The following is a 57518-nucleotide window of genomic DNA, read 5'->3' as shown; positions in this document are numbered from 1 at the left end:
ACAGTGACCGGTAGGGAACGTTGCTCTCACCACCGGCGGGGGCGGGGTGAGAGGTGTCCGGCGCCGGGCGGGGCGGTGAGGTGCCGGGTCCCGTCCGGCGCCGCGGGGACTGCTAGGAGTTGTCGTCACATGTCACGCCCGCATCAGCAGCGACGCGAGGGTGAGGGCTGCTTGGCAGGACTGAGGACCGTCCGGTCCTCGACTCCTTCATGATGTCGTTTCCGTTGTCGATCGAGTGCTCGGGTCCGGGCCCAAACCGTTGCGCAGGGCTTGGATGGCCTTTACGGCGTTGTCGTCACCGATCTGCTCATGGATCGCGATGGCGCGGTCCACGTCGGCCAACGCGCCTTCGGTCTGCCCCAGTTCCCGGCGTGCCCGGCCGAGCGCGGCGTACATCTGCGCCTGCCATTGGGGAATGTTCGAGGCCGGTTCCCAGGCGACGGCCGGCTCGAGTGCCGCGATCGCCTCCCGCCACCTTCCCTGCGTGATGTGCAGCAGGCCGATGTCGCGTGCCGCCGATACCCGTGTCATTCCCGCGATCACGGGCGACGGCGCGGTGGCCGGGTCGGACGCCAGTGTGAGTCTGTGCCTATAGGCACGCAGCGCCTCGTCGGGCTTCCCGGTGCGCTCGAGCGCTCTGCCCAGGGTGGACAGCGCGTGCATCACCATGCCTTCTCGGTCGTTCACGGTGCGGAACCCCCTCATCGCCCGGGCAGCCAGCGGCAGCGCGCCGTGGGCATCCCCGGCCTTCAACAGCGCCACCGCCAGGTACGAGTCGGCCCACGCCTGCTGTCGCAGGTCCCCGGCCATGACCGCTTCCGCGTGGGCTCGACGGGCGCAGTCGCTCGCTCCCGCGGTGTCGCCGAGGCACGTGTTGTGCGCCCAGGAGAGGTAGTTCAAATGCGTTGCGGCGGCGGTGTGGTCGGCCAGCTCGGCGGCGGCGTTGCTGGACAGGGTGAATATCCGGGGCCAGTAGCCCCAGTGGATCCAGCGATCGGAGAACCAGTGCATGGCTTCGGCCACGTCGACCACCCGTTGCCACCTTCCGGTGGCGGCAGCCAGTTCCAGCGCGGCGAGCCAGCCGTCGGCCTCGGTCATCAACCATTGTTGTGCGGCCTCAGGGGAGTCCAGCTGCGCGCGGTCGTCCCGCTGCTCGGGGAAGGTCTTGTGGTAGTCCGGTTCGAACCAGCGGCCGGCCGCGATCGCCGTGTCCAGCAGCCAGTCCACCGCTCGTGTCTCGACGGCGGCGCGCTCGTCCTCGGGCTCCTCTTGCTCCAGTCGCCGTCGGGCGAAGATCCGGATGAGGTCGTGCAGCCGGTAGCGCGCAGTGAAACCCGACTGAAGCAGACCGAGCTCGACCAGCTCGTCCAGGGCGTCCTCCGTGTCGGCGTCCGGCAGCCCTCCCAGCACCGAGGCCAGTTGGGGGCCACAGTGCGGTCCCGGCATCAGGGACAGTCGTCGGAAGAGTTGTCGCGCAACGCCGGACAGCTGTGCGTAGGACAGTTCGAAAGCCGCGGTGACCTCCAGGTCGCCGGCGGTCAGTGCGTCCAGACGGCGTTCCTCGCCCTCGAGACGGGCTGCGAGCCGGTCGGGTGACCAGTCGGGGCGGCTGGCCATGCGGTTGCCGACGATCCGCAGGGCCAGTGGGAGGTTGCCGCAGGAGTGCGCCAGTCGCGATATCGCGTCGGTGGCATGGCCGGCAGCGGGTAGGCCGGGGATCAGGTGCTCCAGCAGGTCGCGGGCTTCCGCGTCAGGCAGTGGCGGCAGTGGGAGCCGGGCCACCCCTTCCAAGCCGGTGAGCAGCCGACGACTGGTGATCACTGTCAGGACCGCGCCGGTCGCCGGCAGCAGGGGACGTACCTGGGCCTCGTCCGCCGCGTTGTCCAACACCACGGCGATCCGGCGCTCGGCAACCACGGACCGGTACAGGGCCGCCCGGTCCCCCACATCGAGCGGCAGCCGATTGTGGGTCGGCGCCAGGGCGCGGATCAGCCGTTCCAGAACGACGCCGGGGTCCAGCGGCCGTGCCTCCAGGCCGCGCAGGTCGACGAAGAAGTACCCGTCTGGGAAACGGTGCGACAGCCTACTGACGGCGTGCACCGCCAAACTGGTCTTGCCGACCCCCGGCTGGCCCGAGATCACGACGATGGGCGCCGGCTCGTCCGGCGAACCGTCCGTGAGCGAGGCCAGCCAGCCCACCTCCTGGCCGCGGCCGGTGAAGTCGGGCACCGCGCGAGGCATCGCCATCAGCCCCGGGGCCGGTGCCGGGTTGCGGCGCTGACCGGCGCGGGCGGCCCGCAGTAGCTCGTCGCGACACTCACCGGTCAGTCGTAGCGCGTCCGCGAGTGCGATCACGGTGGCGCGCTGCGGCCCGAGGCTCTCACCGCGCTCCAGGTTGCCGATCGCTCGCACGCTGACCCCGGAAGCGTTCGACAACTCCTCGATGGTCATATGGGCGGCATGCCGCAGGCGCCGTAAGAGCGCCCCTAACGAGCTGTCCAACGTCCGCTTCTCCGCCGAGTATGCGCGCAGGCATTTCGTACCGGCGGTACTTGTGCCTGCTGTTCTGCCTGGGCATCGATCGTGAGGAGCAGTCTACTTGTCACATCCGTCCCGATCAGGTGGTGAATGCATCTGTCCATAAAGCACCCGTCCGACCAAAACCGATTGGCCTTCCCCGCGGCCGGCACCGCGCTCCTGCTCCCGGAAAGGGCAAGTCCAGCATGAGAACCGTTCGAGTTGCCCCCGGCGCGCGGCGAGCCGTACGGCCCGTCATGGGCATGACCTCCATCACGGCGATCGCCGCCGGTCTGCTGACCATCGGCTGCTCCGCGGGCCTCACCGACAGCACGGCGCATGTGACGCCGACCCCGCCGGCCATCGCGGCCACTTCGACAGCGCCCGCCACCGGATACGACGGTCTGACGGGCCTCCCGCTGTCCGCCTACGGCACCTCCGAGCAGGACGACGTCCTGCTGCACCGGACAAACGAGGCGCTGGTCGCCCGCTGCATGCAAAACCGGGGATACACAAGCTATTCAGGCCAGAAGAAGACCCAGGCTGCCGCGAAGACGAAAGAAGAAAAAGAAGCGATCCACCCGGCCGGCGCCTGGGGCTACATAGGCAGTGCGACCGCCAAGCGCATCGGTTTCCACGTCGCCGTACCCCTTCCAGCCACCCAAGGCCCGACCGGCCGGGAATTGAAGGACTACAACGCCTGCTGGGACAAGGCGGACAAGCAAGTGCCCTCTCTCGCCGGCACCCGGGGTTGGAAGCTCACCCAGGACTTGTTCGGACAGTCGTTCCAGCAGGCGGCCGCCGACAGCCGGGTCGGTGCCGCGCGTGAACACTGGTCGGACTGCATGAGCACGGCGGGACATCCGGCCGACGATCCCGAGGAGCTGGCCAACGGCTTCCTGAACGCCGAGAAGGCGACCGGGAAGGAGATCGCCGCGGCCACGGCCGACGAGTCCTGCACGCTGTCATCGAATCTGGCCGCCGTCTACTTCGCCGTCCTCACCGGATACCAGCAGCAGCTCATATCCGCCAACGCCGAAGTCCTGACTGGCTACAAGAAACAGGTTCAGGCGCAGGTCGACCGGGCCGCACACCTCCTGGCCGCGTCCGACACGAACTGAATCGGAGCCTCACCCCTCGACTCCGGACGGCACTGCGCCAGACCGCACCACCGTCCGGCCCTCCAGCACGACACGAGAAGGAGAACTTCCATGAACCAAGCAGCCAAACGAGTGGTCCTGTCCGCGCTGACGACCGTCGTGGCGGCGACCTCACTCACCCTTGCCACCACGACGCAGGCGTCCGCGATCGGCCAGGTACCGTGCAGTACGGGCGAGTTCCTGCAGATCGACATCCACCCGACCCTTGGGCCCACCCAGACCTTGTGTTACGCCAACGCCGGAACCTTGGAATTCGCCAGGGGCTGGTGGATCACGAAGATCTCGACCGGCAACAACCGGGTCCAGTGGCACGGGGACGGAAGGTGGCAGCCCGACACCCCGATCAACAAGTGGACCGTCTTCACCTGGCCGAATCACCCGGGTGGGGTCAGTGTAACCGGAATCAAGATTCTCTGAACCGTCAGTGGTAGCGGGGGCGTGGTCCTGTCCGTTCGGTCCGAACAGTCGTAACGTCCCCTGGCGGAGCTGTGTCCGCAGCCCCGCCGGGGGGGGCTCGCGAGGCCGGTATCCAGACAGCCGCGCCGACGGGACGGCCCGGAAACGACCACACCTGGCCACGTCCACGGCCATCCGTTTCCGGGGGCCCGGCGCAGGACCTGCCCTCCATCACGGGAGCTCCGTCGAAACGGCTCCGCAGGATGACGACCCGGCCCGCGGTGTCCGTAGCGTTCCCATCGGCCTTGGCGGTCACGCCGGGCCTTCGATGAAAGGGTTTCGAGGAGAACACCCATGCATCAGACAGTTAAGCGGGCGGCCCTGGCTGCGCTGACGACTGTGTCCCTGACGGCTTCCCTCATGGCCGCCACAGCGACGAACGCGTCGGCGATCGACATCGTCCCCTGCGGAAACCGTGAATACCTCCACGTCACAGCGCACCTGGGCAGCACCACTCTGGACGAGAACTTCTGCTACGCCAACGCCGGCCAGAGCCCTGTGGGGGGCGTCCGGGACTATTGGGTCACCCGGATCTGGACAGGTAACAACCGCGTCCAGTGGTATGGGGACGGAAGGTGGCAGCCCGAGCAGCCGATCGGCAAGTACACCGAGATGACCTGGCCGAACCACCCAGGTGGGGTCAGGATATACGGCATCAGGATCCTCTGATAACCGGCGGAAACGGGCACCCGCCAGATTCACCGCCACCCGGCCCGGGCCGTGTCCGGTCCCGCGCGGACGCAGTCGACGTAGTGCATCGGCGAAGGCACCGGTCAGGCCGATGGCATCGGTGAGATCGGCCGACAGCAGGGGCCCGGCCATGTGGTCGCGAACGCCACATGGCCGGGCTGCTCGGCCTGCCGCCAGCCGTCCTTCCGCTCGGCGCCGGACAGCAACCCGAGCACGAACGCACGGCGGTGACGCGCGGCTCACCCCCCTGAAGCGGCCCGCGATCCGGGCCACGGCAAACATCGCCAGCCAACGGGCGTGCACCTGCGGGAGAAGACTCTGTGGCGCATGCCCTACGAGACCTGCGCGCGGGCGCAGGAGATCCTCGGCGTCAACATCGAGGACTTGGAGCAGGACTTCACGGACCGGCGTCGAGGACATCGGGGTCTTCGCCCGCGTCGCCCCCGAACACAGGGTCACCATCGTCCGCGCCCTCTCCCGGCGCGGGCGCCGTTCCTCCTCCCCAACCCCCTACCAAGGAAGCGGAATCATGTGAGCTGACGAACGGGATCAGTCGAAGCGGTCTGGTTGTCGCAGGTGAGGCATCCGACCTGTCACACTCGCTCGTTCGGCAGTCTTTCTGTCACCACAAGCGAAGACCGAGATGTCGCGGCTCCTCATGGCGGTTCCATGGGTCGTGGCCGCTACACGCGCGAGGTCGGGCGTGTGTCGGCCACACGGTCACGTAGAGGCACTCATGGGACAGGCCCGGAGTCGTCGGGTCACGGAAGACAGGTGATGGACATGCGGACTGAGGCCGCCAAGCGGGTTGAACTGGTTTTCTCCCTCTTCGACGCCAACGGCAACGGAGTAATCGACTCCGGAGACTTCGACCTGATGACGGGCCGGGTTCTGGAGGCGGCGGCCGCGTCGGACGACGGCGCCAAGGCCGCCATCCGGGCGGCGTTCCGCCGTTACTGGACGACGCTGGCCACTGAACTGGACGCCAACGGCGACGGTGTGATCACCGTGGACGAGTTCCGTCCGTTCGTGCTCGACCCCGAGCGTTTCGGCCCCACGATCACCGAGTTCGCCGAGGCTCTCGCCGCACTCGGCGACCCCGACGGGGACGGTCTGATCGAGCGCCCCCTCTTCGTGTCCCTGATGACGGCGATCGGCTTCGAGGAGGCGAACATCCACGCCCTCTTCGACGCCTTCGGCCCGGACGCCGAGGACCGCATCGCCGTGGGTACGTGGGCCGCCGGCATCGAGGACTACTACGCGCCGGACCTGGCCGGGATCCCGGGCGACCGGCTCGTGGCTGCCCGGTCCGTCTGACACGGCCCGTGAGGGGCAGCGCCGGGCGCGGGCGGCGACCGCTGCGACGCGACCGGCTGCCCCTCCACCGGGACGCGTCCCACCGTGCGGGCCCGCGGCAGGCCCCGTCCCCAGCTCCCGTGCGGACGTCGTCGTGAGCGCTGCGGGCGTCATGGCCGTGACTTGTACGCGAACACCCACCGGTTTCCCTCCAGTGCGTCGTTCGTCTCGGGGAGGGGGCCACGTCCGTGCCGACGGGTGAAGTCGAAGGGCGTGTACATCGAGGTGGACCAGCCCTTGGCCGTCAGGTCGCCCGCGGAGTCGGGTCGCGGCCCCTTGTCGAAGAGGTGGAGCAGGTCGATACCGGTCTGTTCTCGCGTCGCCGTGTAGATCGGGCTGTCGCGGTACAGCATCAGGTCCTTCTCCAGCTTGGCCTCGAAGGCCAGGGCGCTGCCTTCGGTGGTCAGCCTGTCCACCGTGTCGACGAGGTACGTCTCGGCGGGGCCCGGCAGGTAGAAGAGGAGTCCCTCGGCCAGCCAGACGCTCGGTGCCGCGGGGTCGAAGCCGACGTTGGTCAGCGCGCCGACCCAGTCCGCGCGCAGGTCGACCGGTACGGTGACGCGCTTCACCTTTGGGGTGGCCGCCAGGTCCGTGAGCACCTGGTGCTTGAATTCCAGCACGCCCGCCCGGTCGACCTCGAAGACCTCGCAGCCGGACGGCCAGTCCAGCCGGAAGGCACGCGTGTCCAGCCCCGCTCCCAGCAGGACCACCTGCCGGGGGCCCGTCCGGACCGACCGGAGCAGGAAGTCGTCGAGGACCCTGGTCCGCAGGCCGAAGTAGCGGGCGAACCGCCCCCACAGCGGGTTGCCGTCCCCCTCCGGGACCTGCTGGATGCGCACCGGCCAGTCCGCGCACGCCGGGGCAGCGCGCACGAAGTGTTCCGCGTAGGTGTCCTGAGCCAGGCTGTCGTCGCGGTAGGTCTCGATCGCCCGTGCCGCGGCGACCAGGAAGGCGGTCAGGCCCACACCTCCGTCCACGCCTTCCACGTCCGTCCGCTGCGGTGCCGTGCCGGTCATGTCTCCTCCGTTGACGGAAGTGGGGACCACGAGCTTCCTGCTCGTCGGATGCGGTGGGTCCGCGATGCTGGGGGCCGCGCTCACCGGCTTCTTCCGGTCGGGAGCAGGACGGGTTTGACCACGCGGCCGGCGCCGCAGTCGCGCTCGGCCTCGTTGATGTCGGCCAGCGGGTAGGTGCGGATGAGCTGGTCGAAGGGGAAGCGTCCGGCCTGCCAGAGCCGGATCAGCAGCGGTATCAGCAGTGCGGGGACGGCGTCCCCTTCGCAGATGTGGCGGATGCTGCGGCCCTGGTCGAGCGTGCCCGGTTCGAGCGGCAGCGCGGTGCGGATCCGTGCCACCAGGCCGAGGCTGCCGGTGGGGCGCAGTGCCCGGAGTGCGTCGTTGATGAGCGGGGCTGAGGCCGTGGTGTCGAGCGCGTACTGCGCGCCGCCGTCGCTGACCCGCCGGATCCACTCGGCCAGTCCGGCCGTCTCGGCGGGCAGCGGGATCGCGCCGAACCGCTCGGCCAGGGCCAGCCGCCGGGGGTGCCGGTCCACGGCCACGGTCAGCGCGCCGGCGGCGGTGGCCGCCATCACCGCGGCCAGACCCACGGCTCCCGCGCCGATGACGACGACGGTGTCACCCGGGCCGGCGGCGAAGGTGTTCAGCACGGCTCCGGCGCCGGTGAGGAACCCGCAGCCGAGCGGCCCGAGCAGTTCGACGGGCAGTGCTCGGTCGACCCGAACGGCGTTGCGGGCCGAGACGAGTGCGTACTCGGCGAAGGAGGACTGGCCGAACCACCGGGGGGCCAGCGCTTCCCCGGCCGCGTCGGTGAGCCGCGGCGCGTCCTGTGCGCGTCCCCCGAAGAGATTGAGGGAGGCGAAGGAGTCGCAGTAGGCAGGGGCCGCGCCGCGGCAGTTGCGGCAGTGCCCGCAGGAGTCGAAGCTCAGCACGACGTGGTCACCCACGCCGATGGTGGTGTCCGGGCCGCCGCCCGTCCGCACCACGACCCCGGCCCCTTCGTGGCCGAGCACCGCCGGCAGCGGGCTGCTGCCGGCCGCTCGCCGGACCCCGAGGTCGGTCCGGCACATCCCGCAGCCGGCGATCTGGACCAGGACCTCACCGGCGGCGGGTTCCGTCCGCAGGGCCACCTCCTCGAGCGTGAACGGATCCTCGTACGAGCGCAGTACGGCCGCCTGGAACCTCACCTCACACCTCCTGCGGACGGTGGACGACGAACGGCCGCAGGTTGCCGTACAGCCCCCACGCTCCGCCCGCCACGCCGACGCCGCTGTCCTTGACGCCCGCGAAGGGCTGGGCAAGGGACAGTTCGGCGTGGTGGTTGATCCAGGCCGTGCCGCATTCGAGCCGGTCGGCCACCGCCTCGGCCCGGTCGAGGTCGGTGCCCCACACGGACCCGCCCAGCCCGAAGCCGGTGCCGTTGGCGGCGTCGACGGCTTCGTCGAGGCTCCGGTACGGCAGTACGGGCAGGACCGGACCGAACTGCTCCTCGGTCACCACCGGGCTGTCGGGCGGGACGTCGGTGAGGATCGTGGGGGCGAAGAAGTTCCCCCGCCCGGCCGGCCGGTGGCCGCCGGCCGCCGCCCGGGCGCCGTCCGCCAGGGCCCGCCGCGTGATCTGCTCGACCCGGGCCAGCTGGGGGGCGTTGTTGACCGGTCCCAGCCGGGTGTCCGGGTCGAGGCCGGGCCCGACGGCGACGGTCCTGGCGCGCTCGGCGAGGGCTTCGACGACCTGGGCGTGGAGCCGGGCCGGGGCGTAGACGCGTTTGACCGCCATGCAGACCTGCCCGCAGTTGCGGAAGGCGGCCCAGAACAGCCGGTCCGCGATCCGGTCCACCTCGACGTCGTCCAGCAGGACGGCGGCGTCGTTGCCGCCCAGCTCCAGGGTGACCCGGGCGAGCGAGGCCGCCGCCGCTTCGGCCACGGTCCGCCCGGTGGGCACCGAGCCGGTGAAGGTGACGTGGCGGATGCCGGGGTGGGAGGCGAGGCGGGCGCCGAGCGGTTCGCGGCCGGTGACGACCGTCAGCACGTCCTCGGGCAGGACGGTGGCGAGGACGGAACCGAGCAGCCTGGTGGCGAGCGGGGTGAAGGGGGACGGTTTGAGGATGACGGTGTTGCCCGCCGCGAGCGCGGGCGCGAACTTGGCCGCCGCGAGCTGAAGGGGGAAGTTCCACGGCACGATCGCGGCGACGGGTCCGAGGGATCGCCAGCGGATCTCGCTGTCCACGGGCCGGCCGTCGGTGATGCGCCGGGTCCTCGGGGCGAGGTCGGCGAAGTAGCGCAGGCGGGCCGCCGTACGGGCGATCTCCGCGTACGACTCGGTCAGGGGCTTGCCCTGCTCCCGGGTGAGCAACCGGGCGAGGTCCTCGCCGGCTGCCTCCACGGCGTCGGCCGCCACGCGCAACGCGGTGGTGCGGGCGGCGGGGTCGGCGCGCCAGCCGTGCCAGGCCCGCCGGGCCCGGTCGACCACGGAGTCCAGCTCGTCCGGCTGCTGGTCGGGGGCCTCGTCGAAAGTCTTCCCGGTGGCCGGGTCGACGACGGGGAAACGCGCGGCTCGGTGGCCGGGGACGCGGTCGGGCTCGGAGGCCGGCATGCCGGTGGTCAGTTCGCGGCCGGGACGCCGGCCGCCTGCTCCCGGGCCTGCCGGTCCATCTCCGCCCGGAAGGCGGCCACCAGGTGGGGCTGGATCCGTCCGGCGTTGCGGTCGCCGCCCTCGCAGACCGCTCCCCGCACACCCACGATGTCCGTGCCGATGCGGGTCAGCGCGCCGAGGTCGCTTCGTTCGACACTGCCCGCGAGGGCGGCGAGCAGACCGGACGTGTGGGCCCGACGGACGAACTCGGCGCACAGGTCCGGCGGAACGTGGTCGAACAGCCGCGTCCCGTCCTTGACCGCGGTGTCGAGCATGGCGGCGTCGGCGCCGGAGCGGGCGGCGATGTCGGGCAGGGCGAGCGGGTTGACGCAGCCGATCCGGTGGGCGTCGGCGTAGCCGGAGGCGACGACGAGCGCTTCGGGGCGGTGGTCCTTCACCGCCCGGACGACCGCGCGCATGACCTCGATGCCCTGACCGGGCGTCGTGCATCCGTAGAGGCCGACCTTGATGTACGTGGCGCCGGAGACGACCGCGCCGAGCGCGGCCTGGGCCACCGTGCCGGGCTTGTACGGGACGTCTCCCACGGTGGCGGACACCGGTTTGTCCGTCGGCACCGCGTCGCGGATCTCCCTGATGACCCAGGGGAAGTTGGCGCCGAGCGAGCCCTCGTCGGGCTTCTTGACGTCGACGATGTCGAGGTGCTCCGCCGCCTTGGCACAGTCGAGGGCTTCCTCGACACCGTCCGGGGAGATGAGAAGCAACACCGTGAACTCCTTCCGCCGCCGGTCCGCCCGGCCGAGGCGCAGGGGATCGCGGATGACGTGGCTCGTGTGCGGTGGGCTCATCATTTCCGCCGCCCCCGGGCGCTGGTAGGGCGTGCGGAGTTGGCCCGTGGCGCTCGTGCCCTCGCGCAGTGGGCCGCGCGCACCGGCGTGGACCGGCACGCGATCGTCCGGCTCGTGCGCCTCCGGCCGGTGGATGTCGGGGCCGTCCACGCGTCCGTGGGGACGGCCCCGGTCCGGTGGGTCGGCCGGTGAGCTCGCTGTTGTGCTCCCCACCCGCGATGAGGCCCCTTCGAGACAGCCGGGGGCATGCCCACGGGTTGCCGGCGCGTGGTGATCGCGACGCGGAGCGGCCTCATCATCGACGTCCGAGGCGACCCCGCCCCCCTGCGGGCGCACCCGCGCCAACGGCCTCGCGATGCCCACAGGCCGTCCGGAACGATCCGTCCCCACCGTCCGCTCCCCAGGGCCACGGCACCACTGCCAACCGGCCGGGTGGGACACAGCCTTCAGGGGCGGGGCTCCAGCACCTCCAGAGCGCCGCTCCGGGTGTCGTAACTGCGCAGGGTGGTGAGCCGGACCGACAGCGGCGGCGCCGGCAGCAGCTCAGAGACCCGCCGGTCGGTGAAGGCACCGGCCCGCCGGGTCCGGCCAAGGGTGATGTGCGGGCTCCAGCGCCCGGGTTCATGGAGCGGGTTGAGGGTCTCGGGCGGGCTGTCCGAGGCCACCGCCTCCCACACCCTGCGCTGCAAGCGGGCCAGCACGGAGTCGAGGTCCAGCGCCCAGGCCAGCACCGAGGTGGGCCGTTCGAAGCGGACCAGGCCGGTGAACCGCACCGGCAGCGGCAGGGAGGCAGCCACCTCGGCAAGCTCCCAGCGGATCGGGGCGGTCAGCTCCGGACAGGTGGCCAGGGTGAGGTGCGGGCTGTTGGTCGGTGAGCGGTGGCGCGCCTGACTGGGCAGTCCCGCGTCCGCGAGCCGCCGCCAGGCCTCCCGGACCGCCAGCTCTGCCGCCTCGTCCAACAGGATTTCGACCGTGCGCACCGTCGCAGCCTACCGGCGATCGCCCGCGGAGCGAGGTCTGCGACCCCATACGGAGCCACCGAGGAGGGCGGCGACGCGATGGGGGTCCCCCCACGCGAGCGGAGCCGAGCGTGGGGGAGTCGGCAACCGACGACGACGCGGCAGATGCGCGTGCCACGCTCCGCGACGCCGGCATGATCCAAGCGACAGGCCCTAGTGCTGCGGGGGCTGCCAGTGCGGGTTCTGCTGGGGGTGGGGCGGTTGGGCGGGCTGCCCGTACGGGGGCTGCTGGGGCTGCTGGGGCTGCTGCGGGGTGTAGGGGCCGGGAGCCTGGGCCGGGGGCTGGGGCGGGGCGCCGTACGGGGTGGGCACGGGCGGGGTGCCGTAGGCGGCCGGGGCCTGGGGGGCGTACGGCCCCGGGGCCTGCTGGGGGTACGGCATCGAGGGCTGGTGGGGCTGAGACGGCTGATGGCCGTAACCGGGGGCCGCGCCGGGGGCGCCGTACGGGCCGCCGCCACCGAAGGGATTGCCGTGCCCCGGTATCTGACCACCCGGGGGCAGGTAGCGGACCCGGCCGGTCTCGTCCGTCACCGGGGCGAACCCGGCCGCCTGCAACCGGGCCGCGAACTTGGCGTTGCGCTTGCGGGTGACGACGAAGCCGATGCCGAGGATCGCCATGACGACCAGCCACACCACGGCCGCGACGACGAAGTCGTCGGACGAGCCGCCCGCCTGGTAGGCGAAGAGCACACAGCCGATGGAGACACCGAGGGCCCCGTACCCCATCCGCTTCTCGGCGCTCTTGCCGGTGAGGTCGAAGTTGATGCGGGCCTTGAGGAGTTCGAAGGCGTCCGGCACGAGCGGCGGCACCGACACCCCGTCGCCGGCGTTCGGATACTGCGCCCAGTTCTGCGCGGCGCGGGCCCGGGCGTGCGGGCTCGGGTCGGGCACGATCAGCATCTTCAGCTGGCTGTTGTTCCCGCCGCCCTGCCGCACGTCCGCGTACTCGTAGCCGAACTGCTGGGCGACGAAGGCGAGTCGGGCGAGCTTCTTCACGGACGCCATCGCACTGGTGAGCTCCACCGGCTCCCCGCTCGCCATCAACCGCAGCATCTTCTGCGTCTGCCGCTTGCTCATCCGTCCAAGCCCCCTGGCCACACTGTTCACTTACGCAACCGGGGCAGTCTCGCACGGTCCGCGACAACGCGGTAGCGCGATCGGATCCCTGGGCGGCCGGCGTCTGCCGGTGATCGATGTCTTCGACGGCGACCGGCCCACTCATCAGAGGTGGATGCCGGCCCGCCGCAGCCCGGCCCGAACCGTCCGTCCGTCCGACCGCCCGAGCACCCTGCCCGCGCCATCGAGGTGAGACGGCACGGCCGCTGCCACGCAGCCGGGCATCGCACTGCTCACCGGCCAGGAGAGGGACGCGAGAGCTCTTCGGTCACCAAGGACGGGATCCACCACGCGACTGAGCTCGCCCGGGCCGAGAGCACCGACCGGCTCGGCCGAGGCAGACGTGACCTCAGCCTCGATGCGCCGCGCCGGACCTGCCCCGTCCGCCGGCGGAGCGCTCCGTGCTGCCGTTCGGCCACAGGCGTGGCCTGCGCTTCGCCGCCAGATCCTCGACCCAGCCGACCGCGAGGACCATCAGGCCGATCAGCGGCCAGACCAGGGCGAACATCCAGATGGTGTAGGCGCCGTCGAGCGCGGCGACCGCCCGCTCGCTCTGCATGAACGGGAGCCGGTACAGCAGGTCGATGATCGGCACCGTCGCCATGATGAGCAGGTTGTGCCACAGGTAGATGGTGACCGCCCGGTTGTTGGAGAGCGTCACCAGCTTGTCCCACTTCGCCAGGCGTCCCGGGAGTTCCTGCCACGACGGGGAGTACTGGAGCAGGATCACGACGAAGCCGAACGACCAGGTGGCCTGGGCCAGCGGGATGTCATTGAGGTCCCAGCCGTCGGCGCCCAGATGGTTGGAGGCCCACCACAGGCCGAACGCCATCACCAGGGATGCGCAGGAGACGGAGATGTACCGCGGGATCTGCTTCAGCAGGCCCTCGTGGTGGGCGAAGCCCAGCATCCAGCAGCCGCCGTAGACCGCGAAGTCGGTGACCGCGTTGCCGGTCTCCCCGGGAATGGTCATCAGACCCGTGCCGACGATCGCCGTCAGGCCCAGCGGGGCCAGCAGGGTCGGCCAGGGGGCCCGGCGGAACAGCCACAGCAGCAGCGGCGACGCGATGACGAACCACAGATAGGCACGCAGGTACCACAGCGGCCCCGCGGCCTGCACCGCCCAGGTGTCCTCCAGCAGGCCCGACTTGGAACCGATGTGCCAGGGGTAGGGCGGGGCGCCGATCGGGACGAGGTAGTTGAACAGCTCGACCAGGCCCCAGGTGCCGCCGCGGTCCGGGTCCTCGGACGGGTTCCAGCCATTGGCGAACATCATCGCCAGCACGACCACGGCGAAGATCCACAGGGGCGGCAGAAGGCGCCGGACCCGTCCGCGGATCACGCCGAGCGCCGGACGCTTCAGTGAGCGCGCCATCAACGAGCCCGCCAGCGCGAACATCACGCCCATCGACGGAAACAGCACGGTCAGCCAGGCCCAGCCGAAGAGGTGGTACACCACGACGCGGACCAGGGCGATGGAACGCAGCAGGTCGAGGTAACGGTCACGGCCCGGCTTCGTGGGGGCGGCCGGCGCGGCGGCGGGATCCGCTACGTGCGCGGGCCCGTTCGTTCGCTGCTGCGGTACGGCGTACGGGGCCCCCGGGGGCCCGTCCGCGTTCCCCGCGTACGGCGTTCCGTACGGTCCGGTCGGCTCCGGGCTCGTCCCCGTGCCGGTCGTGTGTCCGTGGGTCATGCCACGGGCCTCCGATCATCGGTGCGCTGCGCGCGCCTGCCCGGCACCGCCCCGCCGACCGGCGCCTCGACGACGCCGGTGCGCCGCAGCTTCTGCCAGCGCAGGCGGCCGCCGGTGAGTGCGGTGATCCAGGACTGGAGCAGCACGACGTACATGAGCTGGCGGTAGAGGATCTGCTGCAGTGGCAGCGAGATGAGGTGGGTCATGCGTTCGCGGTCGAGGCGGAAGGCGTAGGCCGCGCAGACCGCCTGGATGGCCAGGACGCCCAGCCACGCCACGATCGTCTTCTCGGTCGGGCCGAAGACGATGCCGTAGAGGAGGAAGACGTCGATCAGCGGGGCCAGCAGCGGGGCCAGGACCATGAACAGGGAGACGAAGGGCAGGCCCACGCGGCCGAAGCGGCCCGAGGGACCCTTCTCGACCAGGGACCTGCGGTGCTTCCAGATGGCCTGCATGGTGCCGTACGACCAGCGGTAGCGCTGGGACCACAGTTGCTGGACGGTCTCCGGGGCCTCGGTCCAGGCGCGGGCGTTCTCCGCGTAGACCACGCGCCAGCCGGCCCGGTGCAGCGCCATCGTGACGTCGGTGTCCTCGGCGAGCGTGTCGTCGCTCATGCCGCCGATGGGCTCCAGCGCCGAGCGTCGGAACGCGCCGACGGCGCCCGGGATGGTCGGCATGCAGCCGAGGATGTCGTACATCCGGCGGTCCAGGTTGAAGCCCATCACGTACTCGATGTGCTGCCAGGCGCCGATGAGGCTGTCCTTGTTGCCGACCTTGGCGTTGCCCGCCACGGCGCCGACCCTGGAGTCGCCGAAGGGCTGGACGAGTTCGCGGACGGTGGACGGTTCGAAGACGGTGTCGCCGTCCATCATCACGACGATGTCGTACCGGGCGTTCGCCAGGCCCCGGTTGAGCGCGGCCGGCTTGCCCGCGTTGAGCTGGCGGATCACCCGGACGTTGGGCAGGCCCATCGCCTCGACGATGCGGGCGGTGCCGTCGGTGGAACCGTCGTCGATGACGAGCACCTCGATCGGGTGGTCGCTCGCCATCAGGGAACGGACGGTGTTCTCGATGCACTTGGCCTCGTTGTACGCCGGGACCAGCACCGTCACCGGTGCGGTGACCGGCGGGCCCCAGCGGAAGTTCCTGCGGCGGACGCGGCGGGCGTGGGCGCCGGAGAGGAGGAGCATCAGGACGAAGCGGCCGATGACCAGGGTGCCGATGATCGCCAGGCCCACCACCAGGACGTCGGTGATGTGCTCGGAGGCCTGGACCAGGAAGATCCACGCCCTGCCCTTCCAGAGGTCGGCGCCGGTGACCGGGCTGTGGGCGCTGGGCGCGTCCAGGGCCTCGGTCAGGTTGTCGAACTCGTAGCCCTTCTCCTTCAGGTCGGGCAGGAACCTGTCGAGCGCCGCGACGGTCTGGCTGCGGTCGCCGCCGGAGTCGTGCATCAGGACGATGGCGCCCTGGCCGCCCTCGGGCGTGGCGCGGCGGATGATCTCGGCGACGCCGGGCCGCTTCCAGTCCTCGCTGTCGGTGTTGTTGACGACGGTGAGGTAGCCGCGGCTGCCGATGTACTGGGTGACCGGCCAGGTCACGTTGTCCATCGCCTCGGCGAAGGAGGAGTACGGCGGGCGGAAGAGCGAGGTGCGGATGCCGGCCGCGCCGGTGATCGCCAGCTGGTTCTGCGACAGCTCCCAGTCGATGCGCTTCTTGGACTGGAGGGAGAGGTCGGGGTGGTTGAAGGTGTGCAGGCCGATCTCGTGGCCCTCGTCGACCATGCGCTGGACGAGGTCCGGGTAGCGGGAGGCCATGGTGCCGGTGACGAAGAAGACCGCGTGCGCGTCGTGCTTCCTCAGCACGTCGAGCACCTTCGGCGTCCAGGTCGGATCCGGGCCGTCGTCGAAGGTGAGGACGAGGCGGTGGTCGGGCACGCTCAGGCTCTGGGTCTGCCCGGCGCGGGCGTCGATGACCGGGCCGCCCTCGAGTATGTCCTCGGGCACCTGGGTGGTGGGGGCGGGCTTGCCGACGCGGTGGTCGGCGAGGATCTCGCTGTGCACGTAGCCGCGCAGCATGAGCATGGCCGCCAGGGCGACGAGGACGAGCAGCGGAAGCAGCAGGCGCAGGGGCACGCGGCGACGCGGGGAGCCGTCACGGGCCGGGCGGGCGGCGGCCCGGTGACGGTGGGTGCGGGATGCCATCAGATGACGTTCTCCGAGGACGGTGCGGCGGGGGCGGTGGACGGCTCCGGCTGCGCGGCGGAGCCGTCGGCGGCGACGACCGGCGGGTCGGCGGGAGCACCGGCGACGTCGTCGGTGCCGACGGCCTCACCGTCGCCCGTGGGGGCGGTCGTCCCGGGGTCCGGGCTGTCCGGCAGCGGGGGGTCGGGGGGCTGCGAGCTCGGGGTCTCGTCCGGAACCGTGGGGGTGGCGTCGTCGTCGCCGGTGGCCGGCTGCGTGGTGTTCACCCGGGGCGACGTCGGTGTCGGGTCGGCGGCGTCCGGCTGGTTCGCGGTGCCGGCGGCACCGGTCGCGGGAGCGGTGGCGCCGGGCGTGGGCGGCGTCGTGGTGGTGCCGGTGGTCGGCGTGCCGCCCGGGAGGAGGCTGCTGCCGGAGCTGGGGACGGCGTCCGTCTCCGCTGGCTGCGGCGTGGTCTCGACCTTCCCCGCGGGTTTCTTCTCCTGGCCGGGGACGGGCATCCAGGGTGCGTCGGAGTTGCCGGACAGCAGCGTGGCGACCATGACGACGGCGTACCCCGCGCAGGCGAGGCCGACGGCCATGCCGATACGGCGGTAGAGCCGGCTGCGGCGGCCGGACTCGTCGACGAACACGGGCCCGCCGGGGGCGTCCTGTCCCGCGCCCGCCCGGCCCGGCGACCGGTGCAGCACGCCGCCGTCCCCTATCTGCACGGCGTCGAGCTGAACCGTTACCTCGTGCGGGTCGTGGGTGGCGGCGGCCTCGCGGGCCTCCTGCCAGGGGTCACGGACGGGGGTGCGGGACGCCGTCGGGGTGGAGCCGGTGAAGCGGGCCGTGTCCTCCCGGGAGCCGGCTGCGCCGCGGTCCCCCGGGGGACGCGTTCCGCCCGCCGGAGAGGAGGGCCGTGTCACCTGGGCGCCGGGAACACCTGCCTGCTGGCGGGGGATCCGCAGGGCCGTGGTGCGCTCGACGTCCCAGGGGCCGTCCGCGCCGCCCTCGAACCCGGCCGGCCCACCCGTCCGGCCCACGGACGGTCCCGACCTGTCCGGCGCCGCGGGGACGCCGGCGTCGCCGCCGGTCCGCGTCCCGGGACGCCCGGCGGGATCCGTACCGGGAGAGGCCTCGGGCAGGACCCGGGTCCTGTCGTTGATCCGCAGGGCCGTGGTGCGCTCGACCTCCCAGGGACCGTCCGCGCCGCCCTCGAACCCGGCCGGCCCACCCGTCCGGCCCACGGACGGTCCCGGCCCGTCCGGCGCCGCGGGGACGCCGGCGTCGCCGCCGGTCGGCGTACCGAAACGTTCGGCGGGATCCGTACGAGGAGCGGCGCCCGGCAGGACCTGGGTCCTGTCGTTTCCGCCGGAGAAGACACCGAGACGGGCCCACCGTTCCTCGAGGGAGTCGGGACCGGCGTCGGCATCCGCCTCACGACGGGCCGCAGTGCTTCTGGTGGGCTTCTCACTCAGAGGCAGGACCCGCGTGTCGGGCAGGTACCCGTCCTCGTCGTTCTCCGGGGACTCCTCCGCCGCCCCTGCGGCGTCAGGCCGTTCCGGTTGGGCGTCTTCTCGCCATTTTTTCACGCGCACGCTCTTCCCCCCAGGGACACTTCCGGCGCGCGGACGACCCGAGCACCTCGCCGGCGGACCGGGCCCCCACCCGCTCCGAGCGCCCCGTTTATCACATTGTGCTCGGGCACTGAATGTAGCGCACGCGAAGGTTCTGTGTTTCCCGCCCACTCATTCGTGTCGGTAGTGAGACATCACGAGGCCGTCATCACGGCCGTGTCCGCGTCCGGAAGCCACCCATCCGTGGGCCGGCGCAACCAGCCCTCCTCGGCGGCCAGATCGGCCGCAGCCCTCCGAAGTCCGTCCAGAGCGGGATGAACCATCCCCTTTCGCCACACCAACGACACCGGTGACAGCGGAACCGGCTCCACGAGAGGCCGCAGCACCGTCGAGGGCATCGGTGGGAAATCGACGACGGCGAGGACCGGGTGGCGCGTCACGGCCATCACCCGCTGGAACTCCTCCTCCCCGACGGCCAGCGGCGCGGGCGGCGCGAGTGCGATCCCCCGCCCGTCGAACAGGAGTCGGGCGAAGTCCGTCCACTCCGGTGTACGAGGGTTCCCGGCCCCGGCGTACACCGTCTCGCCGGCCAGCTCGGCCAGCGGCACCTCGGCCAGCGCGGCCAGCCGGTGGTCCTCGGGCAGCACGACCGCCATCGGCTCGTAGCGCACGGGCTGCTGGTCGAGCCCGGCCCGCAGCGCGGGGGCGAGCCCCGCGAACCGCCCGAACGACGCGTCGAGCCGCCCCGCGAGCACCTCCCCCGCCGCCCAGGTCAGCCCGCTCTCGTAGCGGGCCATGAGCTCGTGCGCGGGGGCGAGTTCGCGGGCCCGGTGCAGCACACGGCGCGGGGTCTCCAGGCCCGGGGAGTTGAGATCCACCAGCAGGGGCCGCGCCTGCCCGGCGGCGGCGAGCAGGTCGTCCTGCGCCCGGAGCACCGCGCGGGCGTACGGCAGCAGGCGTTCGCCGTCGGAGGTGAGCGTCACCTGGCGGGTGCTCCGGACGAACAGTTCGCTGCCCAGCTCCCGTTCCAGCCGCCGTACGTCCCGGCTGAGCGCCTGCTGGGCGACGTAGAGGCGCGTGGCGGCACGGGTGAAGTGCAGTTCCTCGGCGACGGTCACGAAGGCGCGCAGCAGGCGGGGTTCGAGGTGGGCGGGGGCGGGCATCCCGTGAACTTACAACACAGGTGCGTGAATCGGCACCGGGAAGGTGTTGGACCGGCCAGGAGCTCCCGGGTGACGGTGGGGACATGCCCCAGCCGACCTCCCGTTCCCGGGACACTCCCCTGTTCACGGTCACCGCCGACAGCCTCGTCGCCGTCGACTTCGGCCCGCGCACCCGGCGCGGATCCCGCGCGAAGGGCCCGTACCGCCGTCTCTTCGCGCTGCCCGGCACCCGTGCGTTCACCGCGGGGAACCTCATCGCCCGCCTGCCGATGGGCATGTTCAGCGTGAGCGCGGTCGTGATGATCGCCGGAACCCGGGGTTCGTACGCCCTCGCCGGCGCCGTCACCGCGACGGGCCTGGCGGCGACGGCGGTGGTCGCCCCGTGGACCGCGCGCCTGGTCGACCGGTACGGGCAGGCCCGCGTCGCCCTGCCCGCCACGGTGTTCGCCGTGCTCGGCTCCCTCGCGCTGCTGCTCTGCGTACGCCACGGGGCCCCGGACTGGACCCTGTTCGCCTCCTACGCCGCCACCGCCACGACCCCCAACACCGGCGGGATGTCCCGGGCCCGCTGGGCGCACCTGCTGAGGGGGAACGCCGACGCCCTGCACACCGCGAACTCCTTCGAACAGGCCGCGGACGAGCTGTGCTTCATGCTCGGCCCGGTGCTCGCGGCCTTTCTGTGCGGGGCGTTCTTCCCGGAGGCGGGCACCCTCGTGGGTGCCGTGCTGCTGCTGACGGGTGTGCTGTTGTTCACCGCCCAGCGGTCGACCGAGCCGCCGGTCGAGCGGCGTCCCTCCGGGCGGGCCCCCTTCCGGACGCCCGGCATGCGCCCGTTGCTGCTCGTCTGTCTCGCGACGGGCGCGGTGTTCGGCTCGACGGAGGTCGTGACGCTCGCCTTCGCGGACGCGCGGGGACACCACTCGGCGGCCGGCGCGGTGCTCGCGCTCCAGGCGGCCGGTTCCTGCGTGGCGGGGCTGGTGTACGGGGCGATACGCCCGGCGGCGGCGTCCGCGCGGTCCCGGCTGCCGTGGTGCCTGGCCGCGATGGCGGCGCTGATGACCCTGCCGCTGCTCGCCGCCGGCCTCACCGGCTCGCTCCTGGTCCTGGCCGGGGCCCTGCTGGTCGCCGGGATGGCGACCGCCCCGACCATGGTCACCACCATGACCCTGGTGCAGCGGTACACCCCCGAGGGGCGGCTGAACGAGGGCATGACGCTCGCGGTGACCGGTCTGCTCGGCGGGATCGCCTGCGGCAGCGCGGCCGGCGGCTGGACGGTGGAGCACGCGTCGGCGGTGGCCTACCTCGTCCCGGTGGCGGCGGCCGCGACCGCCCTCCTCGTCTCCCTCGCGGCACTCGCCCTGTCCGGGCCGTCGCACCGCTTTCTGTTCGGGCCGTCGCACCGCTTCCTGTCCGGGCCGTCGCACCGCTTCCTGTTCGGGCCGTCGAACCGCTCCACCGAATCCCGCGCACCCCATTGACGACCACAGGTCCCGCACATACCTTCACCCGTCGAAGCGCTTCGACGGCGTTCGGCGACTTCGGCGATCGTTTCGGCATCCCCACGGACCAGTGTCAGGTGAGGACCCCCCGATGGTGAAGATCACGGATGTGGCCCGGCGCGCCGGGGTCTCCCCCAGTACGGTCTCGTACGCGCTCAGCGGCAAGCGTCCGATCTCCGACGCGACCCGGCGCCGCGTCCAGGCGGCCGTACGGGAGCTGGGCTACCGCGCGGGCGGCGGTGGCCGCGGGGCGGCCGGCCGCAGGTCGCAGGTGCTGGCCCTCGCGGTGCCGATGCGCTCCGGCGTCCATGTGCCGGTGGTGACGCAGTTCGCGGTGTCGGTGGTCGCCGCCGCCCGCGCCCACGACCACGATGTGCTGCTGCTCACCCAGGGGGAGGGCGAGGAGGGGATCGGGCGGGTCGCGGACACGGGGCTCGCGGACGCGGTGATCGTGATGGACGTGCAGCTCCAGGACACCCGGCTGCCGTTGCTGCGCTCCGGGTCCTTACCGTCCGTGCTGATCGGCGTGCCCGCCGAGCCGGACGGGCTGACCTGCGTCGATCTGGATTTCCGGGCGGCCGGTGAGCTGTGCGTGGACCATCTGGCACGGCTCGGGCACCGGGTGGTGGCGCTGGTCGGCTCCCCGCCGGAGGTGTACGTGCGGCGGACCGCGTTCGCGCGGCGGCTCGTGGAGGGCTTCACGTCCGCCGCGGACCGGCACCGGCTCACCTCCGCCGTGTACCCGTGCGGCACCGGCCGGGACGCCGCCCGCGCGATCGCCGAGCGGCTGGTGCGCGAGCTGCCCGCGCTGACCGGGGTGGTCGTGCACAACGAACCGCTGATCGATCCGCTGATCGAGGCCTTCGGGCACCTGGGGCTGCGCATCCCCGGCGATCTGTCCCTCACCGCCGTCTGCCCGGCATCCGTCGCCGCGTCGGCCCGGGTACCGGTCACCTCGGTCGCCGTGCCGTCCGCGGAACTGGGCACCCGCGCGGTGCACCTGCTGGTACGGAAGCTGGCGGGAGCCGCCGTACCGCAGTCCACCCTGCTGCCGCCCCGGCTGACGGAACGGGCCAGCACGGCACCGCGCGGGGCGTGACGACCGGTTCCGCCTTCTTCAGCCCAGGTCCCAGCCCTTGCCCAGCCGGTACGCGGCGCACAGGTTCACGTCCAGGAAGTACGCCCCGGCCGCCCCGCACTGCCCGTCACCGCTGCCGGGATCGACGGGCTGCCCGTGCCCCATGCCGGTGAGGCCGTACGTCTCGACGACCGGGTTCCCGCCCGGCCCCCGGAAGACCTGGTGCGGATACCCGGCGACGGTGTCGGCGACGTCGGCGGTCCGGTCGGCGCCGTGCACATCGGTCCACTGCTCCACCAGGTCCGTCATGTTGGCGGGCTTCACCGTGTAGTCGGCCGTGCCGTGCAGGACGGTGAGGGCGGGCCAGGGGCCGGTGTACCCGGGCCGCGCGGCGCGCACCCGGTCGCCCCACTGGGCGGGGGCCTGGGTGGCACCGACGTACATGCACACGTACGGCGATCCGGCGGCCTGCGCGCACCCGTACGGCAGTCCGGCGACGACACCGCCCGCGGCAAACTTCTCCGGGTACGCCGCCATCATCACGGCGGTCATCCCGCCGCCGGCGGACAGGCCGGTGACGTACACGCGCGAGGCGTCGCCGGAGACGTCGGCGAGCTGCCGGTCGACCATCTGGGCGAGGGAGGCGGCCTCGCCCTGTCCGCGCCGGATGTCGGCGCTCCGGAACCAGTTGAAGCACTGGCCGGGGTTGTTGGCGCTCTGCTGCTGCGGCAGGACGACGGAGAAGCCCCAGCGGTCGGCGAGCGTGGTCCAGCCGGTGCCGGTGGCGTATCCGGCGGCGTTCTGGGTGCAGCCGTGCAGGGCGACGACGACGGGCCGGCCGGCGGGCAGCCCGTCGGGGACGTACCGGTACATCCTCAGGGCGCCCGGATTACTGCCGAAGCCGGTGACCTCCTGGAGGGAGGCCGCCGAGGCGGGGGCGCCGGTGACCTTCCGGAGGGACGCGGCGGAGGCCGGGGCGGGGTGGAGCAGGACGGAGAGGAGGGCGGCCAGGAGGACCGTCAGGACGATGGGGCGGCGTAGTGCGGCTCTGGTCTGCGTCATGGGGAGGGAAGGTAGAAGCGTGAACCACGCCCCGATATGGCTCCGACCACCACATCGCGCGGCCCGAGAATGTGGCCACGCATGACAAAGGCCCCGCCGCTCGAAGCGACGAGGCCTGTGCCCACATGGGGTAAGTGGAGATGGCGGGAATCGAACCCGCGTCCAACGGTGCAGAATCAGGGCTTCTCCGTGTGCAGTCGGCTGTGCTTTTCTCGGCCCCGGAGATCACGCCGACAAGTCTCCGACGGGCCCAGTCACTGTGTGGTTTCCCTCTTCACCCCGTGACCGGGATCAAGGTTTAGTCCCCTAGCTGATGCCAGGATCCGGGTCGGGAACATCCCCGGGCTGACACTCCCTTAAGTAGGGGAGCCGCTGCTCGCTACCTGAAGATCAGGCAGCGAGGGCGAGCTCGCCCTGGGAGACAGATCGCTTGGAATTGGCGATTATTTTTTTCGGCCTGTGGTTTACGAGATCATGGCCGCTTCCTCGACACGCTTCCCCTGCTTCGACAGCCGCTGTCGAAACCGATCATCCCCATGTTGTTTTTTCAAGCTCCCCCGAAGGGGGCACGCACCCTCTGTGGGGTGCTGTCACCATCGTACGTGACCAACGCGGGTCGGTGCCAGCGTATTCCCCGGCACACCGCGGGGACTACGCGCGCTGCTTCCTGCGGACCGCGGAGATCGCCCGCTCCGTCTCGCGCCGGTCCTGCTTCTCCCGCAGCGTCTGCCGCTTGTCGTACTCCTTCTTGCCCTTGGCCAGCGCGATCTCGACCTTCGCACGGCCGTCCTTGAAGTACAGGGCGAGCGGCACGATGGTGTGCCCCGTCTCCTGGGACTTGGACTCCAGCTTGTCGATCTCCGCGCGGTGCAGCAGCAGCTTGCGCTTGCGCCGGGCGGTGTGGTTGGTCCAGGTGCCCTGGCTGTACTCGGGGACGTGCACGTTGTGCAGCCACGCCTCGTGGCCGTCCAGCTGGACGAAGCCGTCCACCAGCGACGCCCGGCCCTGGCGCAGGGACTTCACCTCGGTGCCGGTGAGGACCAGACCCGCCTCGTAGGTGTCGATGATGAGGTAGTCGTGCCGCGCCTTCTTGTTCTGCGCGATCAGCTTGCGCCCTTTTTCCTTAGCCATAGTGCCGCCATTTTCGCACTACACAGGGGGTCGGCGGGAAGCCGATTATCGACCGGGCCGGGGAGGGGCCCTACCGGCCCAGTCCGCTCAGGACCGTCTCCGCGCGCTCGAGCGCCCGCTCGCCGGCCTCCAGGTCGGGGGTGAGGCCGTGGCCGTCGACGCCCCGGCCGGAGGGGGTGCGGTAGTGGCCGACGGTCAGCTCGGCGACGGAGCCGTCGGGCAGCGGGGTCGGCATCTGGACCGAGCCCTTGCCGAAGGTGCGGGAGCCCACGACGACCGCCCGTCCACGGTCCCGCAGGGCGCCGGTGAGGAGCTCGGCCGCGCTCATCGTCCCGCCGTCGACGAGCGCGACCAGGGGTCTGGTGGTGTCGCCGCCGGGCTCGGCGTGCAGGGCCCGCTGCTCGCCCTCGACGTCGTACGTGGCGACCAGGCCGCCGTCGAGGAAGGCGGAGGCCGCGGTCACCGCCTCGGCGACCAGTCCCCCGGGGTTGCCCCGCAGATCGAGGACGATTCCGGAGCCGGCCGGGACCCGGCGTACGGCGGTGCGGACCTGGTCGCCGGTGCCCTTGGTGAAGGCGCCGACCTCGATGACGCAGACGCGGGGGGCGAGCTCGCGGACCGTGACCGTGTCGCGGGACAGCCGGGCCCGGCGCAGGGTCTCGCTCCACGCGCGCGTGCCGCGCTCCAGACCCAGGCGGACGGTGGTGCCGGCGGACTCGCCGGTGGTGTCGCCGCGCAGCAGGGAGACGACCTCGGTGACGGGCCGTCCGTCGACCGGCTCGCCGTCGACGCTGCGCAGGCGGTCGCCCGCGCGGATCCCGGCCTCGGCCGCGGGGGTGCCGCCGCCCACCTTCGTCACCTCGACACGGCCGTCCCGTTCGCGGGCCCACAGGCCGACGCCGGTGTACTGGCCGTCCAGGGCGTCCTCGAACTCCTCGTACTCGCCCGGGGAGTAGACGGCGGCCCATCGGTCCCCGCTGCGGCTGACGGCGCGCTGGGCGGCCTCCAGGGGGGACGTGCCGTCGGCCGCGGCCTCCTCGGCCGCCCTGGCGACGTCCGCGTGGTGGCCGACGGGAGCGGCCGGGCGGGCCCCTTCCGCCGTGGCCTCGCGGTCGGCCCCGGGGAGGTTGCCCGTGGCGGCACCGGCGACGAGCACGCTCGCGAACACCAAGGTCAGGGCGGCCCCGCGGCGGATGCGGCGGGGCTGACAGAACGGGTCACGACCTGACATGCCGGTGAGTCTAGGACAACGCGAAGGGGCGCACGGCCGGTTGGCCGCACGCCCCTCTTGGCAAGAGTCACACCTTCAGATACTTGCGCAACGCGAAGAAAGCGGCCAACGCGGGCATCAGCAGACTGGTCGCGAGGATGAGCGGCAGCTTCGTCAGCACGGCGTCCCAGCCGATGAAGTTGATCAGATTCAGCTTCTCGGACAGGGCCAGTCCGTGGTCGATGATGAAGTACCGCCCGACCAGCAGGAATCCGCACGCGAGCGTGCCGCCGATGAGTCCGGCGACCGCGGCCTCCATGATGAACGGCGCCTGGATGTAGAAGCCGGAGGCGCCGACCAGCCGCATGATCCCGGTCTCGCGCCGACGGCTGAACGCGGAGACCCTGACCGTGTTCACGATCAGCATGACGGCGACCACCAGCATCAGCGCCATCACCGCGCGGGCGGCCCAGTTCATGCCGTTCAGCAGCTCGAAGAGGTTGTCCAGGATGCCCTTCTGGTCCTGCACCGACTGCACACCGTCACGCCCGTCGAAGGCGGTCGCGATGACCTGGTACTTCTCCGGGTCCTTCAGCTTGATGCGGTACGACTCCTGCATCTGGTCCGGCGTCAGGGAGCTGGCCAGCGGGGAGTCGCCGAACTGCTCCTTGTAGTGCTTGTACGCCTCGTCCTGCGACTCGTACGACACCGTGTCGACGACCGACATCTTCTCCAGGTCGGTCTTGATCTGGCCCTTCTGGTCATCGGTCACCGCGCCCCTGGCGCAGTTGGGGTCGGACTCGGCGTCACTCTTGTTGCACAGGAAGATGGAGACGTTGACCTTGTCGTACCAGTAGCCCTTCATGCTGTTGACCTGGTCGCTCATCAGGAGCGACCCGCCGAACAGGGCGAGCGACAGGGCGACGGAGACGACGACGGCGAAGGTCATCGTCAGGTTGCGGCGGAGACCGACCCCGATCTCCGACAGGACGAACTGGGCGCGCATGGCGTCTGATCAAGCCTTTCCGTGGAGCGTCAGTGCTGGTAGCCGTAGACGCCGCGTGCCTGGTCGCGGACGAGACGGCCCTTCTCCAGCTCGATGACGCGCTTGCGCATCTGGTCCACGATGTTCTGGTCGTGCGTCGCCATCACCACGGTGGTGCCCGTCCGGTTGATGCGGTCGAGCAGCTTCATGATGCCGACGGAGGTCTGCGGGTCGAGGTTGCCGGTGGGCTCGTCGCAGATGAGCAGCTTGGGCCGGTTGACGAAGGCCCGCGCGATGGCGACGCGCTGCTGCTCACCACCGGAGAGCTCGCCGGGCATCCGGTCCTCCTTGCCGCCGAGCCCGACGAGGTCGAGCACCTGCGGCACGGACTTGCGGATCTCACCGCGGGACTTGCCGATGACCTCCTGAGCGAAGGCGACGTTCTCGGCGACCGTCTTGTTCGGCAGCAGGCGGAAGTCCTGGAACACCGTCCCCAGCTGGCGCCGGATCTGCGGCACCTTCCAGTTGGAGACGCGCGCGAGATCCTTGCCCAGGACGTGCACCTGTCCGTGGCTGGCCCGCTCCTCGCGGAGGACCAGCCGCAGGAAGGTGGACTTTCCGGAGCCGGAGGACCCCACGAGGAAGACGAACTCGCCCTTCTCCACTTCCAGGGAGACATCCCTGAGTGCGGGGCGGTTCTGCTTGGGGTAGGCCTTGGACACGTTGTCGAATCGGATCACGGATGCACCACGGGTAGCCGGGGGTAGATGAGCGTGACCATACGCGAAGCGGGGAGGCCAGCGCAGGCACCGGTGGGGGTTGTGCAAGACTTGCGCCCTTTTGTGCCGGGTAAGGGGCAACGCCCCGGTGCGGGGAACCGAGCGAGCCCCCCTGCCCCACGGCCCCGAAACCCCTGCGTCAACCCTCGGGGAGCGACGCGGCGCAGCTTCCGCAGGAACCTGGCACAGTGGAGGGGGAACGTTCACGGGGTCGTGGGCGTTGTGTATCTGGAACCGGTGCGAGGAGGGCGAGCGCATGACGTACGACCGGCTGGTGTGCGCGAACTGCGCCGCGCCCGTGAGCGAGGGCCGGTGCCCGGTGTGCCGTGCGAACCGCGAGCGGCTGCAGCAGGAGAACTTCTTCGAGAACTTCCTCGCGGGGCTGAACCCCATGACGCTGATCGCCCTGCTGGCGGTTCTGGTCGCGGCGGTGGCGCTGCTCGCCCACCAGACCGCCTGACCACGCCCGACCGGACCGCCCGACGGCGGATACGGGGAGGCGGAGCGGGCAGAGGGCGGATACAGGGACAGAGAAGGGCCCGGAGCGCGGTGGCGCTCCGGGCCCTTCGTCCTACGTCATGCGTACGGTGCGTACCCGCGCGGCCACCGTCAGGCGGCAGCGCCGCCGCGGCCGGTCATCAGGCGCGGCAGCACCCGGAAGCCGATACCGCCGGCGATCATCGTGGCGGCACCGATCACCAGGAAGGTGGTCTCGGCGGCACCGGTCTCGGCGAGCTCCTCACCGCTGCCCTGGGCCGAGGTGGCGGGGACTTCCTCGCCGGTGTCGGTGAGGGCCGAGGAGCCCTGCTCCTGGGTCGAGGCGCCACCAGCGGGGTCGGCTGCGTTGCCGCCACCGTTGCCGCCGTTGCCGTTGCCGTTCCCGTTGCCGTTCCCGTTGCCGTTGCCGTTGCCGTTGCCCGGGGTCTCGGCGGGCGGCTCCTCGGTGGGCTCCTCCGGCTCGGTGGGCTCGGTCGGCTCCTCGGGCTCCTCCGGCTCGGTCGGGTCCGTGGGAACCTCGGGGTCGGTCGGGATCTCGGGGTCCGTCGGGTCCGTGGGAACCTCGGGGTCCGTCGGGTCGCCGGGGATCTCGGTCGGCGGGTCCGAGGGCGTCTCGTCGTCGCCGAGGTTCACGTCGAGACCGACACCCGCGCCCTCTTCGCCGACTCCGGCGCTCACGCCGATGTCGAGTGCGGAGGCCGCGCCGGCCGCCGTCAGCGAGGCACCGGCCGCGATCACGGCACCGGCCGCGATCCGAGCGACACGGATCCGCGTCTTCTTGGTCATGTGGTTGCTACCCCCAGTAGCTCATCGTCAATGAGGCGGCGCTCGGGGCCGTGATCAACGGGGGTTGCTGCGATGGAAAACGCCCCCCGGTTCACATGCGCCCCAGAGATACGCATGCCACGCTTCACCATTCCCATTTTTCAAAAGAACGTCAAGGCCGTTGCGTGCGCGATGTCCACCAACGCACGCTTTGCGGAGCATTGAAGGTGTGAGTGTGATGTAAAACCCAGACATCCCTGACACGGAAAAGGCAACCGCCGCCTCTTGGGCGGCAGTTGCCTTGTCGACAAAGCGGTGTCGGGTGCGCGGAGTTACTTCTCCTGCTGCTTGCGCCAGCGAATTCCGGCCTCGAGGAAACCGTCGATCTCACCGTTGAACACGGCCTCGGGGTTGCCGACCTCGTGCTCCGTGCGCAGGTCCTTGACCATCTGGTACGGGTGCAGCACGTACGAACGCATCTGGTTGCCCCAGGAGTTGCCGCCGTCGCCCTTCAGGGCGTCCATCTTGGCCTGCTCCTCCTGCCGGCGCCGCTCCAGCAGCTTGGCCTGGAGGACGTTCATCGCGGTGGCCTTGTTCTGGATCTGGGAGCGCTCGTTCTGGCAGGAGACCACGATGCCGGTGGGGAGGTGCGTGATGCGCACCGCGGAGTCGGTGGTGTTCACGCCCTGGCCGCCGGGGCCGGAGGAGCGGTAGACGTCGATGCGCAGCTCGGACTCGTCGATCTCGACGTGGTCGGACTGCTCGACGACGGGGAGCACCTCGACGCCCGCGAAGGAGGTCTGGCGGCGGCCCTGGTTGTCGAACGGCGAGATGCGCACGAGCCGGTGCGTGCCCTGCTCGACGGAGAGGGTCCCGTAGGCGTAGGGCACCTGGACGGAGAAGGTGGTCGACTTGATGCCGGCCTCTTCGGCGTACGACGTCTCGATCAGCTCGGTCTTGTATCCGTGCTGCTCGGCCCAGCGCAGGTACATGCGCTGGAGCTTCTCGGCGAAGTCGGCGGCGTCGACGCCACCGGCCTCGGCACGGATGTTGACCAGCGCCTCACGCGAGTCGTACTCGCCGCTGAGCAGCGTGCGGACTTCCATCTCGTCCAGCGCCTTCTTGACCGCGGTGAGCTCGGACTCGGCCTCCGCGCGGGTGTCCGGGTCGTCCTCCTCCTCGGCCATCTCGAAGAGCACGGAGAGATCGTCGATCCGCCCGCGCAGCGCCTCGGCCTTCCGCACCTCGGCCTGGAGGTGGGAGAGCTTGCTGGTGATCTTCTGTGCCTCGTCCGGGTCGTCCCACAGGGACGGCGCGGCCGCCTGCTCCTCGAGCACGGCGATGTCTGCCCTCAGCTTGTCGAGGTCCAGAACGGCCTCGATCGACTCCATGGTCGAGGAGAGGGACTTGAGCTCTTCGGATACATCGACGACTGCCACGCCTCCAGCGTAACGGCTCCGCCGACCGCCCCATGCCGGGCGCGGGCCGGGCGGCGCGGGACGGCAGCGGGTGGCGCGGCAGCGCGCCGGGGCGGGCACCCGGGAAGGGGTCCGTGCGGGTCGGCGTCGCCGCCGGTGGGGCCGGGCGACGGCCGAGGGGGCGGGTCCGGGCTCCGGCGCGTGCGCGGTGGCCCTGCGGGTCAGGGGGTGGCCGGGGCCGAGTCCTTCGTGTCCTGCGGGGGTGCGGTGTCGTCGTCCGCCGTGGCCAGCCAGGTGCCCACGCCCGCCGCCGCCAGGACCACCGCCGCCACGGCGAGGGCCAGGCGGCGCCGGCGGGTGACCGCTCGGTTGCGGGCCGAGCCGGGGCGGGGGGAGCCCGCCGCGCGGGGCGCGCGGGCCGTGCCGCGGGCGGGGCCGGCGAGCTCGTCGGGGGCGGGCACCCTCATCGACGTATGGGTGTCGCGGTTGGAGTCGGCCGGCTTCGCGCCCGGCACCAGAGGGACCGCGCCGCGCCGCCGCACCGTCTTCCCGGCGGCCGGGACCGGGGCGGACTGCGGGGCCTCCTCTCCCGCTTCCGGTGCCGGTTCCGTGTCGGGCTCGTCCACGTCGAGCGGCGGCATCCCCGCCAGCATCGGCAGCAGCTCCCGCAGGCGCGCGCCCAGCTCCGAGGCGCGCAGCCGCGACGCGGGGGCCTTCGCCAGGCACTGCACCAGCAGCTGCCACAGCTCGTCCGGGATGCCCGGGAGCGGGACGACGGTCTCGGTGACATGGCGGCGCAGGACCGCGCCCGGGTGGCCGCCGCCGAACGGCGTGAAGCCCGCGAGCAGCTCGTAGAGGACCGTGGCGAGCGCGTAGATGTCGACCGACGCGCGCGGCGGCAGGCCCTCGACGATCTCCGGGGCCAGATAGTCCGGCGTCCCGATGATCTTCGTGGCCCTGGTGCGGCGCGGGGTGTCGATGAGTTTCGCCACACCGAAGTCGGTGAGGAGGGCGCGGTGCGAGCCGCCGGGACCGAGCGGGCCCTGCATGTCCAGCAGCACGTTCTCCGGCTTCACGTCCCGGTGCACGACGCCCGCCGCGTGCGCCGCCGCCAGCCCGTCCGCGACATCGGCGGCGATCGCCACCGCGGCCTCCGGCGCCAGCCGGCGCTCCCGGTCGAGGCGGGTGCGCAGATCCGTGCCCCGGACGAGGTCCATGACCAGCGCGAGATCGTTGCCGTCGACCACCAGGTCGCGTACCGAGACGATGTGCGGATGCTCCAGACCGAGCAGCGCCGTCCGCTCCTGCACGAAGCGGCCGACGAGCTCCTGGTCCGAGGAGAGATCCTCACGCAGCAGCTTGATGGCGACGGGCCCTTCGGGGCCGTCGCCCAGCCACACCGTCCCGGCGCTGCCCCGCCCGAGGATCTGATGGGCGGTGTACCGGCTGCCGATTCTCCGTGCCAAGACTGCTCCTACCGACGCGTGTTGTCGCTCAAACTACGCGTCCGGGGAGCCGGCCTTCACTGCGGATACGGAAATCAGCCCTCAGGTGTCGACAAATCAGCAAACAAGCTCAGTTCGACCCGGAGGATCCCGAGGATCCCGAGGGGTCCTCGGGACCACCCAAATCCTCGATCCAGCCCGTCACCGAGCCGAACCAGTCGCTGAGCTGGGCCCAGTAGCCCTTGCCGGTGCCGATCCAGTCCTGGAGCGGGCTCAGTTCCCAGATCAGCCACCCCGCGACGAACAGGATGACGATCGTGAACAGGCACCCCTTCAGGCAGCCCAGTCCCGGGATCCGCATCGGGTTGGCGCCGCGCTGCCGCTGCCGGGGCTCACGCGCGGGGCGCTGCGGCTCCGGCGGCGGCGTGTACCGCTGGGGCTGCGGCTGCTGAGGCCGCTGGGGCGCGGGCGGGGGCGGTGCGTACGGCTGGGGCTGGTGCTGCTGCTGCGGATGGCCGTACCCGGGGCCGGGCTGCGGCTGGGGGCGTCCCTGCGGCGGCTGCTGCTGCGGCCGGGCGACCTGCCGCTGGGGGCGGCGGCGCAGCGGGTCCTGGTTCGGGTCGAGGTACTGGACCTGGGTCTGTTCGTTGCGGTCGCGGGCCGCGCGCAGCTGGTTCTGCCAGGGGTGCGGGTCCTCGGGGCCGGGTCCGCCGGACTGCCCCGGCTGCCCCGGTTGCCCGGACGGTACCGGCGGCATCACGGCGGTGGGATCGGCGGCGCCGGCCGGTCCGCCGGTGTGCGGCAGGACGCTGGTCGCGCCGTTCGGGTCGTAGGCGCCGGCGCCGTGCGGCAGCACCTGCGTGGGGTCGGCGGCACCGGGCGCGCCGGGCACCGGGGCGGGCGCCGGGTCGGGCGCGAGGAGCGCGCCGACGTTCTCCGCGGCGGCGATCTGCGCGGAGTTCGCGTGCACGCCGATGCCGTCGGCGACGACGCGCAGGCCCCGCGCGAGGTTCTCGGCGCTGGGCCGCTCGTCGGGGTTCTTGCGCAGGCAGCGCTCGATGACCGTCCACAGGGGGTCGGGGACCGTGGAGGGGCGGCGCGGTTCGGCACTCAGGTGCTGGTGCAGCACCTCGAGCGCGGAGCCGCCGGAGAACGGCGGGCGGCCGGTGACCAGCTCGTACAGCAGGATGCCGGCGCCGTAGATGTCGACGGCGGAGGTCTGCGGGCGGCCCTCGGCGGACTCCGGCGCGATGTAGGCGGGTGTGCCGACGAACTCGTGCGTGCGGGTCAGTCCCGGGGAGTCGGCGAGGCGGGCGATGCCGAAGTCGGTCAGCATCGGGTGCATCTCGCCGCCGTTCTGCCGCAGCAGGACGTTGGCCGGTTTCAGGTCGCGGTGCACCACGCCGTCGGCGTGGCTGGCGCCGAGCGCGTCGGCGATCTGCGCCGTCAGCAGCGCGGCGGCCACGGGCGTGAAGGGGCCGTTCTCGCGCAGGTGGCGGTGCAGGTCGGGACCGTCGATGAGGTCCATGACCAGGGCCAGCAGATCACCCTCGACCACCAGGTCGCGGACCCGGACGATGTTGGGGTGGGTGAGCCGCAGCAGAACCGAACGCTCGCGCAGGAACCGCATCACGACGTCGGCGTCGTTGGCGAGCTCCTCCTTGAGGACCTTGATCGCGACGGTCTCGCCGGGCTGCCCCGGTACGGCCGCCTCGGCGCCCGCGGTCTCCCGCTGGCGGGCTCGCCAGACGGTGCCCGTGGCGCCGCGTCCGAGCGGCTCCTCGAGCAGGTACTTGCTCCCTACCGGCCGCACGTCATGCGCTCCCTGCTGCTTGCTTGGCTGGCGTACACCGTGGTCCACCCTGCTGCGGAATGTTCCGACCCACTGTAGTGCCGCCGCGCGGGATACCGGCCGGTCGACTTCGACCTCGTTTCCCCGTGGGTCCTGCGTTCCGGTTCCCACCCCTGTCCGACGGTGCGGAGGTTTGCGGGGAAGACGCTGGATCCGGTGCGTTGGTTGCCGCGTGCCGGACGTGACCGATCTCAAGTGGGCTTGCAACGATCATCGGCCACTCACCAGTGAGGCACTTTTGCGGGCAGAGCCGACCAATCAAGATCATTCGTTGTCCGAAGGCGGGCGCGTTGTCAGTGGCAGGTGCGAGGATGCCTCCCAGTACTGGCCGTACGTGCGCGTGTGGTGGTGGGGGAGTCCGCGGTGGGGGACCGCGGGGCGGCTTCGTTCCCCCCGTTGTCGCGGGCGCTCGCGCAGAAGGGACCGCTGACGGCGATGCAGATCCGGCTGACCGTCGTAGACCCGCTCGGCCCCTCCTCCCCCACGCGGGAGCGGGCCGCGAGCTGCGACGTGCTGGTCACGGCGCCCGCGGGCACGGCCCTGGCCGCGGTCGCCTCCGCGCTGGCCTCGGCGGTCTCCGGCGGCGACGGCACGTCCGGCTCCTCGGGCGCTCCCGTGCTGTACGTCGGCGACCAGCGGCTGGACGCCCAGCGGTGCACGCTCGGCGAGCCGCCGCTGATCGACGGCGTGGTACTGGCCGTGGGCGCCCCGGGCGAGCCCGAGCCGCACCCCGAGCTGGACGACACCCCCACCCGGCTGCATGTCGTCGCGGGTCCCGACGCGGGCGGGGTGCATCTGCTGCACGGCGGCGAGATCCGCATAGGCCGTTCCGCCGACGCCGACGTGCCGCTCGACGACCCGGACGTCTCCCGGCTGCACTGCGCGGTGACGGTCGGCTCCGACGGCCGCGTCTCGGTCGCCGACCTCGGCTCCACCAACGGCACGACCCTGGACGGCCGGCGCGTGGGCCCCCGCCCGGTCCGGCTGGCCCCGGGCGCCCTTCTGCGCATCGGCGAGTCGGTCCTGCGCCTGACTCCGGCCGCGGGCCCCCGCGCGCGGGCGGCCACGACGCCGGACGGCGAGGGGCATGTCCGGGTGCCGGACCCACGCCGCGGGCATGCCGCCGACGACGCCCACGCGCGAGGGCCGGCGCCGATGGCCCCCACCCACCACACCCACGGCTCGGTCGGCTGGGCCGTACCCGCACAGGACACGCAGCACGCACGGGACACGTGGGGCACGCGGGACACGCGGGACGCACAGGGGGTACAGGCCGCACAGAGCGCACAGAGCGCCGACGCGAGGACATCGCCGCAGGTGCCGGGGCAGGGCGGCGCACCCGGGATCGAGCGTCGCGGCACCGGCCCCAAAGGGCGCGTCGTCCACACGGTCGCCCGGGGAGACGTACCGCACTTCGCCGAGGGCCGGCGCGCGTCGCAGCCGCTGCCCTCCGACGGGGACACGCACCCGGGCCGCTCCGACCCGGGCCCCCGCCGCCCGGAGCCCGGAGCCGCCCCCGCCCGCGTGTCCGGGACGGCTCCCGAAGAGGGCCGGGGCGAGCCGGCCGGTGGCGCCGCCCCGCACCGGGTCGCCGACGGGACGACAGCCCCGGCATCCGACAGGACGCCCGGCAGCCCACCCGGCCACCTCCCCCGGCCCACCACCGGGCGCACCTCCCCCACCACCACCGCAGGCACCACAGCCCCCGCCCCCGCCACCGGTCCCACCACCGGACCCGTGACCGGTCACATGCCCACCGGCGCACCCACCGCCTTCCACGAGCAGCCCCCCGGCGCGCCCACGGCCGCCTCCGCGGCGCGCCCCGGCACCCGCAAGGGCACCCCCGTGCGCGGGACGGATCTCCCGGAGCCGTCCGCGGGACGCAGGCGCGGTGGGCTCACCGCCTGGGCGCGGCGGCTGGCTGGTGGCCGGCCGGAACCGGAGCCGGCCCCATGGGACGCCCGCGCCGCGGAGATCCCCGACGCCGCGCCCGGAGCGGCTGTGACCGCCCCCGCCGCGCCCGAGACCTGGCCGGATTCCGCCACGCTGCTGCTGACCGCGCTGGGCCCCGGCCCCCGGCTGTGGGAGCGCGGGCCGGGTCACCCGGAGGCACTCGCGGTCCGGCTCGGCACGGCCGACCGGCCGGCACCGGACGGCTCCGGTCTGCTGCCCGCCGTCCCCGTCACCTCGGGGCTGCGCGAGGTCGGCGCCCTGGGACTGGCCGGCCCGCGCGAGCGGCTCGCCGGGCTGGCCCGCGCGGTGCTGGCCCAGCTCGCCGCGCTGCACTCCCCCGACTCCCTGGAGATCGTCCTGATCGCCGCGGACCCCTCCCGCCCTCTGGAGGAGCGCACGGCCGAGTGGTCCTGGCTGGGCTGGCTGCCGCACGTACGCCCGGGCCACGGCCAGGACTGCCGCCTGCTCCTCGCCCACGACCGCGAGCAGGCGACGGCCCGCGCCGAGGAACTGCTGCGCCGGCTGGAGGACCAGGACCACGCGGCCACGGCCGGCCCGGCCGCCTCCCTCATACCGGAGGTACGGGACGAGGGGCCGTACACCGTGGTCGTCGTGGACGGCGATCCCTCGGACACCGAGGTGCGCGAGGCCGTGGCGCGGCTGGCGCTGGAGGGCCCGCGGGCCGGGATCCACCTGCTGTGCCTCGCCGAGACCGCCGCCGCCTCCCCGGCGTCCCCGGTGACAAAGACGTACGAGGCGGCCTGCGCGGTGGCGCCGACGTTCCGGGAGTGCGGGGCCGTCGCCCTGCTCAGCGGGGACGTGGCGACCGCGCTGCGGCTGCTGCGGGTGGCCCCGACCGGATCCGGGACGGCCCCCGGCCCCCTCGGGCACGGCACCCTCGCCACCGTCGACGCGGTCTCCCTCGCCTGGGCCGAGCGGTTCGCGCGGGCGCTCGCACCGCTGCGCACGGACGCCACCGGCGCCGAGCGGCACGCGCGCGTATCCGCGCCGTTGCCCCAGTCGGCGCGGCTGCTGGACGAACTGGGCCTGGCCCGGGCCACCCCCGCCTCGCTGATGGCCCGCTGGGCGGACGCGGCGGACGACACGGAGGCGCTGGGCGGACGCGTCACCGCCATACTGGGCGCCGGACCGCGCGGCCCGGTCACCGCCGACCTCGCCGCCGACGGACCGCATCTGCTGGTCGAGGGACCGCCCGGCAGCGGCCGTACGGAACTGCTGCGGGCGGTCGTAGCCTCGCTGGCCGCCGCCGAGCGTCCCGACCGGCTGGGCATCGTGCTGGTCGACGGCCGGGGCGTCCCCGCGACGGGCACCGGGCACGGCGAGGGCCTGCGCGTGTGCATGGACGTACCGCACGTCACCACGCACCTGTCCGCCAACGACCCGGTGCGGATGCGGGAGTTCGCCCAGTCCCTGAGCGCGGAGCTGAAGCGGCGGGCGGAGCTGCTGGGCCGGTCGGACTTCGCGGAGTGGCACACCGGGCGTGAGCTGTCGGACCGTATGGTCGCCCAGCGCACGGCCACGTCGCGCGCGGCGGCGGGGGCGGGCGAGCAGAACGGCGACCTCGACACCCCGCCCAGTTCGACGCTGCGGCTGCGGCCGGGAGCGGACCGGCGCAAGACGGCGGCCGCGCCGCCGCTGCCCCGGCTGGTGGTGGTCGTGGACGACCTGGACGCGCTGGTCTCGCCGGCGCTCGGCTCCCCGGGGCGGCCCGCCGCCGGTTCGGTGATGCGGGCGCTGGAGGCCGTGGCGCGGGACGGCGAGCGGCTGGGCGTGCATCTGGTGGCGGCCACCGGTCCCTGTGTCCGGACGGCGCAGACCGAGCCGGCCCGGCAGGCCACGCTGCGTGTCGCCCTCGACGCACCGGCGCCGGGCGGCGGGCCGGACGAACCGGCGCCCGGTCGGGGCCGGCTGGCCCACCCGGACGGCCGGGTGACGGCGTTTCAGGGCGGCCGGGTCACCGGCCGCATCCCGCGGACGGCGACCTTGCGACCGACCGTCGTCCCCCTGGAATGGCACCGCATGGGGGACCCCCCGGCCCGCCGCCAGGTCCGGGAACTCGGCAACGGCCCCACCGACCTGGCCCTGCTCGCCAGCGCCCTGGAACGAGCGGCCCGCCAGGTCTCGGCGGCGGAGGTGCCCTCACTCCTGTGACCTGCCCTTGATCAGTGGCCTCCCCGGTTCTCTACACAGGGTCCCGTGCCGGGCTGCGGCTCGGCGTAGGCGCCGTGCACCTCGCTGGTCAGCTCGTCCTTCGTCACGCGACCGGACACGCACACGATTCCCGTGTGGACGCTGTAGAACCCGTTCCCGATGTACACGCCGTGCTCCTCGCCACAGCCGAGGCGGGCCAGCGCCGCCGCGACCCGTTCCTCTGCGAAGACGCCGTACGCACCGGCCCCGCCCTCACTCCGGACCTTCTCCAACTCCGCGCGGATGAGCTCCGCCGACGCCTGCCCCCGGGCACGCTTCTCCGCGGTCATCGGTGCCTGGTGCCGGTAGGCGTGATTCTCCGCGTAGTGGGGCGGGCGGTCCGCGTTCTCCTCCTGACGTTCCTTCTGATGCCCGCCGTCCGCGCCCCGAACGGGAGAAGAGGGCAGATCCGCGGGCGCCTCGGCGGGCTGCGCGCACTGCGGCCGGGGGCTGAAGGACGGCCGCGGACCGGCCGACTGGGCCGGCCCGCCCTGCTGGGTCCCGCATGCGGTCACGGTGATCGCGAAGAGGGCGGCTGCCATGACTGACCGTCTGATGATCACAAGCGGAGTCTTCCGCGCGGGGCCGCACATGTCATGAGTGCGGATACTCACCTGCCGGTGACCCCTGGTCACGACGCGGTCACGATCCCCGACTCGACACGGGACGCGCTCTTGCCACCCCCACCCCCCGGGCGTAGACCAGAGCGCACGGGACAGTGCTCGACGTTCGACGAGGTGCGAAGAACGGGGCAGTGATGCGCAGGACGAGCAGGATCATCCGGTTACGCAGGTCACCCGAGAACCTCATGGCAACTCCCCGCACCCGTGGGGCCGCGAGAGCCGCCGCGGCGCTCGCCGCGGGTGTGCTCGCGGTCTCGCTCACCGCGTGCGGAGGCGATGACGACGGCGGCGACGAAGACAAGAGCGGCGGGACCGGCGGAACCGGCGGGACCGTCACCCTCCCCCGGCTGGACGGCGAGAGCCTCGAGGTCGCCGCCGTGTGGACCGGCACCGAGCAGGCCAACTTCAAGAAGGTCCTCGCGGAGTTCGAGAAGCGCACCGGCGCCAAGGTGACCTTCGTCCCCGCCCAGGACCCGATCATCAACTTCCTCGGTTCGAAGATCGCCGGCGGCGCCCCGCCGGACGTGGCGATGCTGCCCCAGCCGGGCGCCATCAAGCAGGCCGTGGAGAGGAACTGGGCCAAGCCGCTGGGCGCCGGGGCGCAGGCGGAGCTCGCCAAGAACTACTCGCCGGGCTGGCAGGACATCGGCAAGGTCGACGGCAAGCAGTACGGCGTCTACTACAAGGCCGCCAACAAGTCGCTGATCTGGTACAACACCCAGGTCTTCGAGAACGCCGGCGCGGCCGAGCCCAAGACCTGGGACGAGCTGCTCACCACCGCGCGGACGGTCTACGACTCCGGTGTCACCCCGTTCTCCGTCGGCGGCGCCGACGGCTGGACGCTGACCGACTGGTTCGAGAACGTCTATCTGTCCCAGGCCGGACCGGAGAAGTACGACCAGCTGGCCAAGCACGAGATCAAGTGGACCGACCCGTCCGTCAAGGAGGCGCTGACCACGCTCGCCGAGATCTGGGGCAAGAAGGACTATGTCGCGGGCGGCGCGTCGGGCGCGCTGCAGACCGAGTTCCCGGCGTCCGTGACGCAGACCTTCACCGGCGGCGACCAGCCCAAGGCCGGCATGGTCTACGAGGGCGACTTCGTGCAGGTCAACATCGGCGAGACCAAGGCGAAGGTGGGCACGGACGCGAAGGTGTTCCCGTTCCCGGCGGTCGGTGACGCCCCTCCCGTGGTGTCCGGCGGCGACGCCGCGGTGATCCTGCGGGACTCCGAGGCGGCGCAGGCGCTGGCGACCTTCCTCGCCTCCCCGGACGCGGCGCGCGTCCAGGCGAAGCTGGGCGGCTACCTCTCGCCGAACAAGAGCGTGCCGGACTCGGCGTACCCCAACGAGGTACAGCGCGAGATGGCCAAGGCGCTGATCGACGCCGGTGACGACTTCCGCTTCGACATGTCCGACCAGGCCCCGCAGGCCTTCGGCGGCACGCCCGGCAAGGGCGAGTGGAAGGCGTTGCAGGACTTCCTGAAGAACCCGGAGGACGTCGCGGGGACTCAGGCGAAGCTGGAGGCCGACGCGGCCGCGGCGTACGGGAACTGATCCGGCGATGGAGTCGGACACGGCGGCAGGGGTCCCGAACACGGCCCCTGCCGGTCCCAAGTCGCGCAAGAGCGTCACCGGCACGCGCGGGGCGGTGGCGGCGCTGTTCCTGCTGCCCGCGCTCGTCCTGCTCGGTGCGCTCGTGGTCTACCCGATCGGGTACTCCGTCGTCCGCAGCTTCTACGACCAGTCCGGTGACGGCTTCGCCGGATTCGACAACTACCAGGCCCTGTTCACCGACGACGGCATCCGCACCGCCCTGAAGAACAACATCATCTGGGTGGTGTTCGCGCCGACGGTCGCGACCGCGCTCGGTCTGATCTTCGCGGTGCTCACCGAACGGGTGCGCTGGGGTACGGCGTTCAAGCTGGTCGTCTTCATGCCGATGGCGATCTCGATGCTGGCGGCCGGCATCATCTTCCGCCTGGTGTACGACCAGGACCCGGACAAGGGCGTGGCGAACGCGGTGTGGGTGGGGGTGCACGACACCTTCGCCCAGTCCTCGGCGTTCCCGAAGGCGCACCCGGGCCGCGAGTCGCCCCTGGAGCCGGCCGGCGGGGGCGCGTTCGTCACCAAGGGGACCGTGAGCGCCGGTGACACGGTCACGCTGCCGCTGGTCGGCGTCGCCCCGGACCTGATGCCGGACGACGCGCGGCCGGCGGCGGCGCCGAAGCCGGAGGGCGACCGGATCACCGGCACCACCTGGCAGGACTTCACCCGCGGCAAGGGCGTCGGCACGCTGAACGCCGTCGACGCGGCCGAGCTGGGCTACGCCGGGATGAGGATCGAGGCCGTCAGGGACGGCACGGTGGTGGAGACGGCCACGGCGGGCGACGACGGCACCTTCTCCCTGTCGTCGAAGGCCGACGGCGCGCGACTCCGCCTCCCGGCGGACAACTTCGCGGAGCCGTACAACGGCCTCGACTGGCTCGGCCCGTCGCTGGTCACGCCCGCGATCATCGGCTCGTACGTCTGGATGTGGGCGGGCTTCGCGATGGTGCTCATCGCGGCCGGGCTCGCGGGCATGCCCCGGGAACTGCTGGAGGCCGCCCGCGTGGACGGCGCGAACGAGTGGCAGGTGTTCCGGAGAGTCACGGTGCCCCTGCTGGCACCCGTCCTCGCGGTCGTCACGGTCACCCTGATGATCAATGTGCTGAAGGTGTTCGACCTGGTCTTCATCATCGCCCCGGGCTCGACCCAGGACGACGCGAACGTCCTCGCGCTGGAGCTGTACCGCAAGGGCTTCTCCGAGGACCAGCCGGGCATCGCCAGCGCGATCGCGGTGTTCCTGCTGCTGCTCGTCATCCCGGTGATGTGGTTCAACGTCAGGCGGCTGAGGCGGGAGGTGCGGCGATGAGCGCGGACGTCGGCAGCGTCGGCAAGGCGGGCGGCGCGGCGCCCGTCGTCACCGTCAAGGCGGAGCGGTCGCTCGGCGCGCGGCTCAGCGGCTGGGTGAACGGCGGCCTGGTGCGTGTCTTCCTGATCGTCGTGGGCCTGTTCTGGCTGGTCCCGACGGTCGGCCTGCTGCTGGCCAGTCTGCGCACCCCGCAGGACATGGCCGCCGACGGCTGGTGGACGGTGTTCACCGAGCCGTCGCAGCTCACCTTCGGCGCCTACGAGACGCTCCTGAGGAACGACGACATCACGGGCTCGCTGCTGAACACGGTGTACATCACCGTCCCGGCGACCGTACTGGTGGTGGTGATCGGCTCGTTGGCCGGTTACGCCTTCGCCTGGATGGAGTTCCCCGGCCGCGACTGGTGGTTCCTGGCGGTGGTGGGGCTGCTGGTGGTGCCGGTGCAGGTGGCGCTGATCCCGATCGCCGAACTCTTCGGCGAGCTGGGCCTCTTCGGCTCCCTGACCGGCGTGGTCCTCTTCCACGTCGGGTTCGGTCTGCCGTTCGCGGTGTTCCTGCTGCGGAACTTCTTCGCGGAGATCCCCAGGGAGCTGCTGGAGGCGGCCCGGCTGGACGGCGCGGGGGAACTGCGGCTGTTCGTCCGGGTCGTGATGCCGCTGGCCGGGCCGGCGATCGCCGCGCTCGGCATCTTCCAGTTCCTGTGGGTGTGGAACGACATGCTGGTCGCGCTGATCTTCACGGACTCCGGAAGCCAGCCGATCACGGTCGCCCTGCAGACCCAGGTACGGCAGTTCGGCAACAACATCGACGTCCTGGCGCCCGGCGCGTTCATCTCGATGGTGATCCCGCTGGTCGTGTTCTTCGCGTTCCAGCGGCAGTTCGTCTCCGGTGTCATGGCGGGTGCGGTGAAGTAGCCGGACCGCGGGTCACGCGGCCAGGGGCGGGCCGGCGCAGGTCCGCCCCTTCGTGTGACGGGTGTCCCCCGGATGCCGCAAGGGGCGTAACCAAGTCGGCCCAGCGGCCGTTGCCGGGCCGAACGCCCGCACCGACCGTTGGATGCCTCTTGCCCAGGTTCAGTGTCATTGTCCCCGCGTACCAGGTTCAGGCGTATCTGCACGCATGCCTGGAATCGGTGCTGTCCCAGTCGTATCCCGATCTCGAACTGATCGCCGTCGACGACTGCTCGCCGGACGCCTGCGGTGCGGTGATCGACGAGTTCGCGGCCCGCGACCCGCGCGTGCGGGCCGTGCACCTGCCGGAGAACGCCGGCCTCGGCCCGGCCCGCAACGCCGGGATGGAGCGGGCGACCGGCGACTACCTGGTGTTCCTGGACGGCGACGACACCCTCACCCCCGACGCGCTCCTCGCCCTCGCCGACCGGCTGAAGGAGACGGGCGAGCCGGACGTCCTGGTCTACGACTACGCGCGCACGTACTGGTCGGGCGAGGCCGTGCGCAACCGGGTCGCCGCCGAACTCGCCGAGGACGGACCCGCGCCGTTCCGCCTCGAGGACCGGCCGGGGCTGCTGCGTCTGCTGATGGTGGCCTGGAACAAGGCGTACCGGCGGGAGTTCGTCGAGCGCGCGGGCTTCACCTTCCCGCCCGGCTACTACGAGGACACCCCGTGGACGTACCCGGTCCTGATGACGGCGGAGTCGATCGCCACCCTGGACCGAGTGTGCGTGCACTACCGGCAGCGCCGGGCCGGCGGCATCCTGCGCACCACCAGTGACCGGCACTTCGAGATCTTCGACCAGTACGACCGGGTCTTCGCGTTCCTCGACGAGCGGCCCGAACTGCGGCGATGGCGGCCGGTGCTGTTCCGCCGCATGGTCGACCATCTGGTGACGGTGTACGCGCGGCGGGACCGGCTGCCGCGCGGTTCGCGCGCCGCCTTCCTGCGCCGGGCCCGCGCCCACTACCGGCGCCACCGGACGCCCGGCGCGTCCGTCCCGGCGCGCGCCCGGATCCACCACACGCTGGTCCGGTTCGGACTGCACCGCACCTACCAGGCACTCCGGCTGGCGGCGGCGCTGCGCCGCGGGACGGCCCGGCTCGCCGGGAGACTGCTGCGCGCGCTGCGCCACGGGGCCCTGCGAGTGCACTACCGCATCCAGCGACTGCTCCCGCTGCGCACCGACCGCGCGGTCTTCACGGCGCACGCGGGCCATGGTCACGGCGGCGACCCGGGTGCCCTGGAGTCCGCGATGCGTGACCTCGCCCCGCACATCCGCACCGCCTGGGTGGCCCGTCCCGAACACCATCACACCGTCCCGCCCGGCACCCGCCCCCTCGTCCCCGGCACGGCCGCCCACTGGAGCGCGCTCGCCCGCTGCGCGTATCTGGTGACCGACTCCGACGTCGATCCCGGCCTGGTCAAGCGCAAGGGCCAGGTCCTCGTCCAGACGGGGCGCGGAACCCCCCTCGCGCACACGGGTCTTGACTTGCTGGAGCGCCCGGCGGCGGCCCGGGACACCGACTTCGCGCGGCTCCTCCGGGGCGTGGACCAGTGGGACTACGTCGTCTCCGCCAACCGCCACTCCACCCTGACCTGGGAGCGGGTGTACCCCGGCCGCTACACCACCCTGGAGTACGGCCGGCCGTGCACCGACCGGTTCCACACGGCGACCGACGCCGACGTGGCCGGGCTGCGTCGGTCGCTGGGCATCCCCGAGGGCTCGGTGGCGATCCTGTACGCGCCGGTCCCCCGCGACTACCGGCGCACCCAGCGCCGGCTGCTCGACCTGGAGCGCGTGGTGCGCCGCCTCGGCCCGCGGTTCGTCGTGCTGGCGCGCGCCCACCACCCGCGGGGCGGACCGCTCGAGGCGGCCTCCGACCGGGTCGTGGACGTCACCGGCCATCCCGACGTCACGTCGCTCTGCCTGGCCTCGGACGCCCTGGTCACCGACTACTCCTCGCTGATGTTCGACTACGCGGTCCTGGACCGGCCGATCGTCCTGCACGCCGACGACTGGGAGGCGTACGAGGCGGCCCGCGGCCTCTACTTCGATCCGCGGACCTCCCCGCCGGGCGCGGTCGCGGGCGGCGAGGACGAGCTGATCGACATCTTCGCCACCGGCCACTGGTGCGGCGCCCGCTCCACCCGCCTGCGGGCGGAGTTCCGCGACCGCTTCTGCCCGTACGACGACGGCCGTGCCGCCGAGCGGGTCGTCCGCCGGGTCGTGCTCGGGGAGACCGTCCCGCCCCCGGTCGTCGTCCCGCCGGCCGAGCGCCGCCCCGTGCCGTCGGCCGCCGCCGGGCTCGCCGCGTCGCCGCTCGCGACGGTGCCGGCGCAGCAGCCCGCCGGACTGCTCACCGCCACCGACCGCGGGTGACCGCCGTCTCCTCCCCGGGAGTTCCCATGCCCCCCGGCTCGTCGCGGCCCACGCCGACCCGGCCGCCGACCCGGCGACCGGCGGGGCGGCCCGGTCGGCGCCCCGCCCGCTGAGGCGGCCCGCGCCACGCCATCCTCTACGGAAAAGAGCAGAATGCCCCGCTTCAGCATCATCGTCCCGTCCCATGGGGTCGCAGGCCGGCTGGGCCAGGCGCTGGACTCGGTCCTCGCCCAGTCCTTCGGTGACTTCGAGCTGATCCCGGTCTGCGACGCCCCCGGGTCCCCCGCGTCCGATGTCGCGGCCCGGCACGCCGAGCGGGATTCCCGGGTGGCGCCGGTGCACGCGCCGCCGTCGGCCGGGCTGGCCGGGGCGCGCAACGCGGGGATGCGGGCGGCGACCGGGACGTATCTGCTGTTCCTCGACGGCGACGACGTCCTGGTCCCGGGCGCGCTGGCGGCCCTGGACGCGCGCCTGACGGAGACCGGTCAGGTCGACGTGCTGCACTTCGAACACGAGCGCGCCCCCTGGTGGGAGGGCGAGCCCACCAACCCGGCCGCACCCGTGCTGGCGAAGACCCCGGACGGCGCCTTCGCCCCCGACCGCGCCCCGCACCTCACCGGCGTACGGCTCCCGGCGTGGAGTTCGGCCTGGCGCCGCGCCTTCGTCGCCGAGCGGCGCCTGACCTTTCCCGACGGTCACTTCACGGACATCGGCTGGGGCGGACTGGCGATGCTGAGCGCGCGGCGCGTGGCGGTGCTGCGGTCGGTCGTCGTACGGCATCTGGTGCGCCGGCAGGGCAGCCGGCTGAACCGGCCCGGGGAGCACCACGCCGAACTGCTGGACCAGGCCGGGCTGGTGCTCGAGCGGGCGGCCGAACTGGGGTTGTCCGCCGAGCGGTCGGGGCCGCTGTTCGATCAGCTCTTCGCCGCCGTGCTGAAGACGGCCGCCCACCCCCGGCGGCTGCCGCCGGACCGCCGCGCCTTCTTCCGCCGGACCTCGGACCACCGGGCCCCGGGCCGTCGCGCCTTCTTCCGCCGGGCCAGCGCCCTCTACCGCCGCCACCGCCCCGCCGGACACCGCCCCCCGGGCGGCAGCCTCGGTGTGCAGCACCGGCTGCTGGCGGCCGGCTCCTACGCGGCCTTCGCCACCCTGCGCGGCACCCATCGCGCGGTGACCCGGGCGGTGGCGGCGGTGCCGCGTCCCCGGGGGCTGCGCACCCGGCTGCTGTACCGGATGCATCTGCGCCGCCCGCTGGATCCGCACCTCGCCGTGTACTGCGCGTACTGGGGCCGCGGCTACGCCTGCAACCCGGCCGCGATCCACGCCCGGGCCCGCGAACTCGCCCCGCACATCCGCTCGGTGTTCCTGGTGGAGGCCGGGCGGGAGCACACCCTGCCGGACGACGTCGAGTACGCGGTCATCGGCAGCCGCCGCTACTGGGAGGTCCTGGCCCGCGCCACGTACCTGGTCAACAACGCCAACTTCGCGGAGGGCGTGGTCAAACGCCCCGGCAGCGTCCACCTCCAGACGCAGCACGGCACCCCGCTGAAGACCATGGGCGTCGACCAGTCGACGTACTCGGTGGTGGCCGCCGCGACCGGCAGCTTCACCAAGCTGCTCGGCCGGGTGGACCGCTGGGACTACAACCTGTCCTCCAACCCCCACTCCACCCGCGTGTGGGAGCGCGCCTTCCCCGGCTCCTACGAGCACCTGGAGTACGGCTATCCGCGCAACGACGTGTACTGCACGGCCACCGCCGACGACGTCGCCCGGATCCGGGCGGAGCTGGGCATTCCGCAGGGCCGGACCGCCGTGCTGTACGCGCCCACCCACCGCGACCACCACACCGGCTTCGAGCCCGGCCTCGACCTGGAGGCGTTCTGCGAGGCGGCCGGCGAGGACGTCGTGGTCCTGCTGCGCGCCCACTACTTCTACGACCGGGGCAGCCGGCGCGCCGGCGGCCGGGTCATCGACGTCACCGCGCACCGCTCCTCGGAGGAGGTGTGCCTGGCCGCCGACGCGCTGATCACCGACTACTCGTCGATCATGTTCGACTACGCCAACCTGGACCGCCCGATCGTGGTGTACGCCGACGACTGGGACGTCTACCGGGAGACCCGGGGCGTCTGCTTCGACCTGCCGGCCGAGCCGCCGGGACCGGTGGCCCGCACGCCCGACGAGCTGGCCCGCGTGTTCCGCGACGGCTCGTACGCGGACGCGGAGTCGGCCGCGCTGCGGGCCCGTTTCCGGGAGCGGTTCTGCGCGTTCGACGACGGCCGTGCCGCCGAGCGGGTCGTCCGCCGGGTGCTGCTCGGCGAACCTCCCGCGGCCCTGCCGCCCGTGATCCCGCTCGCGGAGCGCGTCCCCGCCCCCGCGGCCGCCGCCACCCTGGTGAGGAGCTGACGACGCAGTGCCCCGCTTCAGCATCATCGTCCCCGTCTTCAAGGTGCAGGGATATCTGCACGCCTGCCTCGACTCGGTGCTCGGCCAGTCGTACCGCGACATCGAGGTGATCGCCGTCGACGACCGGTCGCCCGACGGCTGCGGTGCGATCCTCGACGCGTACGCGGCCCGCGACGAGCGCGTCCGGGTGCTGCATCTGCCGGAGAACGTGGGCCTCGGGCGGGCCCGCAACGCCGGGATGCCGCACGCGACGGGCGACTACCTGTTCTTCCTCGACAGCGACGACACCCTCACCCCGGGCGCGCTGCGCGCGCTGGCCGACCGTCTCGACGAGACCGGCGACCCGGACGTGCTGGTCTTCGACTACGCCCGCACCCACTGGTGGGGCGGCACCCGCCGCAACGTCCTGGCCCACCTGCTGGCGGGGAACACCGACGGCACCTTCACCGCCGCCGAACGGCCCGAGATCCTCGATCTGCTGATGGTGGTGTGGAACAAGGTCTACCGCCGCGACTTCGTCGCACGGGAGGACTTCACCTTCCCGCCGGGCTACTACGAGGACACGCCCTGGACCTTCCCGGTGCTGCTCAGCGCGGAGCGCATCGCCACCCTGGACCGGATCTGCCTGTACTACCGGCAGCGCCGCCAGGGCAGCATCCTGTCCACCACCAGCCGCAAGCACTTCGACGTCCACGAGCAGTACGCGCGGGTGTTCCGGTTCGTCGACACCCGCCCGGCGCTGGCGCACTGGCGTCCCTTCCTGCACACCAAGATGGGCGAGCACTGCCTCGACATCCTCTCCAAGCCGGACCGCCTGCCCCCGTCCGACCGGGGCGAGTTCTTCCGCCGTACGGCCGAGATGTTCCGGGCACACCGGCCGGAGGGCGCCCGGATCCCCGCCGCGCTGCGGGTGCTGGAGGGGAGCTACTCCGGCTATCTGCTGCGGCGGCAGGCCGGGCGGGCGGGCCGGGAGCTGGGGCGCCGGGCCCGGCAGGCGCGGACCGCGGCGGCGGCGCGGGTGGCCCGGGGCCGGTCCGCGCTGAACCTGCACCGCCCCCTGGACCCGGACCTCGCCGTGTACTCGGCGTTCTCGCACCGGGGCGTGCTCGGCGACCCGGCGGCGATCCACCGCGCGGCACGCGCACTCGCCCCGCACATCCGGGGCGTATGGGTGCTGGCCGGTGAGGACGAGGCCGCCGGGCTGCCCCCGGACACCGAGTACGTGCTCCTGGACTCGCCCGGCTACCGCAGGGTGACCGAGCGGGCCACGTACTTCGTCAACAACGTCAACTGGCCCGGGGCGCTGGTCAAACGCCCGGGGAGCGTGCACGTCCACACCCATCAGGGCACTCCGCTGAAGTACATGGGCGCCGATCTGCTGGACAAGCCCGGCGCCCGGCACGGTGTCGACGTACCGCGGATGCTGCGCAGGGCCGACCGCTGGGACTACAGCCTGGTCGCCAACCGGCACTCCGAGCTGGTGTGGGAGCGGGCCTTCCCCTGCCACTTCACCTCCCTGCGCACCGGCAGCCCCCGCAACGACGTCCTGGTCGGCGCGGGTGCGGACAGCGGCCGCGGGGTCCGCGCGCGGCTCGGCATCCCGGACGGCGACACGGTGGTGCTGTACGCGCCGACCCGCCGCGACTACCGCAGGGGCGGGCTGGTGGAGCGGATCGACCCGGCCCGGTTCGCCGCCGACCTGGGCGAGGGCCACACCCTCGTGGTGCGGCTGCACCCCTCCCTCGCCGGCGGGCCGGCGCGCGGGCTGGGCCTGTCGGAGCTGCACCGGCGGGGCGTGCTCGTCGACGCCACGGACGAGCCGTGCGTGCAGGACGTGCTGCTCGCCTCGGACGTCCTGGTCACCGACTACTCGGCCCTGATGTTCGACTACGCCAACCTGGACCGGCCGATCGTGATCCACGCCGACGACTGGGACGCCTACCGGGCGAGCCGGGGCGCCTACGTCGACATCACGGCCGAGGCGCCGGGGCACGTGGCGCGCTCCTACCGCGAGCTCGCGTGGCTCTTCGACTCCGGGACGTGGCGGGACGAGGAGGCGGCACGGCTGCGGTCCGCCTTCCGGGACCGGTACTGCGAGTTCGACGACGGCCGGGCCGCCGAACGGGTGGTGCGCACGCTGATGCTGGGCGAGCGGACGCCCGACCGGCCGGCCGGCCCGGCCCGGGTGCCGTCCCAGGCCACCGCCCGTGACCTGCTGATCCCGTCGTGAGGCCGCGCACCTGGGTCCTGCTCCTGGCGGCGGTCTTCGCGGTGCTGCAACTCGCGAACGTCGCCGGCCGGGACACCCCCGACAGCAAGAACTACCTGTCGTACGCCCTGAGCCTGAGCGGCGCGGACAAGCGGGAGGCGGCGGCCGCCACCATCGACCACTTCTGCGCGGGCCGGGCGGCGATCGCGCACCGCGAGCAGAACGTGGACGTGGTGCGCTTCCACGCACCGGACCCGGCCCCGCGGGTCCTGCGGGAGTGCCGGGACCAGGAATGGCGGCAGGTGGAGGCGCGGCTGGCGGCCGGGCAGACCGGCGGGCACACCGTGCCGTTCATGCCGGAGCGGTTCATGCGGATCTTCGAGGTGCGGCCCGGCTATCCGGTCCTGCTGGTGCCGTTCGTGAGCCTGTTCGGGGTGACGTGGGGGGTGTGGGCGGCGGGCGTGGCGGTCACCTGCGCGGGCGGGGTGCTCGCCTTCCTGATCCTGCGCACCCTGTCGGTGTCCGTGCCGCTCGCGCTCACCGGGCAGGCGCTGTTCTTCGTCCTGCCGTGCGGGGCGACCGCGATGCGCCCGATGACCGAGGGGCTGCTGCTGGTCCTCACCCTGGCCGCGCTGTGGGGGTGTGCGCTGGGGCTGGAGGAAGGCCGGACGAGGGAGGGGGTGGCGGTGGTGGCCGCCGCGCTGTGCGCGCTGTTCACGGTCAAGCACTCGCACGCGCTGTTCCTGGGGCTGTGCCTGGCGGGCGCGGGCGCGGTGCTCGCCGTACGGCGCCGATGGCGGGGCCTGCCGCCGGTGGCGGGGGTGACGGCGCTGGCCGGGGCGGGGTGTGCGGGTGCGCTCGGCACGGTGCTGCTGGCCCGGCTGCTGCACTATCCGTCGGTGTCGGAGAGCGTGCAGGATCTGCTCACCGATCACTTCGCCCGCCCCGACCGGGAGCGTCCCTGGCAGGAGTTCTTCCAGCTCCAGGGGAACTTCTGGACGGAGTGGCTGCGGCGGCAGCTGTGGGAGCCGCTGTTCCTGGCGTGCCTGGCGGCGGGCGTGCCGGGGGCGCGGCGGCGGCCGGTGTTCGGCGCCTTCCTGGTCGCCGCCGCCTGCACGGGCATCCTCAACCAGGCCGGGCATCCGGACATCACCATCTGGGGCGACCGGTTGATCACGCTGGCCTGGCTGCTGCCGGTGCTGGGGATCCCGTTGTCGCTGGGGCCGCTGGTGCGGCCGGTGGTGGTGCCGGCGCAGGGCGCTCCGGTGGGGCTGCCGCACTGAGCGGCCCCGCGTTCGCGCGGAACACCCGCTGAGCGACCCCCGCGTACCCGTGGGGCACCTGCTGGGTGACCCCGTGTATTCCGCGGCGCACCTGCTGAGCGTCCACCGGGCAGGCGCCGCACACCCGGGTCACTCGATGAGGTGACGCGAGGTCACGCCGTTGACCGGGACGGGAACATAGGGCAAATGCCTCAGACGCTTCCCTTCCGTACCTCCCGATGAGCGCCGGCGTCCTCGTCCGGCGGACTCCGAGCGGTGCCACGGCGCTGCGCGGTGGCGGGGCCTGGCGCCCCACCCCGTACCAGCTCTTCGGCTTCCTGTTCTGGCTGGTGATGTCCCTGGCGTACTGGAGGGTGCCGCTGTGCTGCGACGCCGGACAGCACGCGGCGGTCGTCGAACGCCTCGAGGACCACCTGCTGCGTCCCCGGCATCCGATGGCGGACCTGCCGGGCTCGGGCAGCCCGTACTACTCACCGTTCGCCGTGGCGCAGGGCGCGTTCGCCCGGCTGACCGGGCTGGGCGGCTGGGAGGTGCTCAAGCTCACCGGTCCGCTGAACCTGCTGGTGCTGCTGACCGGGATCGGCCGCTTCGTGCGCGTCCTGACCCCGCGCCCGTGGGCGCCGGTGCTGGCGCTCGCGGCGATGACGCTGCTGTGGGGCGTGGAGCGGGCCTGGTGGAGCGGCTACGCCAACCTGATGTCGCTGACGGGCAATCTGGCCTACCCGTCGGCGTTCGCGATCGGGCTCGCCTTCTGGGCCTGGGCGCTGACGGGGGCGCGGGCCCGGGACGCGGGGGCCGTGCGGTACGTGGGGCCGAGCGGGCTGCGCCCGCTGACCGGGTACGCGGCGCTGGGCGCGCTGTACGGGCTGATCCTGCTCGTGCATCCGATCACGGCGGTCGCGGCGGCGCTGGGGGCGGTGGCGCTGGTCGCCGGGTGGCAGCGGCGCTGGGGGGCGGCGGTCGCCGGGCGGTGGGCGCTGACGGGGGCGGTGGCGCTGCCGGTGGCCGCCTGCTGGCCGTACTTCGACGTGTTCGCGCTGGCCGGGGACGACAGCGTGGACGCGATGCACCGGCGGCTGTATCTGGACCTCGGCGGGCGCTTCGGGCTGGCGCTCCTCGGGCTGCCGGCGCTGTGGCTGCGGGCGCGGCGCACCTCGTGGCGCGATCCACTGGTGCTGATGTTCGCGCTGGACTGCCTGCTGGTGGCGTACGGCTGGATCAGCGGCCACTACACCTACGGCAGGATCCTCGGGCTCACGCTGGTGCCGTTGCAGTTCGCGCTCGCGGTGGAGCTGGCGGCGCCCCGGCCGTGGCCGGTGTGGCGGCGGCTGCTGGGCGGGGCCGCGGCGGCGGGGGCCTGCGCGGGGTTGCTGACCGTGCACGCCGGGGCGGTGGTGCCGCCCGCGCTGGACCCGGTCGGCTTCGCACAGCCGCCGCGCTGGCCGGCGTACGACTGGGCCGCGCGGTACATCGGTCCGGGCGAGGTCGTGATCACCGACGGCTATTACGCCGTCCACGCGATCGCCGGGTACGGGCCGAACCTCGCCGCGCCGGCCTGGCCGGACGCCTCGCTGGACGAAGGGGAGCGGCTGCGGCGCGTCGCCGACGTGCGCGTGTATCTCGACCCCGGTTCGACCCGCGCCGAACGCTCCGCGATCGTCCGCCGGTACCACGCGCGCTGGCTGCTGCTGACGCCTCGGCAGCAGGTGCCCGAGGAGGCGGTGGTGGTGGCGTGGAGCCGACGGACGGGGGAGGTGCTGGCGCGGGTCGGGGGATGAGGGGGACGAGCGGCGGGCCGCCGCCGGGGACTACTCGATGACGAGGTCGACCGGGATGTTGCCGCGGGTGGCGTTGGAGTAGGGGCAGACCTGGTGGGCCTGCTCGACCAGCTTGCGGCCGGTCGCCTCGTCCACGCTGTCGGGCAGCTCGACGCGCAGCGTCACGGCGAGCGCGAAGCCCTCGCCCTGCTTGCCGAGGACGACCTCGGCGGTCACCGCGGCCTCGCTGACGTCGACCTTCGCCGCCCGGCCGACCACGCCGAGGGCGCTGCCGAAGCAGGCCGCGTAACCGGCGGCGAAGAGCTGCTCCGGGTTGGTGCCCTGGCCGTTGCCGCCCAGCTCCACCGGGGCGCTCAGGCCGAGGTCCAGCTTGCCGTCGGAGGTGACGGCGCGGCCCTCGCGGCCGTGGGTGGCGGTGGCGACAGCGGTGTAGAGCGCGTCCATGGGAAGACCTTCCCTCTCGATTTCATGTCATGGCCTGGCCGGGCCTTGGCGGCCTCGGCGCCGTGCGACCCCAAGTAGAGCACACAATTCAATTGCGCACAACCAAATGGCCCGCAAGGGCTACCCTGGAGGCATGACAGCGACTCCGACCCCGCCACCCGCGAACCCCGCGGCACCTCCGCTGCCGGGCGCCGCGGACGACTGGCTCCGCCTCGACCAGCAAATCTGCTTCACCCTCAACGCCGCCTCCCGCGCCTTCAACGGCGTCTACCGGGTGGTCCTCAAGGATCTCGGGCTCACCTATCCGCAGTACCTGGTCATGCTGGTGCTGTGGGAGCACGGCGCCCTGCCCGTGAAGAAGCTCGGCGAGCAGCTGCGACTGGACTCCGGCACGCTGTCGCCGCTGCTCAAGCGGCTGGAGGCGGCCGGCCTGGTGCGCCGGGAGCGCAGCGCGCGCGACGAGCGGTCGGTGGAGGTCCGGCCCACCGAGGAGGGCACCGCGCTGCGGCGGCGGGCCCTGGCGGTGCCGCGCCGGATCGTCGCCGCGACCGGCTTCGAGATCGACGAGATCCGCGACCTGGGCGCCCGTCTGCACCAGCTGACCACGGCACTCGACAAGGCGGCGGACGGCGCGTGACGACGACCTGAGGTGCACAACGTGTACGAAACGTCCTCAAGTGGGCAAAGGATAGAAACAGCCCATACCGCGCCCCGAGGACGCCATGCACCCCCATCGCCCCCAGGTGGCCGTCATCGTCATCGGCCACGACGACGCCGCCCATGTGACCGACGCCGTGCGCTCGGCGCTCGGTCAGGGACCCGCCGTACGTGAGGTCGTCGCCGTCGACGACTGCTCGACGGACGGCAGCGCCGGCCTGCTGGACCGGCTGGCCGCCGGGGAACCGCGGGTGCGGGTGATCCGGCACTCCGTCAACAGCGGCGGCTGCGGCACCCCGCGCAACACCGGGCTCGACGTGGTGACCTCGCCGTACGTGATGTTCCTGGACAGCGACGACGTGCTGCCGCCCGGCGCGGTGGACGCGCTGCTCACGGCCGCGACCGGGGCGGACACGGACGTCGCGGGCGGCCTGTGCGTGCGCCGCGAGCTGCCGTCGGGGCGCGAGGTGCCGTGGGAGCCGGGTCTGTACGCCTCGCCCGCCGTACTGGCGCACCCGACGCACCGCCCGCGCCTTGTCCACGACACCCTCTGCGTCAACAAGCTCTACGCCACGGACTTCCTGCGGAAGCATGGCATCCGCTTCCCCGACGGGCGCTTTCCCTACGAGGACCTCGTCTTCACCGCGCGCGTGTGGGCCGCCGCCCCGCGCGTCGCCCTGGTCCCGGACCGGGTGTACGTCTGGCACGTGCGCCGGTCCGCGCGGCGGCTGTCGATCTCGCTGGACCGCGCGGGCATCGACAACTGGCGGGCCCGCACACACGCGTGCCGCACCGCCCACGAGATCCTGCTGGGCGCCGGCCAGAAGCGGCTGGCGCGCAGGGCACGGGCCAAGTTCCTCGACCACGAACTGCGCATGTACGCGCGCGAACTGCCCCTGCGCGACGAGGAGTACCGGCGCCGCTGGTGGGCGCACACCCGGGAGTTCCTCGCGGACTACGACGCCGCCGACTGGGCCCGTGACCCCCTCGCGCCGGGCCGGCTGATCGGGCGGGTCGTGCTGGCCTCCGCCGAGCCGCGCGACCTGCCCCGCCTGCGGGAGCTGGCGGCCCGGCCGGCGCGGCTGTGTCCGCCGTACGCCCGCGCGGGGGACGGCACGCCGTGCTGGTCAAAGGACCTGCCCGGGGTGGGTCTCGAACCGCTGCTGACCCGTGCGGTGCCCTTCCTGCCGCTCGCCGTGGACGCGGAACCGCGCCCGCGCGCGGGGGGCCTGCGGCTGCGGCTGCGCCTGCACGAGATGTACGGCCGGGTGGCGCAGGCGGGACCGGAGACGGCGGAGGTGGAGTGGCGGCACCGGGACCTGGACGGCGCGGCCGTCCGCTGCACGGTGCCGCTGCGGGCGTCCGGCGGGGGCACCTGGGTCGCGGAGACGACCGTGCGGCTGGACCGGCTGGCCACCCTCGGCACCGGCGCCTGGGACGTGCGGCTGCGGGTGCGCTTCCGGGACGGTGCGAGCCGGCGCGTCACCGCCCACGCGCTCGCCGGGCCGGGCCTGTCGCGCCGCCGCGCGCTGCCCAGCCCCCGGCACGGCGTGGTGCTGGTGCGGCCGTACGCCACGCACTCGGGCTCACTGGCCCTGCGCGTGGCCACCGGCGTGCGCGGTGTCGTACCGGTGCTGCGCGGAAGGCTCTGGCGCCTGCTTCACTGAGAGCGCGGACACACGGGCCAACGACGAGGGGACGGCCATCCATGACCTGGTTGATCACGGGCGGCGCCGGCTACATCGGGGCGCACGTCGTACGAGCGATGACCGAGGCGGGCGAACGGACGGTGGTGTACGACGACCTGTCCACCGGCCTCGCCGACCGGGTGCCGGACGGGGTGCCGCTGGTGATCGGCTCGACCCTGGACGACGAGCGGGTAGCGCGCGCCCTCGCCGACCACGAGGTGACCGGCGTCGTCCACCTGGCGGCGAAGAAGCAGGTGGGCGAGTCGGTGGACCGGCCCCTGCACTACTACCGGGAGAACGTCGAGGGCCTGCGCGTGCTGCTGGACGCGGTGACGGCGGCCGGGGTGCGCTCCGTGGTGTTCTCGTCCTCGGCGGCGGTGTACGGCATGCCGGACGTGGAGCTCGTGACGGAGGAGACACCCTGCGCGCCCATGTCGCCGTACGGCGAGACCAAGCTGGCCGGCGAGTGGCTGGTCCGCGCCACCGGCAGGGCGACCGGACTGTCCACGGCCTGCCTGCGCTACTTCAACGTGGCCGGCGCCGCGCGCCCCGACCTCGCCGACACCGGCGTCTTCAACCTCATCCCGATGATCTTCGAGAAGCTGACCGCGGACACACCCCCGCGCATCTTCGGCGACGACTACCCGACCCCCGACGGCACCTGCGTCCGTGACTACATCCACGTCGTCGACCTGGCCGAGGCCCATGTGGCGGCGGCCCGCGCGCTGCGCTCCTCCCCCGGCCGGAACCTCACCCTGAACATCGGCCGCGGTGAGGGCGTCTCCGTCCGGGAGATGATCGACCGCGTCAACGCCCTCACCGGCCACGACCGCCCGCCCACGGTCGCCCCACGCCGCCCGGGCGACCCGGCCCGCGTCGTCGCCTCCGCCGACCGAGCGACCACGGAACTGGCCTGGAAGGCCCGCCACACCGTCGACGACATGATCACGTCGGCCTGGTCCGGCTGGCTGCGTCTGCACCCGGAGGCGGCGCGCGGCTAGGGTCTGGCGTCATGTCCGCTCCGCGCCGTACCGAACGCGCTCTGGGCGCCGTCGTCGGTTCCGCCGTCGGTGACGCCCTCGGCGCGCCCTTCGAGTTCGGCCCCGAGGGCGCCTTCTCCGCCCGTTTCCCGGCACCGGGGTCCGGCGGCGAGATGTGCGGGGGCGGCGGCTGGGATCCGGGCGAGGCGACCGACGACACGCAGATGGCGGTGCTCGTCGCCGAGTCGCTGCTGGAGTGCGGCGGTCTGGAACTCCCCGACGTCTTCCGCCGGTTCCAGCGGTGGGCCGCCGCCGAGCCGAAGGACATCGGCCTGCAGACGGAGGCCGTACTCGGCAGCGGCGACCCGTGGGACCTGGCCGCCGCGCTGCACTTCCAGTGCAACCAGCGTGCGGCCGGCAACGGGGCTCTGATGCGGGCCGCTCCCTCCGCCGTGTACTTCGCGGGCCTGGGCCGGGACGCCACCATGGACGCCGCCCGCCGGCTGGCCGCGCTCACGCACGGGGACCGGGCGGCGTGGGAGGGCACGGCGGTCCTCCACGAGCTGGTGCGGGTGGCGCTGGCCGGGGACGACCCGCTCGCCGCCGTGGCCGGCACGCTGCGCGCGGTGCACCCCGGCCACCGTGAGCGCTACGCCACCGTCCTCGCCCCCGACTGGCACCCGGACCTGGCCACGGAGTTCAACGGCGCCGTCTGGCCCTGCCTGGGGTCCGCCGTCTGGGCGCTGCGGACGACGGACCGCTACGAGGACGCGGTACGTGCCGCGATCGACCTCGGCGGCGACACGGACACGGTGGCAGCGGTGACGGGAGCACTGGCGGGAGCGGTCCACGGCATCACCGCCGTGCCGGCCCGCTGGACCGAGGCGCTGCACGTACCGCTGCCCGGGTTCGGGGGGCGGGTCCTGCGGGTGGCGGAACTGAGCGAGCTGGCCGCGCGGATGGCCGACGGGCCGCGGGACCCCCGCGTCACAGCGCCTTCAGTGCCGCGGCCGTAGCGCGTGCCAGTGCGCCCAGGTAGCCCTTCGGCAGCTTCGGGCTGCGGATGACCACCGAGCGCCAGTACAGAGGGCCCGAGATCAGGTCCAGGGCCAGGGCGTGGTCGGTGCCGGGGCGCAGGTCGCCGCGGGTCTCCGCCGCCGCGACGATGCCCTTGGCGACTCCGTCCTGACCCTCGCGCAGGGCTTTTCGCAGCGCCTCGGCGATGTCGGGGTTGCGGGCGGCCTCGGCCTGGAGGTCGGGGAGGATCTGCGAGGCGACGGGGTGGCGCAGGGCGCGCGAGGTGACCTCGTACAGCAGACGCAGGTCGCCCTCGAGCGAGCCGGTGTCCGGCGCGGGCAGGCCCTGGACGGCGATCGCGGAGACCAGGTCGAGGACCAGGTGCAGCTTGGAACGCCAGCGGCGGTACACCGCGGTCTTGCCGACGCCCGCGCGGCGCGCGATCCCCTCGATCGACATCCGCGCGTAGCCGACGGCGGCGAGTTCCTCGAAGACGGCCGCCCGGATGGCCTCCGTCACGTCCTCCCGCAGCACGGCGGCCCCGGCGGGGGCCCGGCGGCGCGGACGCGGCTGGGGCTCGTCGGCGTTCGTCGTCATGCGGACAGCATAGGCCGCCACCGTCACGACGAAACGGTTGCGTTCCGACGCCCATTCGGCCTACCCTCCCGTTGCGACGATACGGTCCCGTCCCGACGTTCGAACCCGTTGCCACCCCCTCCCTCTAGCGAAAGCAGCGGATGTGAGTCAGGTCCTCCACACACCGCCCCCCGCACCGGCCGCCTCCGGCGAGGACGATCTCGCGGCCCTCGCCGCCCGTCACGGCCTCACGGTCAGCGGCGCCCGGCCGTCCCTCTTCGAGTACGTCCGTCAGCTCTGGGGACGGCGGCACTTCATCCTCGCCTTCTCGCAGGCGAAGCTGACCGCCC

General features: G+C 72.8%; 43 protein-coding genes, 1 other RNA gene and 2 pseudogenes. 22 read left to right on the top strand and 24 right to left on the bottom strand.

Annotation, left to right across the window (positions count from 1 at the left end; translation table 11 throughout):
* Window positions 1–207: 207 nt before the first annotated feature.
* Entirely contained in the window at window positions 208–2502 is a 2295-nt protein-coding gene (locus IE178_RS00225) for an ATP-binding protein (RefSeq protein WP_193510845.1), read from the bottom strand.
* Between the two features lie 278 nt (window positions 2503–2780).
* Between IE178_RS00225 and IE178_RS00220 the strand changes: the two genes are divergently transcribed.
* From IE178_RS00220 to IE178_RS00205, 5 genes and pseudogenes are all read left to right on the top strand, one after another.
* Entirely contained in the window at window positions 2781–3638 is an 858-nt protein-coding gene (locus tag IE178_RS00220; protein WP_318279756.1) for a hypothetical protein, read from the top strand.
* 90 nt (window positions 3639–3728) lie between these two features.
* On the top strand, window positions 3729–4094 hold the full coding sequence (locus IE178_RS00215) for a beta/gamma crystallin domain-containing protein (protein ID WP_184760322.1): 366 nt from the start codon (window positions 3729–3731) through the stop codon (window positions 4092–4094).
* A 333-nt stretch (window positions 4095–4427) separates the two neighbouring features.
* On the top strand, window positions 4428–4802 hold the full coding sequence (locus IE178_RS00210) for a beta/gamma crystallin domain-containing protein (RefSeq protein ID WP_184760321.1): 375 nt from the start codon (window positions 4428–4430) through the stop codon (window positions 4800–4802).
* 318 nt (window positions 4803–5120) lie between these two features.
* A pseudogene (locus tag IE178_RS35605) lies at window positions 5121–5213 on the top strand (integrase/recombinase); the annotation flags it as partial.
* 393 nt (window positions 5214–5606) lie between these two features.
* Entirely contained in the window at window positions 5607–6140 is a 534-nt protein-coding gene (locus tag IE178_RS00205) for an EF-hand domain-containing protein (RefSeq protein ID WP_184760320.1), read from the top strand.
* A gap of 149 nt (window positions 6141–6289) precedes the next feature.
* Here IE178_RS00205 and IE178_RS00200 read toward each other — a convergent pair whose 3' ends face one another.
* From IE178_RS00200 to IE178_RS00155, 10 genes are all read right to left on the bottom strand, one after another.
* Window positions 6290–7195, bottom strand: a complete 906-nt coding sequence (locus IE178_RS00200; protein ID WP_193510844.1) for a class I SAM-dependent methyltransferase — start codon at window positions 7193–7195, stop codon at window positions 6290–6292.
* An 80-nt stretch (window positions 7196–7275) separates the two neighbouring features.
* Window positions 7276–8382: an NAD(P)-dependent alcohol dehydrogenase gene (locus IE178_RS00195; protein WP_184760318.1), complete on the bottom strand. Its 1107-nt coding sequence runs from the start codon at window positions 8380–8382 to the stop codon at window positions 7276–7278.
* A 1-nt stretch (window position 8383) separates the two neighbouring features.
* Complete coding sequence (locus IE178_RS00190) at window positions 8384–9787, bottom strand: aldehyde dehydrogenase family protein (protein WP_184760317.1); 1404 nt, start codon at window positions 9785–9787, stop codon at window positions 8384–8386.
* A gap of 8 nt (window positions 9788–9795) precedes the next feature.
* Window positions 9796–10551 carry a (5-formylfuran-3-yl)methyl phosphate synthase gene (locus IE178_RS00185; protein ID WP_193511165.1) on the bottom strand — a complete coding sequence of 252 codons (756 nt, stop codon included), beginning with the start codon at window positions 10549–10551 and terminating at the stop codon, window positions 9796–9798.
* Between the two features lie 527 nt (window positions 10552–11078).
* Window positions 11079–11612, bottom strand: coding sequence for a 2'-5' RNA ligase family protein (locus IE178_RS00180; protein WP_184760316.1), 534 nt, complete (start codon window positions 11610–11612; stop codon window positions 11079–11081).
* Between the two features lie 192 nt (window positions 11613–11804).
* A complete protein-coding gene (locus IE178_RS00175; protein WP_193510843.1) occupies window positions 11805–12728 on the bottom strand; it encodes a hypothetical protein in 924 nt (307 codons plus the stop codon).
* 388 nt (window positions 12729–13116) lie between these two features.
* Window positions 13117–14460, bottom strand: a complete 1344-nt coding sequence (locus IE178_RS00170) for an acyltransferase family protein (protein ID WP_184760314.1) — start codon at window positions 14458–14460, stop codon at window positions 13117–13119.
* Window positions 14457–16661, bottom strand: coding sequence for a bifunctional polysaccharide deacetylase/glycosyltransferase family 2 protein (locus IE178_RS00165; protein ID WP_193510842.1), 2205 nt, complete (start codon window positions 16659–16661; stop codon window positions 14457–14459). The genes IE178_RS00170 and IE178_RS00165 overlap by 4 nt, the downstream gene beginning before the upstream one ends.
* Window positions 16661–18232, bottom strand: a complete 1572-nt coding sequence (locus IE178_RS35600; RefSeq protein WP_318279754.1) for a hypothetical protein — start codon at window positions 18230–18232, stop codon at window positions 16661–16663. The genes IE178_RS00165 and IE178_RS35600 overlap by 1 nt, the downstream gene beginning before the upstream one ends.
* Window positions 18233–18411: 179 nt before the next feature.
* Entirely contained in the window at window positions 18412–19380 is a 969-nt protein-coding gene (locus IE178_RS00155) for a LysR family transcriptional regulator (RefSeq protein WP_193510841.1), read from the bottom strand.
* A gap of 83 nt (window positions 19381–19463) precedes the next feature.
* On the opposite strand from IE178_RS00155, the gene IE178_RS00150 reads away from it, so the two are divergent.
* Both IE178_RS00150 and IE178_RS00145 read left to right on the top strand, forming a co-directional pair.
* Window positions 19464–20858 carry an MFS transporter gene (locus IE178_RS00150; protein ID WP_318279753.1) on the top strand — a complete coding sequence of 465 codons (1395 nt, stop codon included), beginning with the start codon at window positions 19464–19466 and terminating at the stop codon, window positions 20856–20858.
* 112 nt (window positions 20859–20970) lie between these two features.
* A complete protein-coding gene (locus IE178_RS00145; protein WP_184760310.1) occupies window positions 20971–21978 on the top strand; it encodes a LacI family DNA-binding transcriptional regulator in 1008 nt (335 codons plus the stop codon).
* 18 nt (window positions 21979–21996) lie between these two features.
* Here IE178_RS00145 and IE178_RS00140 read toward each other — a convergent pair whose 3' ends face one another.
* The 6 genes from IE178_RS00140 to ftsE all read right to left on the bottom strand — a co-directional run bounded on the left by IE178_RS00140 (window position 21997) and on the right by ftsE (window position 27085).
* Window positions 21997–23019, bottom strand: coding sequence for an extracellular catalytic domain type 1 short-chain-length polyhydroxyalkanoate depolymerase (locus IE178_RS00140; RefSeq protein WP_193510840.1), 1023 nt, complete (start codon window positions 23017–23019; stop codon window positions 21997–21999).
* A 132-nt stretch (window positions 23020–23151) separates the two neighbouring features.
* Window positions 23152–23555: a transfer-messenger RNA gene (gene ssrA / locus IE178_RS00135) on the bottom strand.
* Window positions 23556–23670: 115 nt separating this feature from the next.
* Window positions 23671–24150, bottom strand: a complete 480-nt coding sequence (gene smpB, locus IE178_RS00130; protein WP_184760308.1) for an SsrA-binding protein SmpB — start codon at window positions 24148–24150, stop codon at window positions 23671–23673.
* 70 nt (window positions 24151–24220) lie between these two features.
* Window positions 24221–25381, bottom strand: a complete 1161-nt coding sequence (locus IE178_RS00125; RefSeq protein WP_184760307.1) for a S41 family peptidase — start codon at window positions 25379–25381, stop codon at window positions 24221–24223.
* 67 nt (window positions 25382–25448) lie between these two features.
* Complete coding sequence (ftsX, locus tag IE178_RS00120) at window positions 25449–26366, bottom strand: permease-like cell division protein FtsX (RefSeq protein ID WP_193510839.1); 918 nt, start codon at window positions 26364–26366, stop codon at window positions 25449–25451.
* A 29-nt stretch (window positions 26367–26395) separates the two neighbouring features.
* A complete protein-coding gene (ftsE, locus tag IE178_RS00115; protein WP_184760305.1) occupies window positions 26396–27085 on the bottom strand; it encodes a cell division ATP-binding protein FtsE in 690 nt (229 codons plus the stop codon).
* Between the two features lie 295 nt (window positions 27086–27380).
* Between ftsE and IE178_RS00110 the strand changes: the two genes are divergently transcribed.
* Window positions 27381–27584: a hypothetical protein gene (locus IE178_RS00110; protein ID WP_184760304.1), complete on the top strand. Its 204-nt coding sequence runs from the start codon at window positions 27381–27383 to the stop codon at window positions 27582–27584.
* A 149-nt stretch (window positions 27585–27733) separates the two neighbouring features.
* Here IE178_RS00110 and IE178_RS00105 read toward each other — a convergent pair whose 3' ends face one another.
* The 4 genes from IE178_RS00105 to IE178_RS00090 all read right to left on the bottom strand — a co-directional run bounded on the left by IE178_RS00105 (window position 27734) and on the right by IE178_RS00090 (window position 33063).
* Window positions 27734–28408, bottom strand: coding sequence for an LPXTG cell wall anchor domain-containing protein (locus IE178_RS00105; RefSeq protein WP_193510838.1), 675 nt, complete (start codon window positions 28406–28408; stop codon window positions 27734–27736).
* Between the two features lie 311 nt (window positions 28409–28719).
* The gene (gene prfB / locus IE178_RS00100) at window positions 28720–29826 is read right to left on the bottom strand and encodes a peptide chain release factor 2 (RefSeq protein WP_184760303.1); all 1107 of its coding nucleotides are present in this window, start codon (window positions 29824–29826) and stop codon (window positions 28720–28722) included.
* Window positions 29827–30026: 200 nt separating this feature from the next.
* On the bottom strand, window positions 30027–31271 hold the full coding sequence (locus IE178_RS00095; RefSeq protein ID WP_193510837.1) for a serine/threonine-protein kinase: 1245 nt from the start codon (window positions 31269–31271) through the stop codon (window positions 30027–30029).
* A 109-nt stretch (window positions 31272–31380) separates the two neighbouring features.
* Window positions 31381–33063 carry a serine/threonine-protein kinase gene (locus IE178_RS00090; protein WP_193510836.1) on the bottom strand — a complete coding sequence of 561 codons (1683 nt, stop codon included), beginning with the start codon at window positions 33061–33063 and terminating at the stop codon, window positions 31381–31383.
* Window positions 33064–33537: 474 nt separating this feature from the next.
* Here IE178_RS00090 and IE178_RS00085 point away from each other — a divergent pair, with 474 nt between their 5' ends.
* Window positions 33538–37227, top strand: coding sequence for an FHA domain-containing protein (locus tag IE178_RS00085; protein ID WP_193511164.1), 3690 nt, complete (start codon window positions 33538–33540; stop codon window positions 37225–37227).
* A gap of 11 nt (window positions 37228–37238) precedes the next feature.
* On the opposite strand, the gene IE178_RS35595 is transcribed toward IE178_RS00085, so the two are convergent.
* Window positions 37239–37808, bottom strand: coding sequence for a hypothetical protein (locus IE178_RS35595; RefSeq protein ID WP_318279751.1), 570 nt, complete (start codon window positions 37806–37808; stop codon window positions 37239–37241).
* 266 nt (window positions 37809–38074) lie between these two features.
* Between IE178_RS35595 and IE178_RS00075 the strand changes: the two genes are divergently transcribed.
* The 8 genes from IE178_RS00075 to IE178_RS00040 all read left to right on the top strand — a co-directional run bounded on the left by IE178_RS00075 (window position 38075) and on the right by IE178_RS00040 (window position 51806).
* Window positions 38075–39442 carry an ABC transporter substrate-binding protein gene (locus IE178_RS00075; protein ID WP_438874336.1) on the top strand — a complete coding sequence of 456 codons (1368 nt, stop codon included), beginning with the start codon at window positions 38075–38077 and terminating at the stop codon, window positions 39440–39442.
* Between the two features lie 7 nt (window positions 39443–39449).
* A complete protein-coding gene (locus IE178_RS00070) occupies window positions 39450–40799 on the top strand; it encodes a carbohydrate ABC transporter permease (RefSeq protein WP_193510834.1) in 1350 nt (449 codons plus the stop codon).
* Window positions 40796–41713, top strand: coding sequence for a carbohydrate ABC transporter permease (locus IE178_RS00065; protein ID WP_184760298.1), 918 nt, complete (start codon window positions 40796–40798; stop codon window positions 41711–41713). The genes IE178_RS00070 and IE178_RS00065 overlap by 4 nt, the downstream gene beginning before the upstream one ends.
* 149 nt (window positions 41714–41862) lie before the next feature.
* The gene (locus IE178_RS00060; protein WP_193510833.1) at window positions 41863–44133 is read left to right on the top strand and encodes a bifunctional glycosyltransferase/CDP-glycerol:glycerophosphate glycerophosphotransferase; all 2271 of its coding nucleotides are present in this window, start codon (window positions 41863–41865) and stop codon (window positions 44131–44133) included.
* Between the two features lie 153 nt (window positions 44134–44286).
* The gene (locus IE178_RS00055; protein WP_193510832.1) at window positions 44287–46536 is read left to right on the top strand and encodes a CDP-glycerol glycerophosphotransferase family protein; all 2250 of its coding nucleotides are present in this window, start codon (window positions 44287–44289) and stop codon (window positions 46534–46536) included.
* Window positions 46537–46543: 7 nt separating this feature from the next.
* The gene (locus tag IE178_RS00050; protein WP_193510831.1) at window positions 46544–48766 is read left to right on the top strand and encodes a bifunctional glycosyltransferase/CDP-glycerol:glycerophosphate glycerophosphotransferase; all 2223 of its coding nucleotides are present in this window, start codon (window positions 46544–46546) and stop codon (window positions 48764–48766) included.
* On the top strand, window positions 48763–50028 hold the full coding sequence (locus tag IE178_RS00045; protein WP_193510830.1) for a hypothetical protein: 1266 nt from the start codon (window positions 48763–48765) through the stop codon (window positions 50026–50028). Before IE178_RS00050 ends, IE178_RS00045 begins: the two co-directional genes overlap by 4 nt.
* Window positions 50029–50246: 218 nt before the next feature.
* Window positions 50247–51806: a hypothetical protein gene (locus IE178_RS00040; protein ID WP_193510829.1), complete on the top strand. Its 1560-nt coding sequence runs from the start codon at window positions 50247–50249 to the stop codon at window positions 51804–51806.
* A gap of 30 nt (window positions 51807–51836) precedes the next feature.
* Here the strand turns inward: IE178_RS00040 and IE178_RS00035 are convergent, their stop codons facing one another.
* Window positions 51837–52250 (bottom strand): organic hydroperoxide resistance protein, encoded by a 414-nt coding sequence (locus IE178_RS00035; protein WP_193510828.1) that lies wholly within the window; start codon window positions 52248–52250, stop codon window positions 51837–51839.
* A 133-nt stretch (window positions 52251–52383) separates the two neighbouring features.
* On the opposite strand from IE178_RS00035, the gene IE178_RS00030 reads away from it, so the two are divergent.
* The 4 genes from IE178_RS00030 to IE178_RS00015 all read left to right on the top strand — a co-directional run bounded on the left by IE178_RS00030 (window position 52384) and on the right by IE178_RS00015 (window position 56591).
* On the top strand, window positions 52384–52887 hold the full coding sequence (locus IE178_RS00030) for a MarR family winged helix-turn-helix transcriptional regulator (RefSeq protein WP_193510827.1): 504 nt from the start codon (window positions 52384–52386) through the stop codon (window positions 52885–52887).
* A gap of 85 nt (window positions 52888–52972) precedes the next feature.
* Window positions 52973–54574 (top strand): glycosyltransferase family 2 protein, encoded by a 1602-nt coding sequence (locus IE178_RS00025; protein WP_193510826.1) that lies wholly within the window; start codon window positions 52973–52975, stop codon window positions 54572–54574.
* Window positions 54575–54615: 41 nt separating this feature from the next.
* Window positions 54616–55596, top strand: a complete 981-nt coding sequence (gene galE / locus IE178_RS00020) for a UDP-glucose 4-epimerase GalE (protein ID WP_184760289.1) — start codon at window positions 54616–54618, stop codon at window positions 55594–55596.
* A gap of 11 nt (window positions 55597–55607) precedes the next feature.
* A complete protein-coding gene (locus tag IE178_RS00015; protein ID WP_193510825.1) occupies window positions 55608–56591 on the top strand; it encodes an ADP-ribosylglycohydrolase family protein in 984 nt (327 codons plus the stop codon).
* On the opposite strand, the gene IE178_RS00010 is transcribed toward IE178_RS00015, so the two are convergent.
* Window positions 56563–57189, bottom strand: a complete 627-nt coding sequence (locus IE178_RS00010) for a TetR/AcrR family transcriptional regulator (protein ID WP_193510824.1) — start codon at window positions 57187–57189, stop codon at window positions 56563–56565. The genes IE178_RS00015 and IE178_RS00010 overlap by 29 nt on opposite strands.
* 142 nt (window positions 57190–57331) lie before the next feature.
* Here IE178_RS00010 and IE178_RS00005 point away from each other — a divergent pair.
* Window positions 57332–57518, top strand: a pseudogene (locus tag IE178_RS00005) (ABC transporter permease); the annotation flags it as partial.

Origin of the sequence: Streptomyces griseoloalbus (assembly GCA_014650015.1) — a bacterium.
Classification (GTDB): Bacteria; Actinomycetota; Actinomycetes; order Streptomycetales; family Streptomycetaceae; genus Streptomyces; species Streptomyces griseoloalbus.
The sequence above is the reverse complement of the archived record's forward strand: the minus strand, read 5'-3'. Positions and strand labels throughout refer to the sequence as shown.

What these genes read in the sequence shown, in the direction of transcription:
- IE178_RS00220 (WP_318279756.1), top strand. Translation starts at nt 2,781, where the DNA reads ATGACCTCCATCACGGCGATCGCCGCCGGTCTGCTGACCATCGGCTGC.
- IE178_RS00215 (WP_184760322.1), top strand. Translation starts at nt 3,729, where the DNA reads ATGAACCAAGCAGCCAAACGAGTGGTCCTGTCCGCGCTGACGACCGTC.
- IE178_RS00210 (WP_184760321.1), top strand. Translation starts at nt 4,428, where the DNA reads ATGCATCAGACAGTTAAGCGGGCGGCCCTGGCTGCGCTGACGACTGTG.
- IE178_RS00205 (WP_184760320.1), top strand. Translation starts at nt 5,607, where the DNA reads ATGCGGACTGAGGCCGCCAAGCGGGTTGAACTGGTTTTCTCCCTCTTC.
- IE178_RS00200 (WP_193510844.1), bottom strand. Translation starts at nt 7,195, where the DNA reads ATGACCGGCACGGCACCGCAGCGGACGGACGTGGAAGGCGTGGACGGA.
- IE178_RS00190 (WP_184760317.1), bottom strand. Translation starts at nt 9,787, where the DNA reads ATGCCGGCCTCCGAGCCCGACCGCGTCCCCGGCCACCGAGCCGCGCGT.
- IE178_RS00175 (WP_193510843.1), bottom strand. Translation starts at nt 12,728, where the DNA reads ATGAGCAAGCGGCAGACGCAGAAGATGCTGCGGTTGATGGCGAGCGGG.
- IE178_RS00170 (WP_184760314.1), bottom strand. Translation starts at nt 14,460, where the DNA reads ATGACCCACGGACACACGACCGGCACGGGGACGAGCCCGGAGCCGACC.
- IE178_RS00165 (WP_193510842.1), bottom strand. Translation starts at nt 16,661, where the DNA reads ATGGCATCCCGCACCCACCGTCACCGGGCCGCCGCCCGCCCGGCCCGT.
- IE178_RS00155 (WP_193510841.1), bottom strand. Translation starts at nt 19,380, where the DNA reads ATGCCCGCCCCCGCCCACCTCGAACCCCGCCTGCTGCGCGCCTTCGTG.
- IE178_RS00150 (WP_318279753.1), top strand. Translation starts at nt 19,464, where the DNA reads ATGCCCCAGCCGACCTCCCGTTCCCGGGACACTCCCCTGTTCACGGTC.
- IE178_RS00145 (WP_184760310.1), top strand. Translation starts at nt 20,971, where the DNA reads ATGGTGAAGATCACGGATGTGGCCCGGCGCGCCGGGGTCTCCCCCAGT.
- IE178_RS00140 (WP_193510840.1), bottom strand. Translation starts at nt 23,019, where the DNA reads ATGACGCAGACCAGAGCCGCACTACGCCGCCCCATCGTCCTGACGGTC.
- smpB (WP_184760308.1), bottom strand. Translation starts at nt 24,150, where the DNA reads ATGGCTAAGGAAAAAGGGCGCAAGCTGATCGCGCAGAACAAGAAGGCG.
- IE178_RS00125 (WP_184760307.1), bottom strand. Translation starts at nt 25,381, where the DNA reads ATGTCAGGTCGTGACCCGTTCTGTCAGCCCCGCCGCATCCGCCGCGGG.
- ftsX (WP_193510839.1), bottom strand. Translation starts at nt 26,366, where the DNA reads ATGCGCGCCCAGTTCGTCCTGTCGGAGATCGGGGTCGGTCTCCGCCGC.
- IE178_RS00110 (WP_184760304.1), top strand. Translation starts at nt 27,381, where the DNA reads ATGACGTACGACCGGCTGGTGTGCGCGAACTGCGCCGCGCCCGTGAGC.
- IE178_RS00105 (WP_193510838.1), bottom strand. Translation starts at nt 28,408, where the DNA reads ATGACCAAGAAGACGCGGATCCGTGTCGCTCGGATCGCGGCCGGTGCC.
- IE178_RS00085 (WP_193511164.1), top strand. Translation starts at nt 33,538, where the DNA reads ATGCAGATCCGGCTGACCGTCGTAGACCCGCTCGGCCCCTCCTCCCCC.
- IE178_RS35595 (WP_318279751.1), bottom strand. Translation starts at nt 37,808, where the DNA reads ATGGCAGCCGCCCTCTTCGCGATCACCGTGACCGCATGCGGGACCCAG.
- IE178_RS00075 (WP_438874336.1), top strand. Translation starts at nt 38,075, where the DNA reads ATGGCAACTCCCCGCACCCGTGGGGCCGCGAGAGCCGCCGCGGCGCTC.
- IE178_RS00070 (WP_193510834.1), top strand. Translation starts at nt 39,450, where the DNA reads ATGGAGTCGGACACGGCGGCAGGGGTCCCGAACACGGCCCCTGCCGGT.
- IE178_RS00065 (WP_184760298.1), top strand. Translation starts at nt 40,796, where the DNA reads ATGAGCGCGGACGTCGGCAGCGTCGGCAAGGCGGGCGGCGCGGCGCCC.
- IE178_RS00055 (WP_193510832.1), top strand. Translation starts at nt 44,287, where the DNA reads ATGCCCCGCTTCAGCATCATCGTCCCGTCCCATGGGGTCGCAGGCCGG.
- IE178_RS00040 (WP_193510829.1), top strand. Translation starts at nt 50,247, where the DNA reads ATGAGCGCCGGCGTCCTCGTCCGGCGGACTCCGAGCGGTGCCACGGCG.
- IE178_RS00035 (WP_193510828.1), bottom strand. Translation starts at nt 52,250, where the DNA reads ATGGACGCGCTCTACACCGCTGTCGCCACCGCCACCCACGGCCGCGAG.
- IE178_RS00030 (WP_193510827.1), top strand. Translation starts at nt 52,384, where the DNA reads ATGACAGCGACTCCGACCCCGCCACCCGCGAACCCCGCGGCACCTCCG.
- IE178_RS00025 (WP_193510826.1), top strand. Translation starts at nt 52,973, where the DNA reads ATGCACCCCCATCGCCCCCAGGTGGCCGTCATCGTCATCGGCCACGAC.
- galE (WP_184760289.1), top strand. Translation starts at nt 54,616, where the DNA reads ATGACCTGGTTGATCACGGGCGGCGCCGGCTACATCGGGGCGCACGTC.
- IE178_RS00015 (WP_193510825.1), top strand. Translation starts at nt 55,608, where the DNA reads ATGTCCGCTCCGCGCCGTACCGAACGCGCTCTGGGCGCCGTCGTCGGT.
- IE178_RS00010 (WP_193510824.1), bottom strand. Translation starts at nt 57,189, where the DNA reads ATGACGACGAACGCCGACGAGCCCCAGCCGCGTCCGCGCCGCCGGGCC.